We start from the raw sequence: 56,866 nt of genomic DNA on the forward strand, positions 1-56,866 counted from the left end.
CCGCTCGTCGGCGCCAGGCGCGGGCTGCCCTGGTGGGCGGCCGTCCTGGTGGGCTTCGGGCTCGCCATTCTTGGCGCCTTCGTCGACATGATGCTGCAGAAGGACCTGGGCCTGCTGTTCAAGGCGTGCTACGCGCTCGGCGCGGTGGCCGCCGTGGTGGCCGTCCAGCGCCGCGGGCTGTTCGGCCCGATGGTGCAGCCGCCCCTGGTCCTCGCCGTGACCGTCCCGGGGGTCATCCTCCTGACCTCGGACGGCAGCAAGGGCACCGATCTGCTCTCCAGAGCCGTCGACGTCGGCGGCCCGCTGATCAACGGTTTCCCGACGATGGCCATCACCACCGGCGTCACCTTGGCGATCGGGATCTTCCGGATCTACCGCGAACGCGATCCCGACGCCCCGGTGAAGCTGAAAGCCAACGCGAAGCCGGCACGCCGCGACGAGGCCAAGCCTTCGGTAAAGCCCGCCGCCGCGGGCCGTCCGGCCTCCCGGACCGGCCAGACACCGCCTCCGCCGTCGCGCCGTGGTGGACCGCGGGACGACGCGCCGCCGCGCCGCCGTCCTGTCGACGACGAACGCCGTCCTCGCCGCGACGCCGAGCCCGGCGTCCGCAAACCGCCGCCACCGGGACGTCAGCCCCGGCGGCCACGTCCGCCGGAGGACGGCGAGCCCCGTCGCCGCGAACCGCGTGCCGACGGCGCTCCCGGCGCCCCGCGCCGCCGTCCCCCGCGTGCGGACGATCCGCGCCGCGGTGGTCAGCCGCCTCGCCGTCGCCCATGGGATGACGAGCGCTGAAGCAAGGGACCTTTGCTCTCGCCTGAGCCTCTGACCAGTGAAAAGGGCCGCCCGAGGAATCCTCGGGCGGCCCTTTTCGCGTAGCCGGGTGTCAGGCCTTCGCGGCCTTACGCAGCTCGTGCGGCAGCGCGAACGCGATCTTCTCGTTCGCCGTGGTGACCTCGTCGACGTTGTCCCAGCCGCGCTCGGCCAGCCACGCCAGCAGGTCCATGACCAGCACCTCCGGCACCGAAGCGCCGCTGGTGACACCGATGGTCTCGACGCCTTCGAGCCACGCTTCGTCGACCTCGTGCGCGAAGTCGACCAGGTGCGACGCGCGCGCCCCCGCCTTCAGCGCGACCTCGACCAGCCGCTTCGAATTGGACGAGTTCGTCGAGCCGACCACCAGCACCAGGTCGCACTCGGCGGCCATCGCCTTGACCGCGACCTGACGGTTCGTGGTGGCGTAGCAGATGTCGTCGCTGGGCGGGTCGGCCAGACCCGGGAACTTGTCCCGCAACTGGTCGACGCGCTCCATGGTCTCGTCGACCGAAAGGGTGGTCTGTGAAAGCCAGATGACCTTCGAGGGATCGCGGACCTCGACCTTGTCGACGTCCTCGGCGGTGTCGACCAGCTGCACCTTGTCGGGTGCTTCGCCGGCGGTGCCCTCGACCTCTTCGTGGCCTTCGTGGCCGATCAGCAGGATGTCGTAGTCGTCCTTCGCGAACCGGTTGACCTCCTTGTGCACCTTCGTCACGAGGGGGCAGGTCGCGTCGATGGTCCGCAGGTTGCGCTCGGCCGCCTCGGCGTGGACCGCGGGCGAGACGCCGTGCGCGGAGAACACCACCAGCTCGCCTTCCGGCACCTCGGAGGTCTCGTCGACGAAGATCACCCCCCGTTCGCGCAGGGTGTCCACGACGTGCCGGTTGTGCACGATCTCCTTGCGCACGTACACCGGCGCACCGTAGAGCTCGAGTGCCTTTTCGACGGCGATGACCGCGCGGTCGACACCGGCGCAGTAGCCGCGAGGCTTCGCGAGCAGGACACGTTTGCCACCTGCCGGCACACCGGACTCGGTGATCGTCGGACTGCCGGCGGGCGTGATTCCGGGACTCGCAGAACTCATGCCCCCAGGGTACGGGCTGTCCCCGGGGCACCTCGCACTCACGTTCAGGTGACCTGCGAACCCCTCGAAAGTATGTGCGGGGCATCACGTCCGGTGAGCCGACCCACCCGTTCGGTTGGGCAGGATGGACGAGATACGGCAGGCTAGACGTATGAAGCCTCTCCCGCTCCCCCTCCGGGTCGCCGCGGGCCTCGCCGTCACCACCGCCGAGCGGGTTCGCGAACTACCCAAGCAGCTCACCGGGCTCCCCGTCACGGTGGTCAGCCAGGTGCTCCAGTTCTCCATGCGCGTCCAGCAGCACGTCACCGAACTCGCGATCAAGGGCGACGACGCGCTGTCGGGCCTTCGCCCGGTCGAAGACGCCCCCAGTTGGGCCACCTTCGACGAAGATCTCCCGCCCGACGTGAACGAGCGCCGCTACGAACGCGACTCGTGCGTGGTCCCGTTGCGCGAGGAGGCCGAGGTCCCCGAGCCGCGGGCCGAGTCGAACGGGCACCTCCGCGACCTCGAACAGCTCGCCGAAGACCCGTGGGCCGAGGAGGAGCGCGCGCTCGCCGAGGACCACGCCGACGGCGAATTCGACAGCGCGAAGGCGCCCGTGACCTCCGGTCCTGCCGGGCTGGACGACTACGACACGCTCACCCTGCCGCAGCTGCGGGCCCGGCTGCGCCGGTTCGATCTGACACAGCTGGAAGAGCTGCTGACCTACGAACGCGCGAACGCCGACCGGCCGTCGTTCGTCGGCATGCTCGCGCGCCGCATCGGAAATGTGAAGAAGGCCGACGGCGACGGCGCGGAAGGCCAGTGAGCGCCGAACCCACCACCGCGGGGGCGGGTCCCTCCACCACCGCCGAAAACCCGTGGCCGGTCCGCACGGTCGCCCGCAAGGTCGGCGAGTGGATCAACCGGCTCGGCGCGGTCTGGGTGGAAGGTCAGGTCACCCAGATCTCGGCCCGCCAAGGCACCAACACCGCCTTCCTGACGCTGCGCGACCCGTCCGCGGACGTCTCGATGTCGGTGACCTGCCCGATGGGCCTGCTCCGCACGATCGAACCGCCGCTGCGTGAGGGCGCGAGCGTCGTGGTGCACGCGAAGCCGACCTTCTTCATGAACCGCGGTTCACTGAGCCTGCGCGCCAACGAGATCCGCGCGGTCGGCATCGGTGAACTGCTCGCGCGGATCGAGCGGCTGCGACGGCTGCTGGCCGCCGAAGGTCTGTTCGCCCCCGAGCGCAAACGCAAGATCCCGTTCCTGCCGAGGGGAATCGGCTTGATCACCGGCCGCGCGTCGGCGGCGGAGCGCGATGTGCTGGTCAACGCGCAGGCGCGCTGGCCGCATGTCGCCTTCAAGGTGATCAACACCGCCGTGCAGGGGTCGCTGGCCGTTCCGCAGATCCTCCAGGCACTGTCCAAACTGGACCGTGACCCGGACATCGACGTCATCGTGATCGCCCGTGGCGGCGGCAGCGTGGAAGACCTCCTGCCGTTCTCCGACGAGGCACTGTGCCGCGCCGTGTCCGCGGCCGGGACCCCGGTCGTCAGCGCCATCGGGCACGAGCCGGACACCCCGCTGCTCGACCACGTCGCCGACCTCCGCTGCTCGACGCCGACCGACGCCAGCAAGCGGATCGTGCCCGACGTCCGCGAGGAGACCCAGCGGGTCCACCAGATGCGCGACCGCGGTCGCCGCGCCCTGCACGGCTGGGTGGACACCCAGGTCAGACTGCTGAACCAGATGCGCAGCCGTCCCGTGCTCGCCGACCCGCTCGGCCCGATCCAGCGGCGGTCCGACGACGTGGAGATCCACCGCGAACGCGGACGTCGCGCGATGCTCACCCTGCTCGCCAAGGACCAGGCGGAGATCGCCAGCGCCCGCGCGCGGCTGACCGCGCTCGGCCCGGCGGCGACCCTCGAACGCGGCTACGCGGTGGTCCAGTACACCGACGCCGAAGGCAACCTCCAGGTACTCCGGTCCGTCTCCGAAGTCGCGGACGGCGCGAAACTGCGCGTCCGCGTGGTCGACGGCGCGCTCGGCGCCGTCGTCGCGTCCGAGGCGGAGGAGAAGCGTTGACGGCGAGTTTCCTGCCTTTGACCCTCGACGCCGCGAAGCGTGCCGATGCCCCCGAGGTGTTGCGCCAGGCGCTCCTGACCGACCGCGCGGCCGGCGAATGCTGGACGGTGCTGCTGGCGGGCTGCGAGCTGTCGACCAAACGGGATCTCGACGCCCGGTTGCGCAAGCTGTCGGAGGCCACGGCCGAGCACGTCGGCACCCGTTGGTGGTTCGCGGAGGGGGCCGGGCACCGCAAACGGGTGGCGCGGGCCCAGGAAAACCTCGTCGCGGCGATCGCGGAGGGTGACGGACAGGAGTTCGCGCTCGCCTTCGTGGGTTACGACAACGCCATGGCCGGCGCGGTAGTCTGCGCGGGTATCGGCAAGCACCGACGTCCGGTAGAAGGAAGCACAGCGTGAGCAAACCCGGTGGCGAGACCGCCGAACTCGGCTACGAGCAGGCCCGCGACAGACTGGTCGAGGTCGTCCGCGAGCTCGAAGCGGGCGGGCTGTCCTTGGAGCAGTCGCTCGCCCTGTGGGAGAAGGGCGAGCAGCTGGCGAAGGTCTGCGAACACCACCTCGAGGGTGCGCGCGAGCGGATCGAGGCCGCGCTGTCGTCCGTGGAAGAGGAGACCGGCAACGGTCAGTGACGTTCACCATGCTCTCCGAGTCGCCGATGCATGGCGGGTATCTGAGAGACTGGGACCCCGCCGAGTTCCCTGACCCGGGAGGCCTCATGCCCACCCCCACCTCGTCCGCCGGCTCTTCTCGACGCCCTGAAGCGCCTGACCGCAACCTCGCGATGGAGCTGGTCCGCGTGACCGAAGCCGCCGCGATGGCCGCGGGCCGCTGGGTGGGGCGCGGGGACAAGATCGGCGGTGACGGCGCCGCCGTGGACGCGATGCGCCAGCTCGTCTCGACCGTGTCGATGCGCGGTGTCGTCGTCATCGGCGAGGGCGAGAAGGACGAAGCCCCGATGCTGTTCAACGGGGAAGAGGTCGGCAACGGCGACGGGCCGGACTGCGACGTCGCGGTCGACCCGGTCGACGGGACGACCCTGATGGCCAAGGGCATGCCGAACGCGCTGGCCGTGCTCGCGGTCGCCGAACGCGGCGCGATGTTCGACCCGTCCGCGGTCTTCTACATGGAGAAGCTCGCCGTCGGCCCGGACGCCGCCGGAAAGGTCGACCTGGCCGCCCCGGTCGCGGAGAACATCCGCCGGGTCGCGAAGGCCAAGAAGTCCAGCGTTTCCGACGTCACCGTGTGCATCCTCGACCGGCCGCGCCACGAGCGGCTGATCAAGGAGGTCCGCGACGCGGGCGCCCGGATCCGCTTCATCTCCGACGGCGACGTCGCCGGCGCGATCGCCGCGGCTCGGCCGACCACCGGCGTCGACATGCTGCTCGGTATCGGCGGTACCCCCGAAGGCATCATCGCGGCCTGCGCGATGAAGTGCCTCGGCGGCGAACTGCAGGGCCGCCTGTGGCCGAAGGACGACGCCGAGCGCGAGAAGGCACTGGCCGCGGGCCACGACCTCGACCGCGTGCTCGGCAACGACGACCTCGTCCGCGGCGACAACGTGTTCTTCTGCGCCACCGGCGTCACCGACGGCGACCTGCTGCGCGGCGTGCACTACCGCGCCGGCGGCGCGACGACCCAGTCGATCGTGATGCGGTCGAAGTCCGGCACGGTCCGGATGATCGACGGCTACCACCGGCTGACCAAGCTCCGCTCGTACTCGTCCGTCAACTTCGACGGCCACCTCGACGACTCGCTGGAAGACGACGTCGTACCCCCGCTCCCCTAAGGAGAATCCGTGCTGAAGCGCGTGCTCGTGGCCCTGCTGGCGGCGATGGTCTTGACGCCGGTCGGGCAGGCCACGGGCGCGGGCGACCTCATCGGCGGCAGAGAGGCCGACGAGCCGTATTCGTTCATCGTGTCGCTGCATTCGGCCTCCGGTAAGGCTTTCTGCGCCGGGGCGCTGATCACGGCGGACTGGCTGGTGACCGCGGGGCACTGTGTCGAGGGCAAGAGCGCCGCGACGCTGAGCGCGCGGATCGGCAGCAACGACAACACCTCGGGCGGCGAGATCGCGAAACCCGCCGAGATCATCGTGAACCCGTCCTACAACCCGGTGCCCGAACACGCGGGCGGCGATCTCGCTCTGGTGCGGCTGGCCGCACCGGTACAGTCGGCCCCGATCTCGATCGGCGCGACCGTGGCGCCGGGGACGCCGACGCGGCTGCTCGGCTGGGGCCAGACGTGCCCGACTTCGGGTTGCGGCAAGGGCACGGCGAAGCTGCTGCAACTGGACACGACCATCGTCGAAGGCGTGCGCTGCACCGCCAAGTTCGACGGCGCCGTCGAACTGTGCACCGACAATCCCGGTGGGAAGTCGGGTTCGTGCTACGGCGATTCCGGCGGGCCGGAGATCGCCAAGGTCGACGGGAAGTGGGTCCTGCTGGGCACGATCAGCCGTCCGGGTAACGCCGATCCGGTCTGCGCGACCTCGCCGTCGATCGCGACCTCGGTGGTGGCTTACGCGCAGTGGATCGCGGAGAAGATCACGCCGCATACGCCCGCTCCGCCTGCTTGACGCGCTATGAAAGGACCTTTCCTGGCACGCGCTACTCCGCGTTGCTCGAATGACCGGGGAACAGATGCGCGTCCGGGTCCAGCAGCACCGCGATGTTGTTGACCGCCGTCGCCGCCTCGCCGAAGCCGGTCGCGATCAGTTTGACCTTCCCGGGATACGCCGCGACGTCTCCGGCCGCGTAGACCCGCTCCCGCGGGGTCGCCATGGTCGAGTCGACGGCGATCGCGCGGTGGTCGATCCGCAGCCCCCAGCTTTCGATCGGCCCCAGATCCGCGGTGAAGCCGAGCGCGGCCACCACCGCATCGGCGGGCAGCACCTCGGGTTCGGCGTCTTTGACCTGGACCTCGACCTCCGCCAGCGCGCCGTCGCGGTCGAGGAACCGGGTGACTTCGGCGTCGGTGATGATCCGCACGCCGAGTTCCCGCACCTGCCGCACAATCGACTCGGCCGCGCGGAACCGTGCGCGCCGGTGCACGAGGGTGACGCTCGCGGCGACCGGATGCAGGGCCAGCACCCAATCGAAAGCCGAGTCCCCGCCACCGACGACGACCACGTGCTGGCCGGCGTGTGCCTGCAGCGACGGCACGAAATGGACCATCCCGCGGCCGTGCCAACCCTCCCCGGCCGGCAGCGGACGCGGGGTGAACTCGCCGATCCCGGCGGTGATCAGCACCGCCCCGGCGCGCAGGACCTGTCCGCCGTCGAGGGTGATGGTGACGCCGTCTTCGACGCTTTCGAGTTTCTCCGCCTTGCGCCCCAGCAGATACGTGGGCTTCCACGGCGCGGCCTGGTCGAGCAGGCCCTGCACCAGGTCCCGGCCCCGGATCTCCGCGAAGCCGCCTACGTCGTAGATCATCTTTTCGGGGTACATGGCGGTGACCTGTCCGCCCGCCTCCGGCAGCGAATCCACGACGGCCATCGAAAGGCCGCGGAATCCCGCGTAGTAGGCGGCGAACAAACCCGTCGGACCTGCCCCGATGATGACGAGGTCGTACGACGTTTCCCCAGCGGACTCGCTCATTCGGCACTCTCCCGGCCAGTGGTGGGCGGCGTGATCGAGAACACAATCGATCCTAGACCTCGCGTGCCGAAAGACACGGAGCGCTCCAGGTGTCCCTGCGCGAAACTTGAGGCATGGCTGAACAGGAATACCGGATCGAACACGACACCATGGGCGAGGTGCGCGTCCCTGTCGACGCCCTCTACCGCGCGCAGACGCAGCGCGCCGTCGAGAACTTCCCGATCTCCGGCCGTGGCCTGGAGCGGGCGCAGATCCGCGCGCTCGGCCTGCTGAAGGCCGCGGCCGCGCGGGTCAACGCGAAACTCGGCGTGCTGGACGCCGACGTCGCCGAGGCCATCGCGAAGGCCGCCGACGAGGTCGCCGCGGGCGAGCACGACGCGCATTTCCCGATCGACGTGTTCCAGACCGGTTCCGGGACTTCGTCGAACATGAACGCCAACGAGGTCATCGCGACGCTCGCGTCGAGGGCGCTCGGCCGCGACGTGCACCCGAACGACCACGTCAACGCGTCGCAGTCCTCGAACGACACCTTCCCGACGACGATCCACGTCGCCGCGACGGAAGCCGTGCTGTCCGACGTCATCCCGGCGCTGGAGTACCTGGCCGCGGCGATCGAGACGCGGGCGGCCGAGTGGGCGGACATCGTGAAGTCCGGCCGTACGCACCTGATGGACGCCGTTCCGATCACCTTCGGCCAGGAAGCCGGCGCGTGGGCGTCGCAGGTCCGGTTCGGTGTCGAGCGGCTGCGTTCTGGTCTGCCTCGACTCGGTGAACTGCCGATCGGCGGTACCGCGGTCGGTTCCGGGCTGAACGCGCCGGAAGGTTTCGGCGCGTCTGTAGCGCAGGAACTGGCTTCGGTCACCGGCCTCCCGCTGACGGAGGCGCGGGACCACTTCGAGGCGCAGGCGACGCAGGACAGCGTCGTCGAGACCTCCGGTCATCTGCGCACGGTCGCGGTGTCGCTGAACAAGATCGCCAACGACCTGCGCTGGCTGGGTTCCGGCCCGCGCACCGGTCTCGCCGAACTCGCGCTGCCGGATCTGCAGCCGGGCTCCTCGATCATGCCGGGCAAGGTGAACCCGGTGATCCCGGAGGCGACACTGCAGGTGGTCGCCCAGGTGATCGGGAACGACGCGGCGGTCGCCTTCGCCGGCGCGGCGGGCAACTTCCAGCTCAACGTGAATCTGCCGGTGATCGCGCGCAACGTGCTCGAATCGGCGCGGCTGCTCGCCGCGGTTTCGCGATTGCTGGCGGACAAGGTGTTCGCGGGGGTGACGGTGAACGCCGACCGCGCGCGGGAGTACGCCGAGGGTTCGCCGTCGATCGTGACGCCGCTCAACAAATACATCGGTTACGAAGAGGCCGCCGCCATCGCGAAGCAGGCCCTCAAGGAGCTGAAGACGATCCGCGAGGTCGTGATCGAACGCGGTCACGTCGCGAACGGCAAACTGACCGAAGCGCAGCTGGACGAAGCACTCGACGTGCTCCGCATGGCGCGCGGAGGCCGCTGAGCGCCGGATCGGGCCGTCGTGGGGCTTCTCTCTCGACGGCCCGACTCGATCACTTCACCCTGACCTCCTGAAGCACTTCGACCTCGACCGCGCCGGGCTCGGCGAGCTTGCGGCGGCGCAGGCCGATCACGACGCCCGAGGACACCAGCGCGACCCCGATCACTTGCGAGAAGCGGAAGTCCTGCATGCCGAGCAGGAGCGAGACGGCGAGCCCGGACACCGGCATCAGCCCGACCAGCACCCCGGCCCGGTCCGCGCCCAGCGCGGAGACCGCCGAGTACCAAAGAAGAAACGCGATCGCGGTGACGACCACCGTCAGGTAGCCGAGCGCGATCAGTTCACGCCCGTCCGGCCACGCCCAGGCGCCGGACGGGTCGGCGATCGTGCCGACCACCGCGCCGCCAATACCCGCGGTGAAACAACCCCAGGTCGCGGTCGCCAACGGCCCGAGCCTCTCGAGCACGCCGACGGCGAGCAGCGTGAACAGGGCTTCGCACACCATCGCCAACGCCGCGAGCACCAGTCCTTGCCAGCGCGCCGCGCCGCCGCCGGACAGGACGGCGATCCCGAGGCCGGCGAGCACCGCCCCGGTCACCGGCGCCCACGACGGCCGTTTCCCGGTGGCCAGCGGGCCGGCGAGCGCGAGCACGAGCGGTGTGCCGCCGAGGAACGCCGCGACCAGGCCGGGCTCGGCGTAGCGCTGCGCGAACAGCAGGCACGCCTGGAACCCGATCATCCCGGTCGCCGCGAGGGCGAGCAGTGACGGCACGTCGCGCGCGCCGGGCAACGGCAACGGACGCCCGCTCAGCCGCGCCCACGCCAGCAGGAGGACTCCCGCCAGCGCGTAGCGCAGCGCCTGTCCGGTGATCACCGGGTAACCGTCGAGCATTCCCGTCACCGGCACGGACGCCCCGACGACCAGCACCCCCAGTACGCCGATCGTCACACTTCTTCGTTCGCTGTCCACGCCTCCACGATGTCGGCGGCTTGGCCCGAAGAACAGGGCCAGATCGGGCCCGAGCGAAAGGACCATAAATCGACGCAACCGAAACGGGGACGGTTTCCGTCTCCGCGGTATGCGCCTGGGGATCGTTTTCGTGTCGTTGTTCGCGCTGGTGGCCGCGTGTGGCGACGTTCCGTCGCCGCCGTCGGACCCGGGGACGTTGCTCTTGCGCGCCAAGACCTACGTCGGCATGCCAAGCCCCAAACCCGCGCTGCTCCCCGAATTCAGCCTCTACGGCGGTGGGCGGCTGCTCGTTCCCGGCGAACCCGAAGGAGCTCTCCAGACAATCCGCGAGAAGCGCCTGAACGACCGAACGGTGAGAAGCGTCTACAACGCGGCTCACGACACCGATCTCGATCGCGACGGATACATCCCCAACGACGACGCGATCGACGGATCTCTGCTCGTTTTCACGCTGTACGGCGGACACCAGGTCCGCGCCTCCACACCACAGCGTGATTCCGGCGGCAGACTGGAGGAACTCGCCGACTTCCAGGACGATCTCGCCGAGGTCGCGAAGGAGGCCGAGGTCGTCCCCGCGTCTTACCGGCCGAGCCGGATGGCCGCCATCGGCTGGGCGGCGGACCAGCAGCCCGAGAACGCCGATGTACGGCCGTGGCCCTTCGCGTCCTTCGCCGAAACTCAGCGTGTCGACGGCGGGCTCTGCGTCGTCCTCGAAGGAGAAGCCGTGCGCCAGGCCGAGAACCTGGCGAAGTCCGCTACCCGCGGGACCAGGTGGAGGACGGCGGAGACGACCTGGCTCGTCGTGTTTCGCCCGCTCCTTCCCGACGAGACGTCCTGCGCGGATCCGGTCGTGCCGCCGCAGAGCTAGGCTCCCGCCTGGGTCTGGCAGGACCAGGCACGCACCGGCCGCGTCCGGAATACTCGTGGACATGACCGACACGGCCGAACTGGGCGATTTCCTCAAGGCGCGCCGAGCCGCGCTGGACCCGGCGGACCTCGGTCTGCCGACCGGGTTCAACCAGCGGCGGGTCGCCGGACTGCGACGCGAGGAGCTGGCGCAGCTGGCCGGGATCAGCGTCGACTACTACACGCGGCTCGAACAGGGCCGGGCGCGCAACGTCTCCGATTCGGTCCTCGAATCGCTGAGCCGCGCGCTACGGCTGCACCGCGACGAGGAGACCTACCTCCGCAACCTGGCCACCCCGAAACGCAAAGGCGTCGCGCGGCCGCGGGCGCAGCGCGTCCGGCCGGAACTGCAGACGATGCTGAACGCGCTGCACTCCCCCGCGTTCGTCTTCGGCCGCTATCTGGACGTGCTGGCCTGGAATTCGCTCGGCGGGGCGCTGTCGTTCGACTTCGCCGCCTGCGCTCCCGGCGAGCGCAACATCCCGAAGATGTTCTTCCTCGACGAGAACGCGCGGGAAATGCATCCGGAATGGGAGACCGTGGCGAAGGAGGTCGTGGCGAACTTGCGGTCCGAGAGCGGGAAGTACCCGGACGACCCGTATCTCGCGCAGCTGGTCGGCGAACTTTCCCTGGGCAGCGAGGAGTTCCGGAAGCTGTGGGCGAAGCACACCGTGCGCGAGAAGGCGCACGCGTGGAAGATGATGATCAACCCGATCGTGGGGGAGCTCCGGCTGCGCTACGAGACACTGCGGCTGCCCGACGACCCCGACCAGGCACTGGTGATCTACACCGCCGAGCCCGGTTCCGACAGCGAGCGGGCGCTCAGTCTGCTCGCCAGCTGGGTCGCGGATCCCGCACACGCCTGAGGGATCGTGAGTGATCTAGGTCGTTCTATCGAACCCTCTTAGGTACCTACTCGTGGCGTGCGGCCTTGCTGGTGTGAAGTCCGTGATGGCCTCCTTCCCTACTCTCACGGTAGGGAAGGAGGCCTTCACGGAATGGGAAGGTGCGAAGGTCGAGTTTCCTCGGCTGAGCCGCGGAAAGGGGGCCTTCATGCGCCACTGTTGTAACTGCTGGTGCTTGTGGGGTCGTGAGTGTTTTGGGTCGTTCTAGCGAACCGTCTCTTAGGTACCTACTCGTGGCGTGCGGCCTTGCGTGAAGTACGTGATGGCCCCCTTCCTTGCGCCTGGCGCAAGGAAGGGGGCCATCATGTACTGGGGAAGGCGTGAAGGTCGAGTCTCCTCGGCTGAGCCGCGGGAAGGGGGCCTTCACGCACCGCTGTTGTAGCTGGTGGTGCTGCTGAGGCTCGTGATGGCCTTCCGGGCGGGTGAAGGGAACTGTGAGGGACTCACCCGCTGTAGGCACCTAAAACACCCTTGGCTCTGACGACCCAAAGCACTCACGACCCCGATCAGGCTTCAGCGCGAAACTGTCGGTGTCCGGGGTCATGATGGACGCATGTTGCTCACCGCGGTGGTGACCGCGTCGGCCGAACTGGCCGCCACGAGGTCCCGGAAGGCGAAGATCGCCACCCTGGCCGCGCTGCTGCGCGCCGCCGGTGAGCTGGAGCTGCCCGCCGTGGTCGCGTTCCTCACCGGACAGCCGACGCAGGGCCGGATAGGCACGGGCTGGCGGACGCTGGCCGAGTTGAACGCCACCCCGGCCGCCGATCCGTCGCTGACCGTGGCGGAGGTCGACACGGCGCTCGGCACGGTCGGGGCGGCGTCCGGGTCGGGAGCGGTGAAGCTGCGCGCGGAGACGTTGCGGGCGTTGTTCACCAAGATGACCAAGGCCGAGCAGGAGTTCCTGTTCCGCCTGCTCACCGGCGAGCTTCGACAGGGCGCGCTCGAAGGGATCATGGTCGACGCCATCGCGGCGGCGTCCGAGGTCCCGGTCGAGGACGTCCGGCGGGCGTTCATGTTGACCGGGCAGCTCCCGGTGACGGCGCTCGCGGCGATGGCAGGCGGGCAAGAGCGGCTGGCGGAGTTCAAGCTGGCGCTGGGCAGGCCCATCCGGCCGATGCTGGCCTCCCCCGCGGAGTCGCTGGACGAGGCGATCACCGAGCACGCCGAAGCCCTGGTCGAGTACAAGATGGACGGCGCGAGAATCCAGGTCCACCGCGACGGTGACGAGGTGCACGTCTACACCCGGACGCTGCGGGAGATCACCGGCAGCGTCGCCGAACTGGTCGAGCTCGTGCGTTCGCTGCCGTGTTCGTCGGTGGTCCTCGACGGCGAGACATTGGCGCTCACCGACGACGGCAGGCCGAGGCCGTTCCAGGAGACGATGAGCCGGTTCGGCAGCACCCGCGAGGAGCAGGTCAAGGCGTTGCTGCTGCGGCCGTACTTCTTCGACTGCCTGCATCTCGACGGTGTCGACCTGCTGGACGCGCCGCTGTCCGAGCGGAACGCCGCCCTGCGGAAGGTCGCCGGAGAGCACGTCATCCCCGGCGAGGTCGCGCCCGCGGCGGCCGAGGAGGTACTGGAAGCCGCGATGGCCGCCGGGCACGAGGGCGTGATGGTCAAGGATCTCGCGTCGCCGTACGCGGCGGGGCGCCGCGGGCGCGCGTGGCTCAAGGTGAAACCGGTGCATACGATCGACCTGGTCGTGCTGGCCGCGGAGTGGGGGCACGGCAGGCGCACCGGCACGCTGTCGAACCTGCATCTCGGAGCGCGCGACCCCGACGGCGGGCCCCCGATCATGGTCGGCAAGACGTTCAAGGGCATGACCGACGAACTGCTGGCCTGGCAGACGAAGACGTTCCAGGAGATCGAGACCCACCGCACCGACTGGACGGTGCACGTCCGGCCGGAAATCGTCGTCGAGATCGAACTCGACGGTGCCCAGGTGAGCACGCGGTATCCGGGCGGACTGGCGCTGCGGTTCGCGCGGGTCGTGCGGTACCGGCCCGACAAGGAGGCCGCCGACGCCGACACCATCGACACCGTGCGAGGCCTCCTCAAACCCGGCAATTAGTCCTCTACATGCGGTCCTTGCGCGTGCAATTACCGCATGTAGAGGACTAAACGCGTCAGTAGCAGCGGTCCGAAGAGCCCCGATCGAGTGGCGGCGTGCGCTGGTTACGGGACGTCCCCGCCCGGTCACCCATAAAGTAGACAGAATGCAGGCTTCCAACATCGCGCGTGCCTGGTTCGGCGCGACAGCGCTGGTGGTGATCGCCGGTCTCGCCGCCCAGATCCCGGTCTCGGCGGGCACGACGGGCGGCGCCTTCCAGACCCCGGCCGGGCGAGTGGCCAATCTGCTGGCCTTCTTCACCATCGACTCGAACATCCTGGTCGGCGTCGGCAGCCTGCTGCTCGCGCTGGGCGTCGCCGGCAAGTCGACACTGTCCGGGGTGCTGCGGCTCACCGGTCTGGTCGGCATCACCGTGACCGGCGTCGTCTTCCAGGTCGCGCTCGCCGACCTCTACGAACTGCACGGCTGGGCCGTGTTCGCCGACACGATGCTGCACAAGGTGTCACCCCTGATGTGCGTCGCGGGCTGGTTGCTGTTCGGGCCGCGCGGCCAGTTGTCGTGGCGGGCACTGTGGTGGTCGTTGCTGTACCCGCTGGGCTGGCTCGTGGTCACGCTGGTGCGCGGCGCGATGATCGGGTTCTACCCGTACCCGTTCGTCGACCCGGGTATCAACGGCTACGGCGGGGTCGCGTTCAACTGCGTGCTGATCGGCGTGCTGTTCACCGGGCTCGCGGCGGCCGCGGTCGGCTTCGACCGCACCTTCACCCGTCGCGACGACCGCGACGGGCTGCTCGACGACGAACTAGCCCCGGACCCGGCGGAAAGCGTTGAGCGGATCCGCGACGCCGGCGCGCACTAGCGTCCGCACCGCGCCGAGCCGCCGGTCGACCGGTTTCCCGGCGGCGACACGGTGCATCTGCTGGGTGTGCCATTGGATTTCGAGCAGGCTGTCGGCCAGGGAAAGGCCGGTCCTCGGGGCCTTGCGCTCGGCGCGGGCGTCCTCGCCACGCAACAGACGGCCGGGCAGGGCCGGGTCGACGATCAGCGGCCTGCCGAGTCCGATGACGTCCACCGCGCCGGAGCGCAGCGCGTCCGCCATCCCGCCCGGACTGGTGAAACCGCCGGTGACCATCAGCGCGGCGTCGGTGATTTGCCGCGCTTTCGCGGCGTAGTCGAGGAAGTAGGCCTCACGGCTGACCGTGCTCGCCCGGCCGGAGCCCATCATGGCCGTCTTCTCGTAGGTGCCGCCGGAGACCTCCAGCAGGTCGATGCCCGCTTCCCCCAGTTCGCGGACGACTTCGAGCGATTCCTCCTCGCTGAAGCCGCCACGCTGGAAGTCCGCGCTGTTGAGTTTGACCGCGATCGGCACGGCGTCGCCGACCTCGGCGCGCACACGGGCGACCACTTCGAGCAGGAACCGGCGCCGTCGCGGGGCGTCACCGCCCCATCCGTCGGTGCGCCGGTTGGTCAGCGGCGAGAGGAACTGGGAAACGAGGTAGCCGTGCGCGCCGTGGATCTGGACACCGGTGAACCCGGCGTCGACGACGGTGCGCGCGGCCACGCCGAAGCGCTCGATGATCGCTTCGATCTCGTCGCCGGTGAGCGCCCGCGGCGTGGCGAACACCGAGCGGATGCCGCGGTCGCCGAAGGGCACCGCGGACGGCGCGACCGGCTGCCGGGACAGGAACCGGGGACTCTGGCGGCCGGGGTGGTTGAGCTGGACCCACAGCCCGGTCTCGGTCCCGTCGGCCGACCGCGCCCACGACTTGAACTCCGTCGCGTCCGGCTCCCTCGGCACCGCGACGTTGCGCGGTTCGCCGAGCGCGGCAGGGTCGACCATGACGTTGCCGGTGATCAGCGTCCCGGCGCCGCCTCGCGACCACGTCCGGTACAGCTCGGCCAGTTCCGGGGTCGGCCGATTGCGGCGGTCCCCGAGCTGCTCGCTCAGCGCGGCCTTGGCCAGCCGGTTCGGCAGGAGCGCGCCGCACCGCAGCGTGAGCGGTTCGGCCAGCAGTTCCTCGGGCTCGCTCATCGCGCATCCTCCGGGCAGTTACCTACTGAGCAGTATCCCTACTCGAAGTAACATACTTGCGGTATGCCGCGTCCTCAAGGTCGGCCGAGCAGCCGGGGCGCGACCGGCTCCACCCTTGCCCGCGTCTTCACCTCATCGGCCATCGCCCGCGCCCAGGCCTGAAGCCCGGGGACGTCGATCCCGTGCGGCCGCGCCTCGCGGAACGGCTCGATGTTGACCGCGCCCCGCTCCAGCAGCGAGACCGCCCCGTTCCCGTTTCCCCTGGCCACGTGGGTCAGGCCGACAGCGAGCTGCGCGAGACCACGCCACAGCTCCCGGCCGGGTCCGTCGGTGGTCTTCCACGCGTCCTCGAATACTTCGTGCGCGTGAAACGGGCGCCCCGCGTCGAGCAGGCGCTGGGCCTCCGCGACGGTGTCCTCGGGGGTCCGTTCGATGCCCTCGGGCTGCCGTTCGACCCCGTCCGCGCCGTACGGGAGCGGCCTGCCGAGGCCGTCCCGTGGGCGGGCGTTGCGGGCTCGTCCGGCTTCGTCGCGGTCCCGGTCGGTCATGCCGCCAGTGTCCCACGCGGGTATCCTGGGGCCTCGTGCGCTTTCTCGACGGGCATCGGCCCGCTCACGACCTGACCTACGACGACGTGTTCCTCTTGCCGAACCGTTCGGACGTGGAGTCCCGCTTCGACGTCGACCTGTCCACTGTGGACGGCACCGGCGCGACGATCCCGATCGTGGTGGCGAACATGACCGCCGTCGCGGGCCGCCGGATGGCCGAGACGGTCGCCCGGCGCGGCGGCCTCGTCGTGCTCCCGCAGGACGTCGACACCGCCGCCGTCGCCGACATCGTCGCCTGGGTCAAGAGCCGTCACACGGTGTGGGACACCCCGCTCGTACTCGGCCGCGGTGACGCTGTCGCCGACGCGCTCAACCTGGTCGGCAAGCGTGCCCACGGCGCCGTCGTCGTGGTGGACGAGGACGGCAAGCCCGTCGGCGTCGTCGACGAGGCGGCCTGCGCCGGTGTCGACCGCTTCGCGCGGCTGTCCGACGTCGCGGAACCGGCACTCGTCACGGTCCCGCTGGACACCCCGCCGCGTGAGGTGTTCGAGCGCCTGCACGCCCACGGCGGGCGTCTCGCGCTCGGCATCGACGAAAACGGCAGGCTCGCGGGCGTCCTGACCGAGACCGCCGCGCTCCGCGCGGAGATCTACTCCCCGGCCGTCGACGACGGCGGCAACCTGCGTGTCGCCGCCGCGATCGGGGTGAACGGTGACGTCGCGGCGAAGGCCGAAGCGGTCCTCGCGGCGGGCGTCGACGTGCTGGTCGTCGACACCGCGCACGGCCACCAGGAGAAAATGATCTCTGCCCTCAAGGCCGTCCGATCGGTGAACCCGCGGGTCCCCGTCGTCGCCGGGAACGTGGTCACCGCGGAAGGCACCCGTGACCTGATCCACGCGGGCGCGGACGTCGTCAAGGTCGGCGTCGGCCCCGGCGCCATGTGCACCACGCGGATGATGACCGGCGTCGGCCGCCCGCAGTTCTCCGCCGTCGCCGAATGCGCGGCCGCGGCCCGCGAACTGGGCAAACACGTCTGGGCGGACGGCGGCGTGCGGCATCCGCGTGACGTCGCGCTCGCGCTGGCCGCCGGCGCGTCCGCGGCGATGGTCGGCTCCTGGTTCGCCGGCACCCACGAATCCCCCGGCGATCTGCGCTACGACGAGCAGGGCAAGCCGTACAAGGAGTCGTTCGGCATGGCGTCGAAGCGCGCCGTGGGTGCCCGCACGCGGACGGACAACGTCTTCGAGCGCGCGAAGAAGGGGCTGTTCGAAGAGGGCATCTCGGCCTCCCGGATGGCGCTGGACCCGGCTCGCCCCGGCGTCGAGGATCTGCTCGACTCCATCGGCTCCGGTGTCCGGTCGGCCTGCACGTACGCGGGTGCGCGGACGCTGGAGGAGTTCCACGAGCGCGCGTTGCTCGGCATCCAGTCGGCCGCCGGTTTCGCGGAGGGACGGCCGCTGCCCGCGGGCTGGTGATCTCGGGCCCGGATAGCACTATGGTGCACCGGGTGAGGCCCCTCAGACGGATCGTGGCGGCGGCGCTGGACCGCCGCCGCCACGCGGACCATGACGAAATCGCCGGACTCCGGTCCAGGATCGCGGCACAGGCCGAGGAACTGGAGCGCTTGCGCGGGGTGCTGGAGCACCACACCGCCTGGCTCGAAGACCACGGCGGGGCGCTGCGCGACGCCGATGCCCGCACCACCACGGTGGAAGCCCGGCAGCGCGCCCTCGACGAACGGCAGGAAGCGCTCGACGGCTGGCTCGACGGCCACGACACCGCGTTCCACGGTCTCCATATCCGGACAGAGCAGCTCGAAGCGGCCCGCGACGTCCGCACCTTCACCCATTGGCTCGATCAGCACGAACTCGCCGCCACGCCGAAGATCTCGATCGTCCTGCCGACGCACAACCGCGCCGAGCTGGTGCCCCGCGCGATCGCCTCGGTCGAGGCACAGCGTTATCTCAACTGGGAACTGGTGATCGTCGACGACGCCAGCGCGGATTCGACACCCAAGGTGCTCGCCGCCCTCGAAGATCCGCGTATCCGGTCGATCCGCGTGGCGCACGGCGGCGTCTGCGCCGCCCGCAACGCCGGGCTGGCCGAGGTCACCGGCGACGTCGTCGCCTACCTCGACGACGACAACACCATGCATCCGTTGTGGCTCAAGGCCTTGGCCTGGGCGTTCGGCGAGCATCCGGAGATCACCGCGGCCTACGGCGGTTTCGTGATCGACGACATCGGCGGTCTCCCGACCCTGTTCCTGCGTCGGTACGACCGGGAAACGCTGCTGGAGGAGAATCTCGCCGACATCGGCGCTGTCGCGCATCGGGCGGGGCTACAGGAAGCCCGGTTCGACGAGTCCTTGGTCGAGATGGGCGACTGGGACCTGCTCCTGGCGTTGACCGCGGAGCGTGCTCCCCTGGTCGTCCCGGCGATCGCCTGCTACTACTCGACCGCGTCCGAGGACCGGCTTTCCCACGGGCCGACCTACGACGCCGACTTCGCGGCCATCCGCCGCAAGCATTCCGGAACCGAGGACAAGCCGTGACCGAACCCGCCAAGATCCTCGTCGTCGCACTCGACGCCGGTGACCCCGGCACGATCCGTGAACTCGCCGCGGCGGGCGAGGTGCCGACGTTGGCACGCCTGCTCGAAAGCAGCGCGTCGGCGACGACGCACAACCCGTACGGCCTGTTCGTCGGCTCGCTGTGGAGCAGTTTCTTCACCGCCCGCACGGCCGCGCGCACCGGATTCCACTGCTGGGAAGAGGTCGACACCAAGACCTACGAACGGCGGTTGACCAACCCGCTCGAAATCCGGGGCACCCCGTTCTGGGAGACGCTTTCCGAGGCGGGCAAACGCGTCGCCGTCCTCGACGTCCCGCATTCCCGTGCGAACAAGCCGCTCAACGGGGTCATGGTGAGCGAATACGCCTGTCACGACCGGCATTTCGGTTTCCATACCTCGCCGCCGGAACTGGCGAAGGAGATCGAGGCCGACTTCGGGCTGACCCCGATCCTCACCGCCGAACCGGATCTGGTCCGCGACTGGGCGCCGGACGACTACCTGCACCGCGAGGGTCCACATCGGACACCCGACGAGGAGCGTGCGCTGACCCACGGCCTCGTCGCCGGGATCACGCAGAAGACCCGGGTGTCGACCAAGCTCCTCGCCGAAGGCGGCTGGGATCTTTTCCTGTCGGTGTACGGGGAATCCCACAGCATCGGCCATCAGCAGTGGCATCTGCACGATCCCGCGCACCGTGACCACGAAACCGCGCTCGCCGCGGAACTGGATCCGATCCGCTCGGTGTACCGGAGCCTCGACACCGCGATCGGTGAGCACCTCGCCCTGTCCGGACCGGACACCACCGTCTTCGTGCTGCTGAGCCACGGCATGGGCCCGCGGTACGAGGGAAGTCATCTGCTGCACGAAATCCTGCGACTGCTCGACGGGGTGGCGTCGGAAGGGCTGCGCGGCAGCGCCCCGATGACACTGGCCAAACGCGGCTACTCCGCGCTACCCGGTCCGTTGAGGACGGCGCTGGCGTCCGCCGCGATGCCCTTGCTGCGCAAGCGACTGGCCGCGGCACCGCTGCCCGCGGTGCCGAACTGGGCGACCGCCGAACAACGGTCGAAACAGCGTTTCTACCTGTCTCCCAACAACTTCGTCTTCGGCGGAGTGCGGATCAACCTGGCCGGACGCGAACCGCACGGCGTCGTCCGGCCTGGCGCCGAGTACGAGGCCGTCTGCGCGCGACTGACCGAGGACCTGCTTTCGCTGGTGAACGTCGCGAGCGGGAAACCCGTCGTGCGCGAGGTTTCACGGACGAGCGACCATTACGACCGCGAGGCCGACGACACCCTGCCGGATCTGCTGATCGACTGGGCGCGCACCGGTCCGATCGAGACGGTCTGGTCGCCCAAGACCGGCGTCGTCTACGGCCCGACGAACACTGGCGCACCGGCGACCACCGCCCGGACGGGCTGCTGCTCGCCAGTGGCCCCGGTTTCGAACCGGGCGCGAAGCTGCCGGATCTGGACGTCGTCGACCTGGGCGCGACTCTTTCGGCCATGCTCGGCGTCGAACTCACCGACGACGTGGACGGACGGCCGCTCCCCTGGGCGAAACCGGTCACCTGAGCCGCCATGAAAGGTCCTTTCCTTGCAAATTTTGCAAGGAAAGGACCTTTCATGGCACGCGCCTAGCCGTGATCCTCCAGCATCTCGGTCACCAGTGCGGCGATCGGAGACCGCTCGGAACGGGTCAGCGTGACGTGGGCGAACAGCGGATGTCCCTTGAGCTTCTCGATCACCGCGGAAACGCCGTCGTGCCGCCCCACGCGCAGGTTGTCACGCTGCGCGACGTCATGCGTGAGCACGACCCGCGAAGCCGTGCCGAGCCGCGAAAGCACGGTCAGGAGCACGTTGCGCTCCAAGGACTGTGCCTCGTCGACGATGACGAACGTGTCGTGCAGTGACCGGCCTCGGATGTGGGTCAGCGGCAGCACCTCGAGCATGCCGCGGTCGAAGATCTCGTCGAGGACGTCCTGGCTGACCAGCCCGCCGAGGGTGTCGAACACCGCCTGCGCCCACGGCTGCATCTTCTCGCTCTCGGAACCGGGCAGGTAGCCCAGTTCCTGGCCGCCGACCGCGTACACCGGCCGGAACACGACGACCTTGCGGTGCTGGCGGCGTTCCATCACCGATTCCAGCCCCGCGCAGAGCGCGAGCGCCGACTTACCCGTACCGGCGCGTCCGCCCAGCGAGACGATGCCGACGTCGGAGTCCAGCAGGAGATCCAGCGCGACCCGCTGCTCGGCCGAGCGGCCGTGCAGACCGAACGCCTCCTTGTCACCCCGCACGAGCCGGATCCGCTTGTCCGCGGTGACCCGGCCCAGCGCGCTCGAACTGCCCGCCAGCAGCCTCAGCCCGGTGTGACAGGGCAGTTCACCGACCTCGGGCATCCCGAACTCCGCCGGATCCACCGAAGACCCGCTGAACAGCGCGTCGACCAGGGTCTGCGGCACGTCCACGTCCGCCATGCCCGTCCAGCCCGAGGGCGTCACCTCCTGCGCGCGGTACTCATCGGCTTCGAGGCCGACGGCGCCCGCCTTGACGCGCAGGGGGATGTCCTTGGTCACCAGCGTGACCGACGCGCGTTCCGCCGCCAGATTGAGCGCACAGGCGAGGATGCGGTGGTCGTTGGAGTCGGTCCGGAAGCCGACCGGGAGCACCGTGGGGTCCGAGTGGTTCAACTCCACCTGCAAGGTGCCGCCGTGCTCGCCGATCGGAAGCGGCGCGTCGAGCCTGCCGTGCTGACGACGCAGGTCGTCGAGCATGCGAAGCGCTTCGCGCGCGAACCAGCCCAGTTCGGGGTGGTGACGTTTCGCCTCCAGTTCACTGATGACGACCAGCGGGAGCACGACCGCGTGTTCGGCGAAACGAGTCACCGACCAGGGGTCGGAGAGCAGGACCGACGTGTCGAGCACGTAGGTGGCGCGCTGGGATTCGGGCGAGATCGAGGCTTTCTCCGGGCCAGGGGCACCGGTCGAAGAACGGCCAGAGGCCTTGCGGGGTGAACGCTGCGCAGTCACGACGGCATCTCCCTCGTGGGCGTGGCACCACGCCCGCACTCGCTGGGCCGGGCACCTCCCTGGCTAACCGCTCCTTCTGACGCTCGACGCGTCAGTCGGCACGGCCGCGAGGGCCGGGTGCCGGCCCCCTCGTGCATCCACTGGGCGGCTGAGCCGCCCTGTCGACAACCGCCACGACCAGGGCCTCCCGTGAGAGTCCGCATGGGACGCGAACCCTCACTTCCGGAAGGTACCTGCGTCCGGGCGATCGCGCAGGCAGCCACCACGGTGATTCGCCAAACCGTCATCTCACTGTCGGTCGCCTGACACCGACAACCAGTCACCGTCACGGTGAGTAGTGACGATCTCCATTCGGGGACGCTCGTTGACGCGACGCCGCCGGATAGCGGACCGCATTTCGTGACCGAGACAGAGTAAAGCGGGTCTCTTTCGCCTCACACAATCGGCTTGCACCCCGGACCCGACGTTCGGCGACGCCTACAACACCTTCATCGAGGGCGGCGGCGCGCTGGGCCATGGTGCCGCTTCGCTGGTCGCCGGTGCCTACACGGGCATCGCCGCCACCCCGGAGTGCACGCCGGGGTCTTCGTCATGTCAGCGGTCAGGAACCGAAGCGCCGGTGCCGCCACGCGTAATCACGCATCGCGCGGAGAAAATCGACCCGGCGGAACGCGGGCCAATACGCTTCGGTGAACCAGAATTCCGAATGCGCCGATTGCCAGAGCAGAAATCCGGAAAGCCGCTGCTCACCCGAGGTGCGGATAATCAAATCCGGATCCGGCTGGCCGGAGGTGTACATGTGTTCGGAAATATGATCGACGTCCAGTATCTTCGCGAGCTCGCGGATCGAGGTGCCCTCGTCGGCGTGCTGGAGCAGGAGTTTGCGGACCGCGTCGGCGATCTCCTGACGCCCTCCGTAACCGACCGCGACGTTGACCTCCATCCCGGAGCGCCCCTCGGTACGCTCCGCGGCCGCACTGAGGGCCTTCGCGACCTCCGGAGGCAGCAGATCCAGGGCTCCCACGATGCGGAGCCGCCATGGCGTGTGCGGTGCGGCGAGCTCGTCGGTGACGTCGGTGATGATCTTCAGGAGCGGGCTCAGTTCCTCGGCCGCGCGGCCGAGGTTGTCGGTCGAAAGCAGCCACATGGTGACGACCTCGACGTCGGCCTCGTTGCACCAGCTCAGGAAGTCGGCGATCTTCTTGGCGCCGGCGCGATGGCCGTCGGCGACGTCGGTGAAGCCCGCTTCGCGCGCCCAGCGACGATTGCCGTCCAGCATGATGGCGATATGGCGTGGATGGCGCCCCTTCGCCTGCTGGATCAAGCGCCTGCCGTAGGCGCTGTACACGACGTCTGACAAGAAGGACCGAAGACTCACGCCACCGGAGAGTACGCACCCTTCGCGCCTCAGTGGGACGCGCCACGGACACTGGCGAAAAACCTACGGTGACGTAACCTGGTAAGGGTGAGCGTAGAGTCCGAACAGCAGCCGTCCGGCCCCGCGCCCCTGGTGGACACCCGTCCTCGCCTGCGTGGGCACATCCACTTCTGGTCCTTCTTCGTGGCAGTCGCCGGAGCGGTGACTCTGATCAGCCTCGCGGCGACCACTGTGTCGCCTATAGCCGCTTTGTCCACTTCGGTCTATGGACTGACGGTGCTCGGCCTCTTCGGTGTCAGCGCCCTCTACCACCGTCGCTTGTGGAGCCCACGAGCATACGAATGGATGAAGCGCGCCGACCATTCGATGATCTTCCTGTTCATCGCCGGCACCTACACGCCGTTCACCCTTCTGGCGATGTCCCAGCCGACCGGGTACATCGTGCTGGCCATCGTCTGGGGCGGCGCGGTCGGTGGTGTCACCCTGAAGATGCTGTGGCCGAACGCGCCGCGCTGGCTGGGCGTGCCGATCTACATCGCGCTGGGCTGGGTCGCCGTCTTCGTCCTGCCCGAACTGGGCGCGCATGCCGGCGTCGCGGCACTGGTGCTGCTCTGCGTCGGCGGGCTGTTCTACACGCTGGGCGCGGTGTTCTACGCCGTCAAATGGCCGAACCACTTCCCGGAGACGTTCGGTTACCACGAGTTCTTCCACGCTTGCACGGTGCTGGCGGCCGTTTCGCACTATGTCGCGATCTGGCTGGCGATGTACTCCTAGCCGTGGCCTGTTCTCGAGGCTCCCGGTGAGAGGTGGGTCGCGCTGGTCGTGAGTGGCGATTCGGGTTCTAACCCGAATCGCCACTCACGACCAGCGTGACCAGGACGGACACACGCGTGTTCCCTCTGGCACAAGAAAGTGCCTTCTTCCGGCGCCCCGGAACCCCCGCCATGATCGCCACATGACCAAGAACGCCCCACCCCGCTCCCTCGACGAAGCCGCCCTCAGCGAATTCCTCGCCGAGCACACCTTCGGCGCCCTCGCGACCCTCAAGCGCGACGGCCGCCCGCATCTCTCCACCGTCGTCTACGACTGGAATCCCGAAACCCGCGAGGTCCGGATCAGCACGACCGAAGACCGCCTCAAGGTCAAGCAGCTCCGCCACAACCCCACCGCCTCGCTCTATGTCTCCAGCGCCGATCACTGGAAATTCGCGGTGGCGGAAGGAAAAACGGAACTCTCCGAAGTCACCCGGACACCCGGTGACACCGCCGGTCTCGCGTATCTCGCCGCGCAGCGCCAAAAACCCGCTGACGAGGCCGAGTTCCTCGAGACGATCGCGGCCGAACGAAGGCTCTACATCACCCTCAAAACCGACAAACTCTATGGAACGGCCCTCGACATCGCTTAACGTGCACCTGGAAAAGGCCAGGTGAGGAGACGCCCGATGTGGGAAAAGCGGATGGAGTGGCCGCTCAACGCCGCCGCCGTACTGTTCCTGGCCGCCTACGCGTGGCCGATCCTCCAACCCTCGGTCGGGGACACCGGCCGGCTCTGGTTCGAGGTCGTCACCTGGCTCGCCTGGGCGGTGTTCGCCCTGGACTACGGTGTCCGCCTGAAGCACGCCGGCGACAAACGGGCGTTCCTGAAGAACAACATCTTCGACCTGCTGATCATCGTGCTCCCGCTGATCCGGCAGTTGCGCCTGCTCCGGCTGGTCACGGTGCTCAACGTCCTCAACCGCAACGCCGGTCTGTCGTTGCGCGGCCGGGTCGTGGTCTACACGGTGGGCGCGACGGCGCTCATCGTGTTCTGTTCGGCGCTCGCCGTGCTCGACGCCGAGCGCGCCACGCCGGACGCGCCGATCACCGACTTCCCCGACGCGGTGTGGTGGTCGATCACGACCATCACCACGGTCGGCTACGGCGACCGTTATCCCATCAGCGGCACCGGCCGTGTGGTCGCGGTCGGGCTGATGCTGGCCGGGATCGCCCTGCTCGGTGTGGTCACCGCGACGCTGGCGTCGTGGCTGATCCGCCGGGTGACCGAGGCCGACGAGAGCGCGCAGGCCGTCACCCGCGAGCATCTCGACGAGTTGACCCGCGAAGTGAAGGCGTTGCGGGCCGAACTCGCCGAGCAGCGGGCGGGACTCAATCCCGCAGCATCGGAGCCGCTAGGTACTGCTCGGGGATAGCGAAGGCGTCCACGAGTGTCCGCGCGTGCGGGCGCAGTTCGACGCACAGCGCGTTCACCGCGGCGGTGACGGCCTTCGAGCGCCCGGAGGTCAGGCGGCCGTGTTCGAGGAACCAGCCACGGTCGGCCTCGATGTTCGCCAGCGCGTAGAGGTCGCAAACCCGTTCCAGCAGCTCGCGGGCCTCCGCGTCGGCGCATCGCTCGATGGCGTCGACGAACGCTTCCAAGACCACTCGATCGACGTGTACGCGCCCGGCGCGCAGGACGTGATCTTGAGCGTCGTTGAAGACACCGAAGGGGTCCGAAGCAGCCTTACGCAGCCTCTGTGCGACGCCGCCGAGCACGTGCTCTTCGCGGTCTTCGAACAGCTTCAGGTGCCACTCGCGCGAGTACAGCACGTCGCTGTCGTCGGCTTCGGTGAGCCGCTCGACGACCTTCCGCGCGGACGTCCGTTCGATCACGGCCTCGACGAACTGCTCGGCCACGAATCTCGCGGTCGCGAGCGGGCTCAAGTCCTCGAACTGGTCCTTGTAGCTGGTCAGCAGGCCTTTCGCGACCAGCTGCAGCAGCACGGTGTTGTCACCCTCGAAGGTGGTGAAGACGTCCGTGTCTGCCTTCAGCCCCGCGAGCAGGTTCTCCGACAGGTAGCCGGAGCCGCCGCACGCCTCGCGCGCTGCCTGGATGGTGGCCGTCGCGTGCCAGGTCGAGACGGCCTTGATGCCGGCCGCACGCGATTCCAGCTCCCGCTGTTCCTCCTCCGGCGCGTCTTCGGTGATGTCGTGCAGCTTCGACACGAGCGCTTCCTGCGCGAAGTGCAGCGCGTACGACGTCGCCAGCGCGGGCAGCAGTTTCCGCTGGTGGGCGCGGTAGTCGAGGATCACGACCTCCTCGCCTTCCGGCCGCGCGAACTGCCGCCGCTGTTCGCCGTATCGGACGGCCAGCGTCAACGCGCGTTTCGTGGCGCTGCCGGCGCTGCCCGCGACGCTGACCCGGCCGCGGATGAGCGTGCCGAGCATGGTGAAGAACCGGCGGCCGTCGCTTTCGATCGGGCTCGTGTACGTACCGTCCTCGGCGACGTCACCGAATCGGTTGAGCAGCGCCTCGCGCGGAACCCTCACCTGGTCGAAGGTGAGCCGTCCGTTGTCGACGCCGTTGAGCCCGGCTTTGCGCCCGCAGTCCTCGATCTCGACACCCCGCGCATTCTCGCCACGGATCGGCACCAGGAACGCGTGGACACCGCGTGCCTCAGCACCGGTGATCAGCTGCGCGAACACCACCGCGAGTTCGCCGTCGCGGGCGGCGTTGCCGATGTACTCCTTCGTCGCGCCGCGATCCGGCGTGTGCACGACGAATTCGCGGGTGGCCGGATCGTAGGTCGCGGTGGTGCGCAGGTGCTGGACGTCCGAGCCGTGACCGTGCTCGGTCATCGCGAAGCAGCCCAGCACCTCCAGGTCCTTGATCTTGCGCAGGTAACGCTCGTGATGACGTTCGGTGCCGAGCAACTGCACCGCGCCGCCGAACAGGCCCCATTGGACCCCGGCCTTGACCATCAGCGAGAGGTCGCCGAAGCCCAGCATCTCGAACGACATCACCGAGCCGCCGACGTCGCCGCCACCGCCGTACGCCGGGTCGAAACCGAGTCCCGGCCGGTCGGTGCGGGCGAGCAGGCGCAGCCATTCGAGGACCTGGGCGCGATGCGCTTCGACGTCGAGGTCGACGGGGTCCTTGAAGTCCTCCGCCGCCATCTGCGCCCGCACCGCGCGGCGGAGTTCCGCCCACCGTCCATCGAGGACGGTGGTCAGCGCGTCCGGGTCGATCTTCGCGGGAAGTCCTGGTGTGTCCACGATTCCTCCGATGCGGTGCGGTCTGCGTTCAGCCTGCCGCACCACATCGGGGGCCGCAGCACGAATCAGACCGGTGTCCCGTCAAACGTGGTGTTCCGAACGTCGAACGCGGTCCTCGCCCTGTTCCGCGACGGCGGAATCGGTGACGGCAAAGCGAATCCCCGGCCTCAGGAAAGGTCCGGTCCCTGTGAGCGGAGATCGTCGACCTTCGTCATCGCCTCCCGGAGTTCGGCGAGCCAGGCGTCCGCGTGCTCCCCGACCAGCCGGACCGCCCAGGCCAGTGCCTCCGATCGCGACCGCGCGACGCCGGCGTCGACGAGGGTGTCGAGTACCAGGCGTTCGGGCTGCCGCAGCCTGGTCATCACCGGCGCCGAATGCGTGGTGAACAGGTGCCTCGTGCCGCCGAGGCTCGCACCCCAGGCGACCTTGCGCTGATACCGGTGCTCCGCCTGGCGCGCGATCTCGATGCGCTCGTCGCGGGTCTCTTCACGGAACCGGCTGATCCGGCCGTCCTCGGCCGCCGCACGGGCGGCGTCGTCGGCGTATTCGCCGGTGAGGGGCTGGAGTTCGCCGACGATGACGATCTCCTCGCGGTCCACCGTGATCTCGGGGTCACCGACGAACCAGCCGTCGGGAAGCCGCCCGCCGAACCACGCGGCCGCGTCGTCCGCCGACGGGATCTCCGCCTGCTGCCAACCGCCCCGGCCTTTCCATCCACCGCGTCCCATAGGTCTCGCCGTCCTGAAGTAGGTGTGCATGCTCGCCTCCGCGATTACATGATTACAACGCTACCGACGCTACGCCCGCAATCACCGAAGTACATGCGTGTTCTCCCCCGGCGAAACCCGAGGCAACCTGATGACGTGCGCGGACGTATCCCCACCAGCAGTTGACGGAAAAGGGGAACCTCATGCTGAAGAAGGTCATGATCGGCGCGCTCATCGCCGGAGCGGCCCAGCTCGCCGTGATCGCGCCGGCGGCGGCGACGGAGACCAAGGACGTGTCCTGGGGCTTGGGTCCGACCGAAATCGAACCCGGCGGGCAGATCTACGCCGAGACGAAGGCCGCGATGGGCGGTTGCTCACCGGCGACCCCGGTGACCTCACCGGGGTTCGCGGCGCCGCTTCAGTGGACGATGGGCGGCAACTGGGGGAAGGCCGCAGGCTACGGCAAGGTCGGCAAGACGCCGGGCAAGTACACGGCGACGTTCACCTGCTCGGACGGCAGGAAGACCTCCCGCACTTTCACCATCATCGGGACGCCGCCGACCGCCACTCCGAAGCCGCCGACGTCCTCGAAGCCGCCGAAGCCGTCGAAGGCCACGACGGCCAAGCCGAAGCCGAAGCCGCAGGTCGCGGTGAAGCCGGTCGGGGCTCCGCAGACCGGCGGTGGCGCCTTCGGCCCTATGGGGTGGGAGTGGTGAGCTGAGACCGCAGTTCCTCGGCCGTCGTGACCGGGCGCTCGCACACGTACCCACGGCATACGTACGCGGCGGCGGCACCCTCCACCAGCGGGCGATCGGCCAGCAGCGGTACGCCCTCGGCGTCCGGCACCCCGCTCACCACGACGGCCCCGTCCGGCAAGGACGAGACGGCCGCGGCCAGCAGGTCCGCGCGCGAAGCGGCATCCGGTCCGACCACGGCCACCTGGACCGGCCCGGATGCCGCCGCTTCGGCGACGGAGAGCCAGTGCCCGGCGAACCGCGGCGCGTGGGCGGCGAGGCGTCCCGCACGGGCCAGTGCCCGCTCGGCCGCCTCGCGGTACCGGCCGACCTGATCGTGCCCGGCCAAGACGGAAGCGGTCAGCAGCGCGCTCGCCAGTGCCGAAGCCCCCGACGGGCTCGCGTTGTCGGCCGGGTCGGAAGGCCGCTGCACGAGGACTTCCGCGTCGTCGGCCGTGTCGTAGTAGGCCCCTGGCGAGTCCGGAATGCCGAAATGCGCCAGGGCGAGGTCCAGCAACGTGATCGCGTCGGCCAGCCAGCGCGGCTCTCCGGTCGCCTGGTGGAGTTCGAGCAGTCCTTCGGCGAGGCAGGAGTAGTCCTCCAGCACCCCGGCGGTCGTGCCGACGACTCCGTCGCGCGAGGTCCGGCGCAGCCGCCCGTCCACGAAATGGATGTCCATCAGGAAAGCCGCCGCGCGGGCGGCCGCTTCGATCCACTGTGGACGATCAAACCGGGCGCCTGCCTTGGCGAGCGCGCCGATCGCGAGCCCGTTCCAGGCGGCGATGACCTTGTCGTCACGGGCGGGCTGAGGACGTTCGTCGCGCGCGGCCAGCAAGGTCCGGCGGACCCGCTCGTAGCGTTCCGCGTCTTCGGGGTGCGGCTCACGCAGCCGCAACGTCGACGCACCGTGCTCGAAGTTGCCGCGCTCGGTCACCTGGAACAGGTCGGCCGCCCGAGCACCGTCTTCCTCGCCGAGCACCTCGGCGAGCTGCGCGGGAGTCCAGACGTAAGTGAGCCCCTCGACGCCGTTCGTGTCGGCGTCGAGCGACGCGGCGAACCCGCCTTCCGCCGTGCCCAGGTCCCGAAGCAGGAACTCCGCGGTCTCCTCGACCGTCCGGCGCGCGTACTCCAGTCCGGTCCGGCCATGGAACTGAGCGTAGAAGCGCAGGAGCAACCCGTTGTCGTACAACATTTTCTCGAAGTGCGGCACTTCCCAGCCCGCGTCGACCGAATAGCGCGCGAACCCGCCGGCGAGCTGGTCGTTGAGCCCGCCCAGCGCCATCGCTTCGGCCGTGTGCTCGACCATCGAAAGATCGGAGCCGGTGCGTTCATGGTGGCGGAGCAGGAAGGTCAGCGTCATCGTCGGCGGGAACTTCGGCGCGCCACCGAAACCACCGTGCTCGGCGTCGTAGTCCCCGCGCAGCGAGGAGACCGCGGCGTCCAGCGCGTCACCGTCCACAACGGACTCCGGTAGCGGACCGGTCTTCTCCGTGAGGTGGGCGATGATCTGCCGGGCACCGGAACGCAGCTCCTCCGGGCGCTCGGCCCAGGCTTCGGAGACCGCGACGAGCAACTGCGAGAACGACGGCATTCCCGGCCGCGGCGACGGCGGGTAGTAAGTGCCGCAGTGGAACGGTTCGCCCTCCGGGGTCAGGAAACACGTCATCGGCCACCCGCCCTGGCCGGTCATCGCCTGGGTGGCGGTCATGTACACCGCGTCGATGTCCGGGCGTTCTTCCCGGTCCACCTTGATGTTGACGAAGTTCGCGTTCATCAGTGTCGCGGTGGCCTCGTCCTCGAAGGATTCGTGCGCCATGACATGGCACCAGTGGCAGGCCGCGTAGCCGACCGAAAGCAGGATCGGCACGTTCCGCCGTTTCGCCTCGGCCAGCGCCTCTTCACCCCAGGGCCACCAGTCCACCGGGTTGTCGGCGTGCTGCAGCAGGTACGGACTGGTCGCGGCCTTCAGGCGGTTCGACATGTCACCAGGGTCGCACGCGGAAAAGCGGGCGCGCTCAGGCGGCCGTCTGCGCGACACTCATCCGGTGCTCCTGACCATGACGACCACCCGCGCGCCCGCCACCGACCTGGGCTTTCTCCTGCACAAGCATCCGGAGAAGGCGCAGTCGTTCACGCTTTCGGCCGGGATGGCGCACGTCTTCTACCCGGAGGCGTCGGGTGACCGCTGCACGGTCGCGCTGCTGGTCGAGATCGATCCGATCGACCTCGTGCGTGGCGGCGGGACGTCGTTGACCCAATACGTCAACGACCGGCCGTACGCGGGCGGCTCGTACCTGGCGGTGGCGCTGCGGGCGGTCTTCACCACGGCGCTCGCCGGCCGGTGCGCGAACCGGCCGGAGCTGGTCGGCGAGGCGTTTCCGCTGGAGATCCGGGTGCCGTCGCTGACCGCGCGCGGTGGCGCCGAGGTCGTCCACAAGCTTTTTGAACCGCTCGGCTGGAAGGTCGAGACGAAGGCCATCCCGCTCGATCCCGAATTCCCGCAGTGGGGCGATTCACGTTACGTCGACCTTCGGCTGACCGGGACGCAGCGAGTCGTCGACGCGTTGCGGCACCTGTACGTCCTGCTGCCCGCACTCGACGGCGACAAGCATTACTGGGTCGGCCAGGACGAGGCCGACAAGTTGCTGCGCGCCGGCGAAGGCTGGCTCGCCGGGCACCCGGAACGTGAGCTGATCACCAACCGGTACCTCGAACGGCGGCGCCCGATCGTCTCGTACGCGCTCGATCGCCTTGTCGAAGACGACGACGTTCCCGCCGAGGCCGAAGCGCTGGTCACCGAGCTGCCGGACCGGCCCGAACCACTGGCCGTCCAGCGGCACGGGAGCGTGCTCGCGGCGCTCCGGGCGGCGGGCGCGCGGCGGGTGCTCGACCTCGGCTGCGGAGGTGGCGCGCTGCTGCGCGTACTCCAGAAGGACCCGTCGTTCACGGAGATCGTCGGCGTCGACGTGTCGGCGAGCGCGCTGGACATCGCCGAAAAACGGCTGAAAGACAAGTCGCGGGTCACGCTGCGGCAATCCGCGCTGACCTACGCCGATCCTTCGCTGGCCGGATACGACGCGGCGGTGCTGATGGAGGTGATCGAGCACGTCGACGAAGAGCGCCTGCCCGCGCTGGAGCACGCCGTGTTCGGCGTGGCCGCGCCTCGGACCGTGCTCGTCACCACGCCGAACGCCGAGTACAACCGGCACTTCGAATTCCTCGAAGAGGGCCGGTTCCGCCATGCCGACCACCGTTTCGAATGGACACGCGAACAGTTCCGTTCGTGGGCCGGAAGTGTCGCGGCGCGGCACGGCTACGACGTCCGTCACCTTCCGGTGGGACCCGAGTCCCAAGCATCAGGACCGCCGACCCAAATGGCGGTCTTCACGTCTCGAAAGGAGGCCGTGGCATGAAGCTGACCATTCCCGACATGTCCCTCGTCGTGCTCGTCGGGGCCTCCGGCTCCGGCAAGTCGACCTTCGCGCGGACGCATTTCGCGCCGACGCAGGTGCTCTCCAGCGACTACTTCCGCGGCCTGGTGGCCGACGACGAGAACGACCAAAGCGCGTCGGCCGCCGCTTTCGACGTGCTCCACTACGTCGCGGCGAAGCGGCTCGCAGCGGGCCGGGTCACCGTGATCGACGCGACAAACGTCCAGCGCGCGTCGCGGGCGAGCCTGCTGAAGCTGGCGAAGGAGTACGACGTCCTGCCGACGGCGATCGTGCTGGACCTGCCGACGAAGGTCTGCCAGGAACGCAACGAGTCCCGGCCGGACCGCGCCTTCGGCGAGCACGTCATCCGCCGCCAGCGCGGCGAACTGCATCGGTCGCTGAAGTCGTTGGAACGTGAGGGTTTCCGCCGTGTCCACGTGTTGCGGAGCGAAGCCGAAGTCGCCGAGGCGGAGATCGTCGTCGAGCCGCTGCGCAACGACCGCCGCGAGCTGACCGGGCCGTTCGACGTCATCGGTGACGTCCACGGCTGCCGCGAGGAACTGGAGGAACTGCTCACCGAGCTGGGTTACGTCGACGGCGTGCATCCCGAAGGCCGCACCGCGGTCTTCGTCGGCGACCTCGTCGACCGCGGCCCCGATACGCCGGGGGTGCTGCGTCGCGTGATGGCGATGGCCGAGGCGGGCAGCGCCCTGGTCGTCTGCGGGAACCACGAACAGAAACTGGTCCGCGCGCTGAACGGGCGCAAGGTCCAGGCGACGCACGGGCTCGCGGAGTCACTGGAGCAGCTTTCCGCGCAGGACGGGGGTTTCCGCGCGAAGGCGCACGCCTTCTGCGAAGGGCTCATCGCGCACTACGTCCTCGACGGCGGCAAGCTCGTCGTCGCGCACGCCGGGCTGCCCGAGAAGTACCACGGGCGCGCGTCCGGCCGGGTGCGGAGCACCGCTCTCTACGGGGACACCACCGGCGAGACCGACGAATACGGCTTGCCGGTGCGGCTGCCGTGGGCCCGTGACTACCGCGGTACCGCGATGGTCCTCTATGGACACACGCCGACGCTGGAACCGGAATGGGTCAACAAGACCATGTGTCTCGACACGGGCTGTGTCTTCGGCGGGAAGCTGACCGCTTTGCGTTACCCGGAGCGGGAAGTCGTCTCCGTCAAGGCGAAGCAGGTCTGGTACGAACCGGCGCGTCCGCTCCAACCGGAGCGGCCGCTGGGCGGGCGTGAACCCGCGGTGCTGGAATTGGGCGACGTCACCGGGAAACGGATCATCCAGACCCACCACCACGGCCGGGTGGGGGTTTCCGCCGAACAATCGGCGGCGGCACTCGAAGTGATGAGCCGGTTCGCCGTCGACCCGCGCTGGCTGCCGTACCTGCCGCCGACCATGGCGCCGTGTTCGACGTCCACTTCGGACGACTATCTCGAACACCCCGAGGAGGCTTTCGCGGAGTTCCGCGCGGCAGGTGTGCAATCCGTTGTCTGCGAAGAGAAGCACATGGGCTCACGCGCGGTCGTGCTCGTCTGCCGTGACGAGGACGTGGCTCCCGCCCGATTCGGGATCCAGGGTTCCGGCGCGGTGTACACGCGCACCGGGCGGCCGTTCTTCACGCCCGAGCAGAACGCACGGCTGCTCAGCGGTGTGCGCGAAGCGGCGTCGGAGCTGTTCGAGGAACTGGACACCGGCTGGCTGCTGCTCGACGCGGAGTTGCTGCCGTGGAGCGCGAAGGCAGGTTCACTGATCTCGAGCCAGTACGCGGCTGTCGGCGCGGCGGCTCAGGCCGTGCTGCCCGCCGCGGTCGCTTCGTTGGACGCCGCCGCCGGTCGCGGGGTCGACGTGTCGGAGCTCCTGACGCGGACGCGGCTCCGAGAGTCCACTGTGGACGCGTACCGACGGGCCTACCGGCGTTACTGCTGGCCGACCGACGGCCTCGACGGCGTCCGGCTCGCGCCGTTCCAGGTACTGGCGTCGGAGGGCCGCTCGTACCACGACCGCCCGCACGAGTGGCACCTCTCGCTGCTGGAGCGGCTCACCGGCGACCTGTTCACGCGCACGCGGACCTTGGCCGTCGACACCACCGACCCGGCCTCGGTGGCGCGCGGCGTCGAATGGTGGCTGGAGCTGACCGGCGCGGGCGGCGAAGGCATGGTCGTCAAACCGGCGGCGAACCTGACCCGCGGCACGCGAGGGCTGGTGCAGCCGGGGGTGAAGGTGCGCGGGCGGGAGTACCTGCGGATCATCTACGGGCCCGACTACACGTTGCCGGAGAACCTCGAACGGCTCCGCAAGCGCGGGTTGAACCGGAAACGGGCGCTGGCGCTGCGCGAGTACACGCTGGGACTGGAGGCGCTGGAGCGGCTGGCGCGCGGGGAACCGCTGTGGCGAGTGCACGAGTGCGTGTTCGCCGTGCTGGCGTTGGAGTCGGATCCGGTCGATCCGCGCCTCTGACCCGCTTTACAAGAGATGTCGTGAGGGGTCCCCATAGGACGAAAATTGTCCTATGGGGACCCTCATGACACGCTCAGTCGGACTTGGCAGCCGGTTTCTCGGTCTTGGCGGCCTTCTCCTCCGAAGCCTCGGGCGCCTCGTCAGCAGGCGTCGCCGAAGCGGGAGTCTCCGAAGAAGCGGCGGGTTCGTCGAAGCTCTCCGGCAGCCGCTTCAGGTGCTTGGTCATCGACCGCACCAGCAGCGCGACGGCGATCAGGAACAGGATGAGGATCAGGAACCCCACCGGCGAGGACTTGCCGAAGTCCTCACCCTGGCCGCCGTTGTCGCCGTTGCCGGGCTGTTGTGCCAGGAACTGCGACGCCGCCGTCACTGGAACGACGGCGAACGCCGGCACCGAGAAACTCATTCAGCCCACCTTCTCCTTCACTCCGGCGAACAGATCGTCCTCCGGCAGGGTGCTGTCCACCAGTGAGCGGACCAGCTCGTACTCCTCGGTCGGCCAGACCTCGCGCTGCAGGTCGCGCGGGACGGCGAACCAGCGGCTGTTCGGGTCGATCTGGGTGGCGTGCGCCTTGAGGGCCTCGTCACGCTGCTCGAAGTAGTCGCCGCATTCGACACGGGTGGTCACCCGCTCCATGACGTCGGCCTTCTCCGGATCCCACGACTTCAGCCACTCCTCGTACGGCGACTCCAGGCCGCGGGCGAGCAGCGCTTCGTGGAAGGTCGTCATCCTGGCGCGCGAGAAGCCGTGCACGTAGTACAGCTTCAGCGGCTGCCACGGTTCGCCCGCGTCCGGGTAGCTCTCCGCCTCGCCGGCGGCGTCGAAGGCCGCGACCGAGATCTCGTGTGTGCGGATGTGGTCGGGGTGCGGGTAGCCGCCGTTCTCGTCGTAGGTGACGATCACGTGCGGGCGGAAGTCGCGGATGACCTTCACCAGCGCACCGGTGGACTCCTCCAGGGGGATGACCGCGAACGAGCCCTCCGGGACCGGGGGCAGCGGGTCGCCTTCGGGCAGTCCCGAGTCGATGAAGCCGAGCCAGGCGTGACTCACGCCGAGGATCTTGGCCGCGCGGGCCATCTCCTCCCGGCGGATCTCGGTCATGTTGGCCACTACGTCGGGACGGTCCATGGCCGGGTTCAGCACACTGCCCGCTTCGCCACCGGTACAGGTCACGACCATGACCTCGTGCCCTTCGGCGGCGTACCTGGCCAGCGTGGCGGCGCCCTTGCTCGACTCGTCGTCAGGGTGCGCGTGTACCGCCATCAGGCGGAGGCTCGACTTCGGCGGTTCCTCGGCTAGCACCATGCTCCGAACGTCCCCTTCTCGTTCCGTATTCCCCTGCGACCCTGCCTGACGGCCCGCGCGGCGGGACGCGGATACTCGAGGGGAACCACTCGCATACGGCTCCATTGTCCCTGCGAGCACGACGACACCAACCGGGAGGCCCGGGTTGAGCACGGGACAGGATGCTCCCAGCGCGGAAAGCACCCGGACGGACCTGCTCCAGGACCGGTACGGCAAGACCCGCGACGCGCGGCCCACCCGCTGGCGACGCCTGGTGTTCGGCGTGATCGCGCTGCTGGTGAGCGGTGGTATCGCCTACGTCGCGTATTTGAACTTCGGCAGCGCGCCCATCGAGGGCGAACGCGTCGCGTTCAAAGAGGTGCCGGGTGACGCGATGGAGATCACCATCAACGTGACCAGGGACGAGGTGAACCGTCCGGGAGTGTGTGTCGTCCGCGTCCGTGACAAGGCCGGAGCGGAAAGCGGCCGCAAAGAGGTCCTGATTCAGCCTGGTTCGAACAACAGCCGGGTGACTACCACCATCAAGAGCATCGGAAGGCCGGTCACGGCTGATATCTTCGGGTGCTCATACGACGTACCACGGTACCTGTCAAGGCCATAGCGGCCAACGGGGTGAAACGGGCGCCCAACGCCGAGGCGCGACCGAATTAGACCGGCGGCGATGCCTCGCGCCGTGTTACTCTGATCTACCGGCACGGCCCAAGACGGGCCGTGTTTTTCCTTTATCTCAACCAGACCGGCGCGCCATGTCGGCCTGGTGGCCGGCTTGTACACCCAAGCCTGGCAGGCCCTACTAGGAGATGGTGACCGTGAGCGACACAAAGGTGACCTGGCTGACCCAGGATGCCTACGACAGGCTCAAGCAGGAACTCGACCACTACATCGAGCTCCGCCCGGTCATCGCCGCGAAGATCAACGACAGCCGGGAAGAGGGCGACCTCAAGGAGAACGGCGGCTACCACGCCGCCCGCGAAGAGCAGGGCCAGCACGAGGCCCGCATCCGCCACCTCCAGGAGCTCCTCCGCTCGGCCAAGGTGGGCGAGCCGCCCGCCAACGATGGCAGCGCGGGACCGGGCAAGGTCCTCACCGTTCGCTACGACGGTGACGACGAGGACGAGAACTTCCTTTTGGCGACCCGCGAAGAGGGCACCGAGGGCGATCTGGACGTTTACTCGCCGGAGTCTCCGCTCGGCAAGGCGCTGCTCGGCGCCAAAGAGGGCGAGACCCGTGAGTACGAGCTGCCCAACGGCAGCATCCAGAAGGTGACGCTCGTCAAGGCAGTGCCGTACACCGGCAAGTAACCGCACAGCGCGCCCGGCCCGATATGGCCGGGCGCGCATATGGGCCGTTAGCGTGACCCCCGGATAATTCTGGAGGGAAACGATGAGCGAGCTACCGATCTGTGTCGCCTGTGGCATGCAGTACGCGGAACCCCGGTCCGACTGCCCGATCTGCGACGACGAACGTCAGTACGTCCCGCAGGCGGGACAACGGTGGACCGACCTGAAGACCGTGCGCGAGAGCGGGACGTACACCGCACGCGTCGAAGAGCAGGGCCCCGGTCTCGTCGGGGTCGGCTCGACCCCGAACTTCGCCATCGGCGAGCGGGCACTGCTGGTCAAGGCCGAATCCGGCAACTTCCTGTGGGATTGCGCCGGCTTCATCGACGACGACCTCGTCGCGCGGGTTCGCGAACTCGGCGGGATCACCGGGATCGCGATCAGCCATCCGCACTACTACACCACCATGGTCGAATGGGCCCACGCCTTCGACGTGTCCGTCTACCTGCACGAGAACGACCGGCAGTGGATCGGCAGGCAGGACCCGGCCATTAAACTGTGGAGCGGCGCGACCCTCGACGTCGCGCCCGACCTGCGGCTGATCAACCTCGGCGTGCACTTCGACGGCGGGACCGTACTGCACTGGCCGGGCGGGGAGAACGGCCGCGGCGCGGTGCTCTCGGGCGACATCCTGCAGGTCATCCCGGACCGCCGGTTCGTCGGCATGATGTACAGCTACCCGAACCTGATCCCGGAGCGCCCGGAGGTCGTCCGGCGCGCGGCCGAGATGCTCGAACCGTACGAGTTCGAGGCGATCTACGGCGCCTGGTGGGACGCGATCATCCGCACCGACGGACACGACGCCGTCCAGCGGTCGGCGAAGCGCTACCTCGGTCAGGTGAGCTGAACGCTCGTGAGTGGTAATGACGGTTCTAACCGTCATTACCACTCACGAGCCGCGCGCCAGCCGTTCCAGCAGCGGCCGTACGCGCGGCGGAACCGGCGTCGACAACGCGATCGACGTCGAGGTCCGCCGCACATACGGCGCGCCGACCACCTCGTCGACCACCCGTTGCAGGTCGTCGTTGTTGCGCGCGACCATCCGCACGAAGAGGTCGCCCTGTCCGGTCGTCGCGTAGACCTCGCACACCTCGTCGATCGCGGACAACGCCGCCACGACCTCGGCCCGGCGCCCCTGCGCGATCTCGAGGACGGCGAACGCGGTGAGGCCGTATCCCATCGCCGCGAGGTCGAGTTCGGGCGGGAAACCGCCGAGGACCCCGCGTTCGGTCAGCCGGTCCAGCCTGGCCTGCACGGTGCCCCGCGCGACGCCGAGCCGACGGGCGCATTCGAGCACGCCGAGCCGCGGCGAGTCGGTGAGCAACAGCAGCAGCCGCGCGTCCAGCGCGTCGAGGCTTTCCGACATCGCCCCTACCTCCTGCACAGGTTGTCCACTATGACAGCGTCACCCCCGTCATCACTGGGCATAGTGTGCAGCAAAATCTTTGACCATTGCACATTTTGTCACGTGCTCGGATGCTTCTGGGCATGACGCACACAATGGAACCCCAGGGTGCTCTTGACGACGTGAGCTACGACCAGCTGCGTCAGCTCGTCGGCCTCGTCGACCACGATTCTTCGACCGACCCCTTCCCGGTGAAGTCGATGGACGCGGTGGTGTTCATCGCGGGCAACGCCACGCAGACCGCCTGGTTCTACCAGGTCGCGTTCGGGATGCAGCTCATCGCTTACTCCGGACCCGAGACCGGGAACTTCGAACGCAAGTCGTTCGTGCTGAAGTCCGGCTCCGCCCGCTTCGTGATCACCGGTGGCGTCAAGCCCGACTCCCCGCTGCTCGACCACCACCGCCGCCACGGCGACGGCGTCATCGACCTCGCGCTCGAGGTCGCCGACGTCGACAAGTGCATCGAGCACGCCCGCGCGCAGGGGGCCACCGTCCTGGAGGAGCCGCACGACGTCTCCGACGAGCACGGCACGGTGCGGATCGGCGCGATCGCGACCTACGGCGAGACCCGCCACACGCTGATCGACCGGTCGAAGTACACGGGTGTCTACCTGCCCGGCTACGAGCCGCGCGAGAGCAAGATCGTCCGCCCCGAGGGCGCGCCGAAGCGGCTGTTCCAGGCCGTCGACCACTGCGTCGGCAACGTCGAGCTCGGCAAGATGGACTACTGGGTCGACTGGTACCACCGTGTCATGGGCTTCGTGAACATGGCGGAGTTCGTCGGCGACGACATCGCGACCGAGTACTCGGCGCTGATGAGCAAGGTGGTCTCCAACGGCAACCACCGCGTCAAGTTCCCGCTCAACGAGCCCGCGATCGCGAAGAAGAAGTCGCAGATCGACGAGTACCTCGAGTTCTACGGCGGCGCGGGCTGCCAGCACATCGCGCTGGCCACCAACGACATCGTCACGACGGTGAAGGCGATGCGCGCGGCGGGCGTCGAGTTCCTCGACACCCCGGACTCCTACTACGACGACCCGGAGCTGCGCGCGCGGATCGGCGAGGTCCGGGTGTCGATCGAGAAGCTGAAGGAGCACCGCATCCTGGTCGACCGCGACGAGGACGGCTATCTGCTGCAGATCTTCACCAAGCCGATCGGCGACCGCCCGACGGTGTTCTACGAGCTCATCGAGCGGCACGGTTCGCTCGGTTTCGGCAAGGGCAACTTCAAGGCCCTCTTCGAGGCCATCGAGCGTGAGCAGGAACGCCGCGGCAACCTCTGACCCCCGGCAGTTCGCAGGCGCGAAAGGGCTCTTCATCGCACTTTGTGCGGCGAGGGGCCCTTTCGCTGCGTGAGCGGCCCGACTTTGTCGGCCCAGGGTGGTACACCGGACGAGCACTAAGCTGTCCGACGAAAACTCATCGCCCCCGGAACCGATGGCGTCTTCGGACCGTCAGTGTGAAGACGTCAGCATGCAGCTTGTGGAAGGGTCCCGATGCCGGACAACGTCGACGCCAGCGAACAGATGGTGGACAACTGGACGAAGCAGATCCAGGAGACCGCCGCGCGCTATCAGGCGATGGCGGCGCGGATGCAGGGGCAGACCGTGACGGAGCGGTCGAAGGACAACACCATCGAAGTGACCATCGACTCCAAGGGCCTGCTCACCGATCTCGTCATCTCCGAAGCCGCGAGCGGCAAGCGGATGGCCGAGGTCTCGTCGCAGGTCATGCGGCTCGTGCAGCTCGCGCAGTCCCGGATCCCCGAACTGCTGCAGCAGGCGATGGCCGAAACGGTCGGCACGACCGACGAAACGGCGAGCCGCGTGATCGCGGAAGCCCAGAGCACCTTCCCCGAAGCGCCGCCGGAAGAGGACGTCGCCCCGCCGGAGCCCGAGCGGCACCACCGCTTCGGCCCCGAAGAGGAAGAGCCCACGCCGCCTGCCGCGGCCACGCCGCCACAGCCGAAGCCGATCCCGCGCCGCCGCCGCACGCAGGACGACGATGACGACGAATTCGGCGGCAGCATCCTTTCGTAGACGTTCCATCCGGCCGGGTAGAGGGGAGACACCATGGCAGGCAAGGGTTACGAGCTCGGTTCCGACCTCGACGCGCACGCGAAGCAGATCGACGGCATCGCCGACGGGCTGCGTACCGCGGTCGACGCCGCACAACAGGTGAGCATGCCGACCGACGCGTACGGCATCATCTGCCAGCCGTTCCGGATGATGCTCGACCCGGTCGAGGAATTCGGCATCAACGCGCTGAACAAGGCGGTCGAAGCCGCGACCGCGGTGGCGAACAACGTGCGGTCGGCGTCCAACGCCTACCACGCGCAGGACGAGAACTTCGCCGCTGAGCTGAAGAACGTGCGGGTGCCTGACTGATGCCCGAGGGAAATCCGCTCGTCGCGAAGGCGCCGACAGACGGTGACGGCCCAGGCCCGTTGACGGCGGGGAACAGCGAATACGGCTACGTGGCGGGAATCGGCGTCGCCGAGTCGGCCATGGACGCCTTCAACGGCATTTCGAACGGCGACTGGGTGGGCGGCGGGCTCGGCGTGCTGAGCCTCGCCGGTGAGATCGCCAGCGCGGCGATCGACCCGTTCGGCTACCTGATGTCGTCGGTGGCGTCGTTCCTGATGGAACACATGCAGCCGCTGAAGGACATGCTGGACGCGGTGGCGGGCGATCCGCCGGTGATCCAGTCGTACTCCGAAACCTGGGGCAACGTCGCCAAGAAACTGGAAGACACCCAGGTCGAGTTGTCGAACACGGTCAAGAACGGCACCGCCGGCTGGACCGGCGAGGCGGGCGACCAGTACCGCAAGCAGGCCGCGGAGCAGGCGGAGGCGATCGGCGCGGCGGCGACCGTCGCGGGCGGGATCAGCACCGTCGTGATGATCTTCGGCGAGATCGTCGCGTTCGTGCGCGAATTCATCCGCCAGCTGATCGCGGACGCGGTCGGCAAGCTCATCGCGTGGGTCATGGAGACGGTGTTCTCCCTCGGCTTCGGCACCCCCGTCGTGGTCGCGCAGGCCGTCACCGCGATCGCGAAGTGGGCCGCGAAGATCGCCGACAAGCTCAAGGAACTGTGCGACGCGATGCGGCGCGTTTCGCCGCTGCTCGGCAAGCTGGTCGACGTCTTCGAGAAGATCATCAAGATCTTCGGCAAGATCGCGGGCAAGGTCACCGGGCTCGACGCGCTCAACCCCAAGAACATCAAGGCGGGCGGGTTCGTCCAGCGCGGCGGCCGCGGCGGCGGATCCGGCGGACCCGACGGTGGCGGCACGGGCTCCGGGGACGGTCCGGACGGCGACGGTTCCGGCAACGGATCCGGCGATGGATCCGGTGACGGCTCGAACGGTTCGGGCGACGGCGCCAACGGATCCGATGGCGACTCGGGTGGTTCGGGCGACTCCGGCCGCTCCGGTGACGGTTCCGGCGATTCCGGCTCGAACGGTTCGAACGGCACCGACGGTTCCAGCGGCGACGCCCCGTCGAGCACCAGCACCCGCGGCGGCGATGGCGGCGGTTCACCGTCCACAAGGGACAGCGGTTCCCCGACTCGCTCGGACGGCGGATCCCCCAGCCGCGCGGGCGATGGCGACGGACCGTCCACATCGGACGGAAACCTCGGCAGGGCGCCGGACGGTGGCGGTTCGTCACCGCGCTCCGACGGCGGTTCCCCCAGTGCCGCCCGTACCGACACCCCCGCTCCACACACTCGGTCCGACGGCGGTTCTCCCGCCGACACCGGCGATTCCGGTACGCCGAATCGCACGCCCGACGGCGGCTCGCCGAGCCCGGCCCGCGCGGACAGCGGCCCCGCACCGCAGACCCGAGCCGACACCGGTGGTTCACCGAGCCACACCCCCGACAGTGGATCTCCCACCCCGGCACCGCACACCCGCGCGGACACCGGCGGCTCCCCGACCCACAGCCCGGATGGCGGTTCCCCCGCGTCCGCACCGCACACCCGCACCGAGACCGGCGGCTCCCCGAGTCACACCCCGGACGGCGGTTCGCCCAGCCCCACGCGCGCGGACACCGGCGACGGCGGTGGTTCGCCCCGGGCTCACGGCGGTGACGGCGGTGGCTCGCCCACTCCACGTTCCGACCCGTCGCCCGGCCACCACGCCGGCAACGACGGCGGCAGCCCCACCCGGCCGACCGACAGCGGCACCACGACCAGCGGTACCGCGCCCACGGCGCCGCGCCTCGGCGACGCCGGTCCGTCACACGTTCCTTCGCAGCGCGGCGGAACCGGCGGCGACGGGTCACCCGGCATCCCGCCGCAGGGCCAGCCGATGGCCGGCGGCGTGCCGCCCCAAGGCGCTCCGGGCGGTGGCACTCCCGGCGGCACCCCGGGTTCGCCCGGTGGCAGGCCGCCGGGCGGCGGCTGGACGGGCACGCCCGGTTCGCCGCGCACCCCGGACACGCACACCCCGCGCACTCCCGACACCAATACCGGCCCCAGCCGCGGCCCCGGCCAGACCGGTCCCGGCGGGCGGCCGAACCAGCCGCATCAGCCGCCACCGGTGGCCCGCGGCAACGACTTCGGTCCCGGCGCGCAGCCGCACACCGGCACGCCGGGCACGCACGCTCCCGGCAACCGGCCCGGCGGGTCCGGTCCCGGCAACACCGGACCGGGCGGCCACGGCCCCGGTGGTCACTCCGGGCCGCCGCATTCGCCGGACGGTCACGGCCCCGACGGGCACGGCCCCCGTCAGGACCCGAACGGTCATCCCGACGGTTCACCGCACGACCGCGGCCCCGATGGCGAACCGGACCGCCCACTGCCGCCGGACGAGGTCAACCAGCGGTATTCCGAAGGCACCCCGGCCGGCAGCTCGTACCACCGCGGCGACGCGGACATGGGCGATCTACCGCACCGCGTCCAGCCGGATCCGGACGGCCGCTACACCGTCGACGTGCACGTCACCCCGGACGGGCACGCCCGCATCGGCAACCGCACCTACACCCCCGAGGAATTCGCGGACATTTTGCGCCGCAACGGGGATTACGACGGCCGCCCGATCCGGCTGATCGGCTGCGACGCCGGCTCGAACGATTTCGCGCGCCGTCTGTCGCGGGAACTCGACACCGAGGTGATGGCGCCGAGCAGGCCGGCGTGGACGGACTCGAACGGACGCGTCTTCTCGTCCGACTACGAGATCGGCCCCGATGGCCGCACTCGCCCGCGGATCCCACCGAACGGCGAGTGGGACGTCCACAGCCCCGACGGCACCGCCCGCCGGGCGAGCGACGACGGTTTCACCCCGGACGCCTCGCACGCGGACAAACAGGCCGTGGACGCCGACAGCGCCCGCAGCCGCGGCGACGGCGACGAACCGCCGGACCGGGACGCCGACTCGCCGCCGAGCGGTCAGGGCAACCAGCCGCCGCACCCGAACCGCAATCCCGACTCACGTCAGCAGGAACAGGACCTGCTCGACCCGGACAGGCAAGGGGAACGCCGCCAGAATCCGCAGCGGGTCACGGACTTCACCCCGCCGTCCTCCGGTGAGCCGATCCATGTCCGGCCGAACGACCCGGCCCCCGGTGCGCCCCGCGCGCCGCGCGCGGACGAGCCTTTCCCCGGCAACCAGCGGCTCGAAGCGAACCGGAGCTACCAAGTCCGCGACGCCGACGGGAACCCGCGCGGGACGTACCACACCGACGGCACCGGCCGGGTCACGCATATCGACACCAGCCAGCCGAACGTGCCGCACCGGATGCCGGACGGTTCACCGAACCCCGCCTACCGGGCGAACCCGGATCTGCTGCACGCGCAGCCGAACACGACCTACCGGGTCGAGATCGACGGCGAGCACCAGGTGTTCCGCACCGGCGACAACGGGATTCCCGAGCCCGCCGTCCGGTTCCACCGGCCGGACTACCCGGACGACAGGCACGTCGACATCGGGCCGGGGCATCCGGACTCGCCCACCCCGCCGCGACCCGGCCAGCCGTTCGTCGCCCGCACCGACCTGCAGGAGCACACCGCTTACCGGGTACACGACAGCAACGGCGACTATCGCGGCACCTACTACACCGACGGTGACGGCAGGGTCCGCTGGGCGGAGGTCGAATCCGGCCGGATCGCGCGGACGAACCCCGATCTCGCCAACATGCCGAGGGCCGACATCGGAGAGGTCCGGCTGGTGCAGCGGCTCGACCCGGAGGCGAAGGCGCCGCCGGGCGTGGACAATCCGCAGGACTTCGAAGGTTCGACCAGGCGGGACGTCACACTCGACAAGAACAAGTCGTTCTTCGACGACCACACGCCGCCGCTGGAACCGAATTCGCGCTACGTCGTGGAGAGCGACTACAAGGACGGCGACAAGACCGTCACGCGGCAGCGCGCGGTCTACTGGACCGACGAACACGGGAACATCCGGCTCGCGGAGACCTATCAGCCGCACCATCCGGACCTGAACTACCCGAAGCCAAACATGGTCTACAACGTCGACGGCGGGCGGTTCGTGTACGAGACGGGGCCGGAGGTCGGTAACCGCCACACCAGCCGGTCCTACGACACCGACACGGTCGCACACACGAGCCACGACCTGGAACGCGCGGACAAGCACGAGATCGACCGCCGCGACGACTCCTCGCAGAAACGCGGTGGCGGCGTCGAAGGCAAGGAACCGGAGCTGGACGCCGACGGCAACCCGACCGGCCGCAACATCAACAAGTACGACGGCGGGCATATCGCGGGCAACCAGTTCCGCGGGCCCGGCGAGTTGCTCAACATGCTCGGCCAATGGCGGGCACAGAACCAGGGGCTGCACTCCGCCGGTGACGCGCATTGGTACGCCTTCGAAAGCGACCTGTCCGACTTCCTCGATCCGAAGAAGCACACCGACGGCGCCACACGGAGCATCGAGCAGGTCGACACGTTCGCGCTGCGCGCCGACGGCGACCGGGCGCCGCACACGTTGCAGGTGCGGTGGGTGGAGAATGTGACCGACGCGGACGGCAATGTCGTTCGCACCGTGCGCATCCGGAGTTTCCCGAATGTGCCACCTAGCGCAGGCTCAGGAGCAGGGGGCGGTACGTGATGGCGATGGACGCCACGCAACGGCAGGAGCTGACGAACGAGGTGGGCATCGCCCTCCTCGACGCGGCACCCGAAGGCTGGCGGCGCATCGACCTGATGTGCCTGGCCAACATCGACGTGCACGACCTGGCGCTGACGGTCCTGCTGAACGACGGGTCCAACCCGGCCGTGCTGATTCCCGAGGAAGTACGCCAGAGCCTGCTCCGGCTGCGCGAAGGCATGCACGAGCCGGACAAGGGCACCTGGTTCTCCGCGCGGGTGATCCTCGACCCGCCGGGCACGATCTACGTCAAGTACAACTACGACTGGGATCCCTTGTGGAACCCGTCGATCGCGACCGAAGGCTGGGCTCGTGACCTCGAAGCGTTCCCGCGCGACGAGCAGCACATCCCGGACTGGCTGAAAGCGAAGCTGGCCGAAGCGGAAACCGCGGAGGAGAACCGATGACCGCCGCGCAGGAACCGTTCGGGGCCAAGGAGCAGGACCGGATCTGGAGCCTGGTCTCCAATCTGGTGACCAACTTCTGCCCGGCGGACTGGTCGCAGGTGCTGATCACCTACCGCGCCGTCGGGAACTACACGGAGCTGTCGGTGATGGTCCGGCGGGCCACGGACGGCGGGCTGAACCGGTGGACGCCGCGCCCGGAACTGGCCCGGTTGCTCGCCGAGCTGCGGACCAAGATGTACCGGCCGGGCCGGGGAACCTGGAACGAGGCCACCGCGCACGTCCACCTCGATTCGCGGATCGAGTCGGGTTACGTCTGGGATCAGGAACCGACTTGGGACGGCGAGCCGCCCACGTCGGCGTTCGTGCGTGAACTGGCCGACTTCCCGCGCGACGCGGGGATGGTGCCGGACTGGCTGGCGGGGCGCGCGGGCCGGGCGGCGGTCGCGACCCTCACCGGGGAGTCCGACGCGGACACCGCAGCCAAGGAGGCGTTGGCGGCGGCCGAGCAGGTCGCCGTCGAACTGGAACTGGACCCCGCGCGTTACCGGATCGGCGAGATCGCGGACAGCGCCTGGTGCCTGGTGCCCGAGGGTGGCCGCTGGTCGGTCTTCTGGGCACAGGGCGAGGAACGCGTCGCGCGAACCGATTTCGCCACCGCGTGGGAAGCCGCCCGGTACTTCACCGGGCACTTGTATCTGAATCGGTCCGCGTTCCGGGACGAACTGCCACCGGACGCCAAGCGGCCGACGTCGGCCTGGCCGATCCAGCCGATGAGCGACGACGGCGGACTCTCGCTGTACGAAGGAAAACGGCTGGTGACCCTGCCGCCGGGGACCGAGATGGACCGCTACGGCGACCCGTCGGGCAACACGTTGTTCGCCGCCCGCACCGAGTTCACCCACCGGTCGCACAAGGCCGAGCGGGCACAGCGCGAGTACCACCTGTACCGGCTGGTCGAGCCGGTGCGCGCGATCACCGGCACCGCCGTGGCCTGGTACGACCAGGCCGGTGGCGGTACGGCGTACGTCCTCGCCCGTTCGGTCGCGGACCTGCTCGCCGACGGCTCCCTCGTGGAGATCGAGCAGGCGACCACGCAGCCCCCGCCACCGCGGGTCTGAGGGGAGTGCCGATGACCGCACCAGGGCCGCTCACCCCGGAACAACAGCACCAGATCATCGCCCAGATCGGCAACGGCCTCGCCTCGATGGCCCCGGCGGGCTGGCGGCGGCTGCGGACCGAGCACCGGGCCGTCGGCAGGCATCTCGAGACCGACGTCCTCATCACCGGGCCGGACGGCGTGACGCATCCCGTCGCGCCGCCGCCGGAACTGATCCAGCTTCTCGGCACACTGCGGTCCGGGATGTACCAGCCCGGTCAGGGCACCTGGCTCGGGGCGACGCTGACCTTCGACCCCGTGCAGGGTATGTCCGTCGATTTCGTCCTCGACCGGGAGCCTGCCTGGCGGCGACCCCCGCCGCCGATCGGGTTCCAGGACGAACTCCGGTTCTTCCCCCGCGCCAAGCAGTACATCCCGTCCTGGTTCAGGCAACGAGCCGGACTGGAACCCGCCGAGCCCTTGGTGGCGACCCCGCCCGCGGACACACCGGAGGCCTTGAAGTCGCCGCGTGTCTACGACGGGCTCGACGAAGCGGGCCGTCCGGTGGTGAACCGCGAGCCGCTGTCCCCGGCCGAGCGGGACCGCGTGCTGGCGTACCTCGACGGCGCGCCGGTCGTGCTGGCGTCACGGACCTACGACGCCGACGCGTTCGAGCCGGACCGGGAACCGTTGGTACCGTTGAACTTCCGCACGGACGGCCGGTGGTACTGGCCGGGCGCGATCGCCTACTATCTGCGCGAGCACGACGTGGCACCCGATCCCGAACTGCTCACCCACATCCGGGCGCTGCGATTCACCCTGCCGGAGGTCGGCGAACCCGAACGCGAACTCGCGGTCGCCGCCATCACCGGTCAACCGTCCACTTAGGACCAGCCTCCCCTCGCGCGAGACGAGGTCCCCTGGCGTGCAATGAAGGGGCCTTTCATGGCGAATTTGCGATGAAAGGCCCCTTCATTGCGCTCAAACGACCGTCCAGCCCGCCCGCTGCAGCGCCGCCGCCACCTCGGCGCAATGCGAGGGACCGCGAGTCTCCAGCGCGAGGGAGATCTCGACCTCGCCGAGCGCGAGGCTCCCCGAAACCCGGGAATGCTCGACGTCCAGGACGTTCGCACCCAGTTCGCTGACGCGGGAAAGCACGGAAGCCAGCGAGCCCGGCCTGTCCGGCACCAGCAGCCGCAGCTTCAGGTAGCGGCCGCCCGCGGTCATCCCGTGCCGGACGATCTGGAGCAGCAGCACCGGGTCGACGTTGCCGCCCGAAAGAATCGCCACGATCGGCGGCTCGAAGGCGCCCGGATGCTGCATCAGTGCCGCCACCCCGGCCGCGCCCGCCGGTTCGACGACGAGTTTCCGCCTTTCCAGGCAAAGCAGTACCGCCCGCGAAAGGGACTCCTCGGTCACCGTCATGACGTCGTCGACCAATGCGGCGACGTGCGCGTAGCTGATCGGCCCAGGCCGCCCGACGGCGATCCCGTCGGCCATCGTGTGCATCTCACGGAGCCGGACCGGCTCGCCCGCGGCCAGCGACGGTGGATACGCGGCGGCTTCCTCGGCCTGGACGCCCACTATCCGCACTTCCGGGCGGAGCGCCTTCACCGCCGAAGCGACCCCGCCGACCAGACCGCCGCCTCCGGTCGAGACCAGCACCGTCCGGACGCCCGGGACCTGGTCGAGTATTTCCAGCCCGACGGTGCCCTGCCCGGCGATGATGTCCGCGTGGTCGAACGGGTGGATGAACACCGCCCCGGTGCGCTCCCCGAACGCGATCGCTTCGGCAAGGGTCTCCTCCAGCACCTCGCCGTGCAGATGGACGTCGGCGCCGTAGCCGCGGGTGGCGGCGAGCTTCGGCAGCGGCGCGCGTTGCGGCATGAAGACCGTGGCCTTCGTCCCGAGCAGCGCCGACGCGAGCGCTACCCCTTGCGCGTGATTGCCCGCGCTCGCCGCGACCACCCCGCGGTCACGTTCCCCGGCGGACAGGCCGTGGATCCGGGTGTACGCCCCGCGGATCTTGAACGAACCCGTCCGCTGGAGGTTCTCGCATTTGAGGTGGACCGGGCCGCCATGGAGCTTCCGAAGATCTCTGGCGTGCTCCATGGGAGTCACGCGAGTCACGCCTTCCAGCAGCTTGCGGGCCGCCCGGACCCTCTCGACGCCGACCAGTTCCATGACCGGATGATGCCACCTGGCGGATACGTCACGTGACAAGTTCACTGTCCGGGTACTCTTGACGATGGCGGTGAAGGCGACCAGGGAGCGCGCATGGCACGGGGGAACATCGGCAGGGTCCGGGCGACCCGTTCCGCCGGGGTGCTGCCGGCCGTGCTGGCCCTGACCTCGGCCGCGCTGCTGACCGGCGCCGCGGTCTACACCGTCGATCGCGCCGGTTGCGTGGACCCTGGCCAGTACATCCGGCACGACAACCACATCGAACTCGTCGGCGGCTGCGTCGACGGCTCCGAACTGCCCGCCGCGCCGCGGGGGACCTCGCACGAGGCCGACGCTGAAGTCGGCGGCGTCCAGCCCGGCAACTTCCGCCCGTAACCGGGCGATTCCTCCCACCACACCGCGCTGACCAGCGCGAAAAGAGCAAGGGACCTTTGCTGTCACTTAGTTAGCATGCCTACGCTAACGATAGCAAAGGTCCCTTGCTCCCACCCTGGGCTCGGCGGCGGTCAGCCCAGGGCCTTGGCCAGGTCGGTGACCAGGTCGCTGCCGTCCTCGATGCCGACGGACAGGCGCAGCAGGTTGTCCGGCACCTGCAGGGTCGACCCCACGGTGCTCGCGTGCGTCATCCGGCCCGGGTGCTCGATGAGCGATTCGATCCCGCCCAGCGACTCCGCGAGGATGAACAGCTTCGTCTTCGACGCGACATCGAGCGCGGCCTGCTCGCCGTCGACATGGGTGAACGAGATCATCCCGCCGAAGCGCCGCATCTGCTTCGAGGCGACCTCGTGGCCCGGGTGCTCGGGCAGGCCCGGGTAGTAGACACGCTCGACCTTCGGGTGCTTCAGCAGCATCCGGGCGATCAGTTCGGCGTTGTCGCTGTGCCGCTCCATCCGCAGCGCCAGCGTCTTGATCCCGCGCAGGGTCAGCCAGGCGTCGAACGGGCCGGGCACCGCGCCGGCCGCGTTGCGCAGGTAGAACAGCTGCTCGCGCAGTTCGTCCTCGTTGGTCAGGATCGCGCCACCGACGACGTCGGAGTGCCCGCCGAGGTACTTGGTCGTCGAGTGCAGGACGACGTCCGCGCCCAGCGAGAGCGGGTTCTGCAGGTACGGGGTGGCGAAGGTGTTGTCGACCACCAGACGGGCGCCCGCACCGTGCGCGACCTCGGCCAGTGCGGCGATGTCGGCGATCCCCAGCATCGGGTTCGTCGGCGACTCGCACCAGATCAGCTTCGTCTCCGGCCGGATCGCGGCGCGGACCTCGGCGATGTTCCCGAGATCGGCGACCGTGTGCTCGACGCCCCACAGGCTGAGCACCTTGTCGATCAGCCGGAACGTGCCGCCGTACGCGTCGTTGCCGAGCACGAGGTGGTCACCGGGACGCAGCGTCGCCCGCAGCAGGACATCGCTGGCCGCCATCCCCGACGCGTAGGCCAGGCCGTGCCGGGCACCTTCCAGCGCCGCGAGCGCGACCTCCAGCGCGGTGCGGGTGGGGTTCGCGGTGCGCGAGTATTCGTAGTCACCCTCGCGTGTACCGCCGACGCCGTCCTGCGCGTAGGTCGACGTCTGGTAGATCGGCACGATGACCGCGCCGGTCCGGGGATCAGGGGTCTGCCCGGCGTGGATCGCGCGCGTCTCGAAGCCCAGCAGAGAGTAGTCGTCGGCCATACCGTCCAGGGTACGACCACCACCCCGGGATCCCATCGTCTGGGATCGAACTCACCACTGGCCGGGTGGCGGGCCCTGCTGTGGCGGCGGATAACCGGCAGGTGGGTAGCCAGGTGGCGCCTGGGGATACCCGAAGTTCTGCGGCGGCATGAACACCGCGGGCTGCTTCCCAGCCGCGAGCCAGCGACCGGTCTGCGGGAGCAACGCCAGCACGATGGTCGCGATGGCCGGGATCAGCAACTGGACGATCATCCCGAGGAATCCGCGGACAGCCGATACCCCTCCGTATGCATAGAAGAAGTCCATCCCGGTCGCGCTCAGGATGATCGAGACGGCCCCGAAGAAGATTCCCGCGCCCGCGCCGATCACGACGAGCATGCGCCCGACGCTCTTGCGCCGAAGCAACAGGATTCCGCCGATCAGCAGGAGCACCCCGACGGCGAGGTCGAGGATCCCGCCCACGATCAAGTACGACCGCACCCGGTTGAACAGCAGGATGATCATCCAGACGAGACCGGACAAGAACCACACGCCGCCGAGGATCGCGAGGATCCCGGCGATGATGCCGGTGGCACCGTTCGGATTCCGCGCCATTCCCGGCGGCGGATAGGCACCGGGTGGCGGATAACCACCCGGCGGTGGGTACTGCTGATACGTCATCGCTCCCCCTGACGGACTCCTCGACTCATCCTGTCAGCCACCGCTACCAGCCGGGAAGCCGATCCTGCTTCGACGGCTCTTCGTCCTCACGCCGCTTCCCCTCCAGCCAGTCCGAAGTCGGGCGGATAATCGACAGGACCAGAGCGGAGACAGCCATCGCGAAGAGCAGGAACGCGACGAGGTCGTTCGTGACCGTCGGCTGCCCGTTCACCTCGGCGAAGAAGTAAGCCTGGGCTTCACCGTTCGCGAGGAGGGTGGTCACCAGCCCGAACGCGGCCCCGGCGACCACCAGGGTGCGGCCGAGCCGCTTGCGCAGAAGCAACAGGACACCGCCCACGAACAGGACCACTGCCAGTGCCCCGTTCCAGGCCGTCCCCACGAAGTACGGCGGCGCGGTATCGAGAAACGCGAGTTGGACGACGAAGACACCCGCTTCGGACAGATAACGCATGCCGCACAACATGGCGAGGACGGCCGCGCCGATCGCGGTCGCCGAAAACTGGTTCTGGCTCATGGAACTCCCCCAAGTCGAGCCGTCGGACGACGGCCGGACGTCTCAGGATCTCACCGACCGCGTTGCTGCGGAACCTGATTCCGCGGCCGGTAGGGCTGGACCGGGGAAGGCCGCCAACGCAGATACCTCAGCGTCGGCGGGATGACCGCGAAAATCAGTGTGCAGGGGACGACCGCGAAGATGACCACGCGGACGATGGCGACGAACGACTCGAACTCGAACTGCGTGCGGAAGTACAGACCGTAGGACCCGTTGAACGCCAACGGTTCCAGCACGACGGCGGCGATGACCATCAGGGAGCCGATGATCAGCAGGACGGCGCCGGCGACCGAGCGGAAGAACGCCGACAGCGCGCCGACCAGCAGGAGCAGCGCGGCCAGCAGGTACAGCCCCAGCACGGTCGACACGAGACCGGGCAGATTGCCGATGCTGAACCCGGACGGCAGTTTGAGGAAGAAGTAGATCGGGACGTACCCGGCGGCGCCCGCGGCGACGAGCCCGAGCAGTGCGGCGACGACCGCCGTCGCGCCGGTCGGTCGTGCCTGCGGTGCGGGATAACCGAAACCGGCCGGTCCGGGCTGCTGCGCGGGATATCCGTAAGGACCGGTCACGTCGCCCCCATCAGCCGGGTGTGGGTTAACGGCGCTCACCCTAGCCGGGCGGACCCGGTCGCGGAGGACGATCCGGAAGACATCGGCGGAAACAAAACGCCCCCGGCCGACGGGCCGAGGGCGTTCTGCGCGAAACCGTTCAGTGGCTGCTGATTACCACTGCTGCGGCGGCTGACCGGGCTGCTGACCCGGCTGGCCGAATCCGCCGCTGGGCGGACCCTGCTGGCCGGGCTGCTGCCCGAAACCACCGTGCTGCTGTTGCTGCTGCGGTTGGCCGAAGCCACCCTGCTGCTGTCCCGGCTGCCCGAAGCCTCCTTGCGGCTGCTGACCCGGCTGGCCGAAGCCACCGCCGGGCTGGCCGGGCTGCTGTTGCTGCTGGCCGAAACCGCCTTGCTGGCCAGGCTGCGGGAACCCGCCCGAAGGCGGATTGGGCTGACCGTAGGGATTCTGCTGCGGCTGACCGTACTGGCCGGGCTGCCCCGGCTGGCCGAAGCCACCCTGCGGCGGACCGCCGAAACCGCCGGGCTGCCCGCTCTGCGTGGCACCGAGCGCCGAACCGCCGCCACCGAGGCCGACGAACTGCGCGGTCGGCGGGATCAGGCCCAGCACACCGATGATCAGGATCAGGATGCCGAAGATCAGGTGCGGCAGGCCGATGCCGATGCCGACCTCGTCCGGGACACCGTCGCCCGACGGGGTGGTGGACCCCAGGAGCAGGATGCCGAAAAGCAGCAGAAGCGCACCGCCCGCGGTGACCGCGATCGGCACGATCTTCTTGATCGTGGCCGGGAGCTTGCCCGCCAGTGCGAGACCGGCACCGGCCGCGGTCGCGATGAGCGAGGCGACCAGCAGCAGGATCACGTAGAGCCAGACGGTGCCTGGTGACGCCAGGCCGAACTGGTCGAGAAGCTTGTCGACCGCTTCCTGCCCGAGCCTCGATGACTGGCTGTCGAGGCCTTCGGAGTAGTCACTCGCGTCACCGAAGTAGACGAAGCTGAAGACCAGGGCGAGAAGACCGAGAAGGCCGACCAAGCCGCCGGCGATGAACCCGAACATCGGGTTCCCGCCGCCGCCACCGGTGGGCGCGGGGCTGTAGCCCTGCGGCGGTCCGCCGAAACCGGGCTGCTGGCCGAAACCGCCCTGCTGCTGCCCGCCGAAGCCCTGCTGGGGCTGGCCGAAACCGGGCTGCTGCTGACCCTGCGACGGGTCGAACCCGCCCGACTGGGGCCCGCTGAAGCCTTGCTGCTGACCGAAGCCGCCACCCTGGGCGCCGTAGGCACCGGCGGCCGGGTTGTCGGCCGCGCTCGGCGGCGGGGCGTACGGAATGGCGGGCGGCTGCGAACCCGGCGGCACGAGCTGGGTGGAGTCGGCGCCGGGGGTTTCCCCGCCACCGCTCACCGGCTGCACGACCTGCGTGGCGTTCGCGTCACCGGAACCCTGCTGCACCGGCTGGACGACCTGCGTGGGCTCCGGCGTGTCGCCGAACCCGCCGCCCTGGGGCTGCTCATAGGAGGGCTGCCCGTACTGCGGTTGCCCGTAGTCGGGCTGCGCGGGCTGGCCGGGCTGCACCACCTGGGTCGGTTCCGGGGAACCGAACGGGTTGTCTTGCTGCGGCTGGGGGCCACTCGGGGGTCCCTGCGGTGGCTGGGCGCCACCCCAAGGCTGGTTCGGTGGCTGCGGAGCACTCATTTGGGTCTTGAACCCCCTAGACGAGGACATAAAAGTTCAACTCACCCAATACGCTATCGGATAGCCGGGTGGGCCGCTCGTAACGCCCCGGCCCGGCCGTCCGATGGAATGCCTCTTTAGCGTCCCGCGAGAAACGCGAGCAGGTCGTGACGGGTGACGACGCCCGCCGGCTTGCCGTCGACCAGCACCAGCGCGCCGTCGGCGCCCGAGAGCGCGTTCATCGCCGAACCCACCTGTTCACCGGCGCCGATGGTCGGCAACGGCGGCGACATGTGCTGCTCGAGCCGGTCGGCCAACTGCGCCTTGCCGGTGAAGAGCGCTTCGAGCAGGTCGCGTTCGTTGACCGCGCCGACGACCTCGGCCGCCATGACCGGCGGTTCCGCGCTGACCACGGGCATCTGGCTGACGCCGAACTCCGAAAGGATCGCCACCGCTTCGGCGACTGTTTCGTTCGGGTGACTGTGCACCAGGCTGGGCAGCGAGCCGCTCTTCTTCATCAGGACGTCGCCGACGGTCGCGCCGCTGGAATCCGGCGGCAGGAAGCCGTAGGAGGACATCCAGTCGTCGTTGAACACCTTGGTGAGGTAGCCGCGGCCGCCGTCGGGCAGGAGCACGACGACGACGTCGTCCGGGCCGAGCCCTTCGGCGAGCTTGAGCGCGGCGGCGACGGCCATCCCGCACGAGCCGCCGACGAGCAGCCCCTCCTCAAGCGCCAGACGGCGGGTGATGTCGAAGGAATGCGCGTCCGACACCGGGATGATCTGGTCGGCGATGTTCCGGTCGTAGGTGTCCGGCCAGAAGTCCTCGCCGACGCCCTCGACCAGGTACGGCCGTCCGGATCCGCCGGAGTACACCGAGCCTTCGGGGTCCGCGCCGATGACCCGGACCCGGCCGTCGCTGACCTCCTTGAGGTACTTGCCGGTGCCCGAGATCGTGCCGCCCGTGCCGACGCCGGCGACGAAGTGCGTGATCTTGCCCTCGGTCTGGCGCCAGAGTTCCGGGCCGGTCGAGTGATAGTGGCTGGCGGGGTTCTCCGGGTTGGCGTACTGGTTCGGCTTCCAGGCGCCCTCGATCTCGCGCACGAGGCGGTCGGAGACGTTGTAGTAGGAGTCCGGATGCTCCGGCGCGACCGCTGTCGGGCAGACCACGACACGGGCGCCGTAGGCCTTGAGCACGTTGCGCTTGTCCTCGCTGACCTTGTCCGGGCAGACGAACACGCACTTGTACCCCTTGCGCTGCGCCACCATGGCCAGCCCGACGCCGGTGTTCCCGGACGTCGGCTCGACGATGGTGCCGCCGGGCTTCAGCTCGCCGGAACGCTCCGCGGCCTCGATCATCCGCAGCGCGATACGGTCCTTGACGCTGCCGCCGGGGTTGACGTACTCGACTTTGGCGAGGATGAGCGGTTGCCGCCCCTCGGCCAGTGCGTTCAGCTTGACCAGCGGGGTGTTGCCCACGAGGTCCACGATGTGCTCGACGTAATCCACAGTGACAGCCTAAACGCCGCAGGTCGGGATGTGCCCACTCAACTCCGGGCGGGCCAGGGCCACCCGGAAAGAGTGGCGTAGGTCGCGTTCGCCTTTGACCCGCACCTCACTCCGGTGGAGGATGCCGGGTGAGCAACCGCTTAGCGCGTGTCTGGATCGAGAACAAGGGAGTGTCGTTCCATGCCCGAAGCCGTCATCGTCTCCACCGCCCGATCCCCGATCGGCCGCGCCGGCAAGGGATCGCTGGTGAGCATGCGCCCGGACGATCTCACCGTGCAGATGGTCCGCGCCGCGCTCGACAAGGTCCCCGAACTCGACCCGACGCAGATCGAAGACCTCATGCTGGGCTGTGGTCTCCCCGGCGGCGAGCAGGGCTTCAACATGGGCCGCGCGGTCGCCGTCGAACTCGGCTACGACCACCTGCCCGGCTGCACCATCACGCGTTACTGCTCTTCCAGCCTGCAGACCACCCGCATGGCGCTGCACGCGATCAAGGCGGGCGAAGGCGACGTGTTCATCTCCGCCGGCGTCGAGACCGTCTCGCG

53 protein-coding genes (2 of these 53 only partly in view) are annotated in these 56,866 nt (G+C 69.2%); 33 read left to right on the forward strand and 20 right to left on the reverse strand.

Features of this window, described 5'->3' with window-relative positions:
• Window positions 1-792, forward strand: partial view of a DUF6542 domain-containing protein gene (locus tag ACZ54P_RS16615; protein ID WP_465462397.1) — the 3' portion only. The gene continues 69 nt to the left of window position 1, outside the view; only the last 792 of its 861 coding nucleotides appear in the window; its start codon lies off the left edge, out of view; its stop codon occupies window positions 790-792.
• Between the two features lie 91 nt (window positions 793-883).
• On the opposite strand, the gene ACZ54P_RS16620 is transcribed toward ACZ54P_RS16615, so the two are convergent.
• Window positions 884-1,897 (reverse strand): 4-hydroxy-3-methylbut-2-enyl diphosphate reductase, encoded by a 1,014-nt coding sequence (locus tag ACZ54P_RS16620; RefSeq protein ID WP_465462398.1) that lies wholly within the window; start codon window positions 1,895-1,897, stop codon window positions 884-886.
• A gap of 151 nt (window positions 1,898-2,048) precedes the next feature.
• Between ACZ54P_RS16620 and ACZ54P_RS16625 the strand changes: the two genes are divergently transcribed.
• From ACZ54P_RS16625 to ACZ54P_RS16650, 6 genes are all read left to right on the forward strand, one after another.
• Window positions 2,049-2,705, forward strand: a complete 657-nt coding sequence (locus ACZ54P_RS16625) for a lipid droplet-associated protein (RefSeq protein WP_465462399.1) — start codon at window positions 2,049-2,051, stop codon at window positions 2,703-2,705.
• Entirely contained in the window at window positions 2,702-3,967 is a 1,266-nt protein-coding gene (gene xseA, locus ACZ54P_RS16630) for an exodeoxyribonuclease VII large subunit (RefSeq protein WP_465462400.1), read from the forward strand. The genes ACZ54P_RS16625 and xseA overlap by 4 nt, the downstream gene beginning before the upstream one ends.
• On the forward strand, window positions 3,964-4,365 hold the full coding sequence (locus tag ACZ54P_RS16635; protein WP_465462401.1) for a hypothetical protein: 402 nt from the start codon (window positions 3,964-3,966) through the stop codon (window positions 4,363-4,365). The genes xseA and ACZ54P_RS16635 overlap by 4 nt, the downstream gene beginning before the upstream one ends.
• Window positions 4,362-4,595, forward strand: a complete 234-nt coding sequence (locus tag ACZ54P_RS16640) for an exodeoxyribonuclease VII small subunit (RefSeq protein WP_005168141.1) — start codon at window positions 4,362-4,364, stop codon at window positions 4,593-4,595. Before ACZ54P_RS16635 ends, ACZ54P_RS16640 begins: the two co-directional genes overlap by 4 nt.
• Before the next feature lie 86 nt (window positions 4,596-4,681).
• Window positions 4,682-5,752 carry a class II fructose-bisphosphatase gene (gene glpX, locus ACZ54P_RS16645; protein ID WP_465462402.1) on the forward strand — a complete coding sequence of 357 codons (1,071 nt, stop codon included), beginning with the start codon at window positions 4,682-4,684 and terminating at the stop codon, window positions 5,750-5,752.
• A 9-nt stretch (window positions 5,753-5,761) separates the two neighbouring features.
• On the forward strand, window positions 5,762-6,541 hold the full coding sequence (locus ACZ54P_RS16650; protein ID WP_465462403.1) for a S1 family peptidase: 780 nt from the start codon (window positions 5,762-5,764) through the stop codon (window positions 6,539-6,541).
• Between the two features lie 31 nt (window positions 6,542-6,572).
• On the opposite strand, the gene ACZ54P_RS16655 is transcribed toward ACZ54P_RS16650, so the two are convergent.
• Window positions 6,573-7,562: an NAD(P)/FAD-dependent oxidoreductase gene (locus tag ACZ54P_RS16655; protein ID WP_465462404.1), complete on the reverse strand. Its 990-nt coding sequence runs from the start codon at window positions 7,560-7,562 to the stop codon at window positions 6,573-6,575.
• Window positions 7,563-7,675: 113 nt separating this feature from the next.
• Here ACZ54P_RS16655 and ACZ54P_RS16660 point away from each other — a divergent pair, with 113 nt between their 5' ends.
• Entirely contained in the window at window positions 7,676-9,073 is a 1,398-nt protein-coding gene (locus ACZ54P_RS16660) for a class II fumarate hydratase (protein WP_465462405.1), read from the forward strand.
• 49 nt (window positions 9,074-9,122) lie between these two features.
• Here ACZ54P_RS16660 and ACZ54P_RS16665 read toward each other — a convergent pair whose 3' ends face one another.
• Complete coding sequence (locus ACZ54P_RS16665) at window positions 9,123-10,040, reverse strand: DMT family transporter (protein WP_465462406.1); 918 nt, start codon at window positions 10,038-10,040, stop codon at window positions 9,123-9,125.
• Between the two features lie 109 nt (window positions 10,041-10,149).
• Between ACZ54P_RS16665 and ACZ54P_RS16670 the strand changes: the two genes are divergently transcribed.
• The 4 genes from ACZ54P_RS16670 to ACZ54P_RS16685 all read left to right on the forward strand — a co-directional run bounded on the left by ACZ54P_RS16670 (window position 10,150) and on the right by ACZ54P_RS16685 (window position 14,781).
• The gene (locus ACZ54P_RS16670) at window positions 10,150-10,908 is read left to right on the forward strand and encodes a hypothetical protein (protein WP_465462407.1); all 759 of its coding nucleotides are present in this window, start codon (window positions 10,150-10,152) and stop codon (window positions 10,906-10,908) included.
• Window positions 10,909-10,969: 61 nt separating this feature from the next.
• Window positions 10,970-11,812: a helix-turn-helix transcriptional regulator gene (locus ACZ54P_RS16675; RefSeq protein ID WP_465462408.1), complete on the forward strand. Its 843-nt coding sequence runs from the start codon at window positions 10,970-10,972 to the stop codon at window positions 11,810-11,812.
• Between the two features lie 592 nt (window positions 11,813-12,404).
• Complete coding sequence (locus tag ACZ54P_RS16680; RefSeq protein WP_465462409.1) at window positions 12,405-13,922, forward strand: ATP-dependent DNA ligase; 1,518 nt, start codon at window positions 12,405-12,407, stop codon at window positions 13,920-13,922.
• A 145-nt stretch (window positions 13,923-14,067) separates the two neighbouring features.
• Window positions 14,068-14,781 carry a Pr6Pr family membrane protein gene (locus ACZ54P_RS16685; protein ID WP_465462410.1) on the forward strand — a complete coding sequence of 238 codons (714 nt, stop codon included), beginning with the start codon at window positions 14,068-14,070 and terminating at the stop codon, window positions 14,779-14,781.
• On the opposite strand, the gene ACZ54P_RS16690 is transcribed toward ACZ54P_RS16685, so the two are convergent.
• Both ACZ54P_RS16690 and ACZ54P_RS16695 read right to left on the reverse strand, forming a co-directional pair.
• Window positions 14,725-15,954 carry an NADH:flavin oxidoreductase/NADH oxidase family protein gene (locus ACZ54P_RS16690; protein ID WP_465462411.1) on the reverse strand — a complete coding sequence of 410 codons (1,230 nt, stop codon included), beginning with the start codon at window positions 15,952-15,954 and terminating at the stop codon, window positions 14,725-14,727. The genes ACZ54P_RS16685 and ACZ54P_RS16690 overlap by 57 nt on opposite strands.
• A gap of 74 nt (window positions 15,955-16,028) precedes the next feature.
• On the reverse strand, window positions 16,029-16,502 hold the full coding sequence (locus ACZ54P_RS16695) for a DUF309 domain-containing protein (RefSeq protein WP_465462412.1): 474 nt from the start codon (window positions 16,500-16,502) through the stop codon (window positions 16,029-16,031).
• Between the two features lie 35 nt (window positions 16,503-16,537).
• Here ACZ54P_RS16695 and guaB1 point away from each other — a divergent pair, with 35 nt between their 5' ends.
• From guaB1 to ACZ54P_RS16710, 3 genes are read left to right on the forward strand one after another with little or no spacing between them, the layout of a single operon-like run.
• A complete protein-coding gene (gene guaB1 / locus ACZ54P_RS16700; RefSeq protein ID WP_465462413.1) occupies window positions 16,538-17,977 on the forward strand; it encodes a GMP reductase in 1,440 nt (479 codons plus the stop codon).
• Between the two features lie 32 nt (window positions 17,978-18,009).
• Window positions 18,010-19,053 carry a glycosyltransferase family 2 protein gene (locus ACZ54P_RS16705; RefSeq protein WP_465462414.1) on the forward strand — a complete coding sequence of 348 codons (1,044 nt, stop codon included), beginning with the start codon at window positions 18,010-18,012 and terminating at the stop codon, window positions 19,051-19,053.
• Window positions 19,050-20,657, forward strand: a complete 1,608-nt coding sequence (locus ACZ54P_RS16710) for an alkaline phosphatase family protein (RefSeq protein ID WP_465462415.1) — start codon at window positions 19,050-19,052, stop codon at window positions 20,655-20,657. The genes ACZ54P_RS16705 and ACZ54P_RS16710 overlap by 4 nt, the downstream gene beginning before the upstream one ends.
• A 52-nt stretch (window positions 20,658-20,709) precedes the next feature.
• On the opposite strand, the gene ACZ54P_RS16715 is transcribed toward ACZ54P_RS16710, so the two are convergent.
• Window positions 20,710-21,996 (reverse strand): PhoH family protein, encoded by a 1,287-nt coding sequence (locus ACZ54P_RS16715; RefSeq protein WP_465462620.1) that lies wholly within the window; start codon window positions 21,994-21,996, stop codon window positions 20,710-20,712.
• A 706-nt stretch (window positions 21,997-22,702) separates the two neighbouring features.
• On the reverse strand, window positions 22,703-23,479 hold the full coding sequence (locus tag ACZ54P_RS16720) for an isoprenyl transferase (protein WP_037306485.1): 777 nt from the start codon (window positions 23,477-23,479) through the stop codon (window positions 22,703-22,705).
• Window positions 23,480-23,611: 132 nt separating this feature from the next.
• On the opposite strand from ACZ54P_RS16720, the gene trhA reads away from it, so the two are divergent.
• From trhA to ACZ54P_RS16735, 3 genes are all read left to right on the forward strand, one after another.
• Window positions 23,612-24,253: a PAQR family membrane homeostasis protein TrhA gene (gene trhA / locus ACZ54P_RS16725; RefSeq protein WP_465462621.1), complete on the forward strand. Its 642-nt coding sequence runs from the start codon at window positions 23,612-23,614 to the stop codon at window positions 24,251-24,253.
• A gap of 181 nt (window positions 24,254-24,434) precedes the next feature.
• Complete coding sequence (locus tag ACZ54P_RS16730; RefSeq protein ID WP_465462416.1) at window positions 24,435-24,884, forward strand: TIGR03618 family F420-dependent PPOX class oxidoreductase; 450 nt, start codon at window positions 24,435-24,437, stop codon at window positions 24,882-24,884.
• 36 nt (window positions 24,885-24,920) lie between these two features.
• Window positions 24,921-25,667, forward strand: coding sequence for a potassium channel family protein (locus ACZ54P_RS16735; protein ID WP_465462417.1), 747 nt, complete (start codon window positions 24,921-24,923; stop codon window positions 25,665-25,667).
• On the opposite strand, the gene ACZ54P_RS16740 is transcribed toward ACZ54P_RS16735, so the two are convergent.
• Both ACZ54P_RS16740 and ACZ54P_RS16745 read right to left on the reverse strand, forming a co-directional pair.
• Window positions 25,624-27,510 (reverse strand): acyl-CoA dehydrogenase family protein, encoded by a 1,887-nt coding sequence (locus ACZ54P_RS16740; RefSeq protein WP_465462418.1) that lies wholly within the window; start codon window positions 27,508-27,510, stop codon window positions 25,624-25,626. The two genes, ACZ54P_RS16735 and ACZ54P_RS16740, sit on opposite strands and share 44 nt — an antisense overlap.
• Window positions 27,511-27,677: 167 nt before the next feature.
• Window positions 27,678-28,238: a hypothetical protein gene (locus tag ACZ54P_RS16745; protein WP_465462622.1), complete on the reverse strand. Its 561-nt coding sequence runs from the start codon at window positions 28,236-28,238 to the stop codon at window positions 27,678-27,680.
• A 182-nt stretch (window positions 28,239-28,420) separates the two neighbouring features.
• Here ACZ54P_RS16745 and ACZ54P_RS16750 point away from each other — a divergent pair, with 182 nt between their 5' ends.
• On the forward strand, window positions 28,421-28,933 hold the full coding sequence (locus tag ACZ54P_RS16750) for a hypothetical protein (protein ID WP_465462419.1): 513 nt from the start codon (window positions 28,421-28,423) through the stop codon (window positions 28,931-28,933).
• Here the strand turns inward: ACZ54P_RS16750 and ACZ54P_RS16755 are convergent.
• The gene (locus tag ACZ54P_RS16755; RefSeq protein ID WP_465462420.1) at window positions 28,914-30,932 is read right to left on the reverse strand and encodes a thioredoxin domain-containing protein; all 2,019 of its coding nucleotides are present in this window, start codon (window positions 30,930-30,932) and stop codon (window positions 28,914-28,916) included. The two genes, ACZ54P_RS16750 and ACZ54P_RS16755, sit on opposite strands and share 20 nt — an antisense overlap.
• Before the next feature lie 64 nt (window positions 30,933-30,996).
• Here ACZ54P_RS16755 and ACZ54P_RS16760 point away from each other — a divergent pair, with 64 nt between their 5' ends.
• The gene (locus tag ACZ54P_RS16760) at window positions 30,997-32,364 is read left to right on the forward strand and encodes a 3' terminal RNA ribose 2'-O-methyltransferase Hen1 (RefSeq protein WP_465462421.1); all 1,368 of its coding nucleotides are present in this window, start codon (window positions 30,997-30,999) and stop codon (window positions 32,362-32,364) included.
• Window positions 32,361-34,853 carry a polynucleotide kinase-phosphatase gene (locus ACZ54P_RS16765; RefSeq protein ID WP_465462422.1) on the forward strand — a complete coding sequence of 831 codons (2,493 nt, stop codon included), beginning with the start codon at window positions 32,361-32,363 and terminating at the stop codon, window positions 34,851-34,853. Before ACZ54P_RS16760 ends, ACZ54P_RS16765 begins: the two co-directional genes overlap by 4 nt.
• A 73-nt stretch (window positions 34,854-34,926) precedes the next feature.
• On the opposite strand, the gene ACZ54P_RS16770 is transcribed toward ACZ54P_RS16765, so the two are convergent.
• Both ACZ54P_RS16770 and mca read right to left on the reverse strand, forming a co-directional pair.
• Window positions 34,927-35,259 carry a hypothetical protein gene (locus ACZ54P_RS16770; protein ID WP_465462423.1) on the reverse strand — a complete coding sequence of 111 codons (333 nt, stop codon included), beginning with the start codon at window positions 35,257-35,259 and terminating at the stop codon, window positions 34,927-34,929.
• Entirely contained in the window at window positions 35,260-36,159 is a 900-nt protein-coding gene (gene mca, locus ACZ54P_RS16775; protein ID WP_465462424.1) for a mycothiol conjugate amidase Mca, read from the reverse strand.
• A 145-nt stretch (window positions 36,160-36,304) separates the two neighbouring features.
• Between mca and ACZ54P_RS16780 the strand changes: the two genes are divergently transcribed.
• From ACZ54P_RS16780 to ACZ54P_RS16790, 3 genes are all read left to right on the forward strand, one after another.
• Window positions 36,305-36,760, forward strand: a complete 456-nt coding sequence (locus ACZ54P_RS16780; protein WP_465462425.1) for a DUF4307 domain-containing protein — start codon at window positions 36,305-36,307, stop codon at window positions 36,758-36,760.
• A 199-nt stretch (window positions 36,761-36,959) separates the two neighbouring features.
• The gene (gene greA / locus ACZ54P_RS16785) at window positions 36,960-37,460 is read left to right on the forward strand and encodes a transcription elongation factor GreA (protein WP_016337198.1); all 501 of its coding nucleotides are present in this window, start codon (window positions 36,960-36,962) and stop codon (window positions 37,458-37,460) included.
• Between the two features lie 82 nt (window positions 37,461-37,542).
• Window positions 37,543-38,346, forward strand: coding sequence for an MBL fold metallo-hydrolase (locus ACZ54P_RS16790; RefSeq protein ID WP_465462426.1), 804 nt, complete (start codon window positions 37,543-37,545; stop codon window positions 38,344-38,346).
• Window positions 38,347-38,388: 42 nt separating this feature from the next.
• Here the strand turns inward: ACZ54P_RS16790 and ACZ54P_RS16795 are convergent, their stop codons facing one another.
• Window positions 38,389-38,865 (reverse strand): Lrp/AsnC family transcriptional regulator, encoded by a 477-nt coding sequence (locus ACZ54P_RS16795; RefSeq protein WP_465462427.1) that lies wholly within the window; start codon window positions 38,863-38,865, stop codon window positions 38,389-38,391.
• Between the two features lie 122 nt (window positions 38,866-38,987).
• Here ACZ54P_RS16795 and hppD point away from each other — a divergent pair, with 122 nt between their 5' ends.
• The 7 genes from hppD (at window position 38,988) to ACZ54P_RS16830 (ending at window position 48,400) form a co-directional block, all read left to right on the forward strand.
• Window positions 38,988-40,187 carry a 4-hydroxyphenylpyruvate dioxygenase gene (gene hppD / locus ACZ54P_RS16800; protein ID WP_465462428.1) on the forward strand — a complete coding sequence of 400 codons (1,200 nt, stop codon included), beginning with the start codon at window positions 38,988-38,990 and terminating at the stop codon, window positions 40,185-40,187.
• Window positions 40,188-40,400: 213 nt separating this feature from the next.
• Window positions 40,401-40,943, forward strand: a complete 543-nt coding sequence (locus ACZ54P_RS16805) for a YbaB/EbfC family nucleoid-associated protein (protein WP_465462429.1) — start codon at window positions 40,401-40,403, stop codon at window positions 40,941-40,943.
• A gap of 33 nt (window positions 40,944-40,976) precedes the next feature.
• A complete protein-coding gene (locus tag ACZ54P_RS16810) occupies window positions 40,977-41,291 on the forward strand; it encodes a type VII secretion target (RefSeq protein WP_465462430.1) in 315 nt (104 codons plus the stop codon).
• Window positions 41,291-45,970, forward strand: a complete 4,680-nt coding sequence (locus ACZ54P_RS16815; RefSeq protein WP_465462431.1) for a hypothetical protein — start codon at window positions 41,291-41,293, stop codon at window positions 45,968-45,970. The genes ACZ54P_RS16810 and ACZ54P_RS16815 overlap by 1 nt, the downstream gene beginning before the upstream one ends.
• A 5-nt stretch (window positions 45,971-45,975) precedes the next feature.
• Complete coding sequence (locus ACZ54P_RS16820; protein WP_465462432.1) at window positions 45,976-46,416, forward strand: hypothetical protein; 441 nt, start codon at window positions 45,976-45,978, stop codon at window positions 46,414-46,416.
• Window positions 46,413-47,534 (forward strand): TNT domain-containing protein, encoded by a 1,122-nt coding sequence (locus tag ACZ54P_RS16825; protein ID WP_465462433.1) that lies wholly within the window; start codon window positions 46,413-46,415, stop codon window positions 47,532-47,534. The genes ACZ54P_RS16820 and ACZ54P_RS16825 overlap by 4 nt, the downstream gene beginning before the upstream one ends.
• An 11-nt stretch (window positions 47,535-47,545) precedes the next feature.
• Window positions 47,546-48,400: a ferredoxin gene (locus tag ACZ54P_RS16830; RefSeq protein ID WP_465462434.1), complete on the forward strand. Its 855-nt coding sequence runs from the start codon at window positions 47,546-47,548 to the stop codon at window positions 48,398-48,400.
• Between the two features lie 93 nt (window positions 48,401-48,493).
• Here the strand turns inward: ACZ54P_RS16830 and ilvA are convergent, their stop codons facing one another.
• Window positions 48,494-49,696: a threonine ammonia-lyase gene (gene ilvA / locus ACZ54P_RS16835; RefSeq protein WP_465462435.1), complete on the reverse strand. Its 1,203-nt coding sequence runs from the start codon at window positions 49,694-49,696 to the stop codon at window positions 48,494-48,496.
• A 93-nt stretch (window positions 49,697-49,789) separates the two neighbouring features.
• Here ilvA and ACZ54P_RS16840 point away from each other — a divergent pair, with 93 nt between their 5' ends.
• Window positions 49,790-50,071, forward strand: a complete 282-nt coding sequence (locus ACZ54P_RS16840) for a hypothetical protein (RefSeq protein ID WP_465462436.1) — start codon at window positions 49,790-49,792, stop codon at window positions 50,069-50,071.
• A gap of 131 nt (window positions 50,072-50,202) precedes the next feature.
• On the opposite strand, the gene ACZ54P_RS16845 is transcribed toward ACZ54P_RS16840, so the two are convergent.
• The 6 genes from ACZ54P_RS16845 to ACZ54P_RS16870 form a co-directional block, all read right to left on the reverse strand.
• Entirely contained in the window at window positions 50,203-51,360 is a 1,158-nt protein-coding gene (locus ACZ54P_RS16845; protein WP_465462437.1) for a cystathionine gamma-synthase, read from the reverse strand.
• Window positions 51,361-51,411: 51 nt separating this feature from the next.
• Complete coding sequence (locus tag ACZ54P_RS16850; RefSeq protein WP_465462438.1) at window positions 51,412-52,020, reverse strand: hypothetical protein; 609 nt, start codon at window positions 52,018-52,020, stop codon at window positions 51,412-51,414.
• A 43-nt stretch (window positions 52,021-52,063) separates the two neighbouring features.
• Window positions 52,064-52,534, reverse strand: a complete 471-nt coding sequence (locus tag ACZ54P_RS16855) for a hypothetical protein (RefSeq protein WP_465462439.1) — start codon at window positions 52,532-52,534, stop codon at window positions 52,064-52,066.
• 50 nt (window positions 52,535-52,584) lie between these two features.
• Window positions 52,585-53,145, reverse strand: a complete 561-nt coding sequence (locus tag ACZ54P_RS16860; protein ID WP_465462440.1) for a hypothetical protein — start codon at window positions 53,143-53,145, stop codon at window positions 52,585-52,587.
• Between the two features lie 153 nt (window positions 53,146-53,298).
• Window positions 53,299-54,834, reverse strand: a complete 1,536-nt coding sequence (locus ACZ54P_RS16865) for a hypothetical protein (protein WP_465462441.1) — start codon at window positions 54,832-54,834, stop codon at window positions 53,299-53,301.
• A gap of 116 nt (window positions 54,835-54,950) precedes the next feature.
• Window positions 54,951-56,321: a cystathionine beta-synthase gene (locus ACZ54P_RS16870; protein WP_465462442.1), complete on the reverse strand. Its 1,371-nt coding sequence runs from the start codon at window positions 56,319-56,321 to the stop codon at window positions 54,951-54,953.
• Between the two features lie 180 nt (window positions 56,322-56,501).
• On the opposite strand from ACZ54P_RS16870, the gene ACZ54P_RS16875 reads away from it, so the two are divergent.
• On the forward strand, window positions 56,502-56,866 hold the 5' end (the start) of the coding sequence (locus tag ACZ54P_RS16875) for an acetyl-CoA C-acetyltransferase (RefSeq protein WP_465462443.1). 856 nt of this gene lie beyond the right edge of the window; only the first 365 of its 1,221 coding nucleotides appear in the window; it begins with the start codon at window positions 56,502-56,504; its stop codon lies beyond the right edge, outside the window.

Source organism: Amycolatopsis sp. NPDC034160, from assembly GCF_055575355.1.

Coding starts and splice junctions, on each gene's coding strand:
- ACZ54P_RS16620 (WP_465462398.1), bottom strand. CDS start 1,897: ATGAGTTCTGCGAGTCCCGGAATCACGCCCGCCGGCAGTCCGACGATC.
- ACZ54P_RS16625 (WP_465462399.1), top strand. CDS start 2,049: ATGAAGCCTCTCCCGCTCCCCCTCCGGGTCGCCGCGGGCCTCGCCGTC.
- glpX (WP_465462402.1), top strand. CDS start 4,682: ATGCCCACCCCCACCTCGTCCGCCGGCTCTTCTCGACGCCCTGAAGCG.
- ACZ54P_RS16655 (WP_465462404.1), bottom strand. CDS start 7,562: ATGAGCGAGTCCGCTGGGGAAACGTCGTACGACCTCGTCATCATCGGG.
- ACZ54P_RS16660 (WP_465462405.1), top strand. CDS start 7,676: ATGGCTGAACAGGAATACCGGATCGAACACGACACCATGGGCGAGGTG.
- ACZ54P_RS16670 (WP_465462407.1), top strand. CDS start 10,150: ATGCGCCTGGGGATCGTTTTCGTGTCGTTGTTCGCGCTGGTGGCCGCG.
- ACZ54P_RS16675 (WP_465462408.1), top strand. CDS start 10,970: ATGACCGACACGGCCGAACTGGGCGATTTCCTCAAGGCGCGCCGAGCC.
- ACZ54P_RS16680 (WP_465462409.1), top strand. CDS start 12,405: ATGTTGCTCACCGCGGTGGTGACCGCGTCGGCCGAACTGGCCGCCACG.
- ACZ54P_RS16685 (WP_465462410.1), top strand. CDS start 14,068: ATGCAGGCTTCCAACATCGCGCGTGCCTGGTTCGGCGCGACAGCGCTG.
- ACZ54P_RS16690 (WP_465462411.1), bottom strand. CDS start 15,954: ATGAGCGAGCCCGAGGAACTGCTGGCCGAACCGCTCACGCTGCGGTGC.
- ACZ54P_RS16695 (WP_465462412.1), bottom strand. CDS start 16,502: ATGACCGACCGGGACCGCGACGAAGCCGGACGAGCCCGCAACGCCCGC.
- ACZ54P_RS16730 (WP_465462416.1), top strand. CDS start 24,435: ATGACCAAGAACGCCCCACCCCGCTCCCTCGACGAAGCCGCCCTCAGC.
- ACZ54P_RS16735 (WP_465462417.1), top strand. CDS start 24,921: ATGTGGGAAAAGCGGATGGAGTGGCCGCTCAACGCCGCCGCCGTACTG.
- ACZ54P_RS16745 (WP_465462622.1), bottom strand. CDS start 28,238: ATGGGACGCGGTGGATGGAAAGGCCGGGGCGGTTGGCAGCAGGCGGAG.
- ACZ54P_RS16750 (WP_465462419.1), top strand. CDS start 28,421: ATGCTGAAGAAGGTCATGATCGGCGCGCTCATCGCCGGAGCGGCCCAG.
- ACZ54P_RS16755 (WP_465462420.1), bottom strand. CDS start 30,932: ATGTCGAACCGCCTGAAGGCCGCGACCAGTCCGTACCTGCTGCAGCAC.
- ACZ54P_RS16765 (WP_465462422.1), top strand. CDS start 32,361: ATGAAGCTGACCATTCCCGACATGTCCCTCGTCGTGCTCGTCGGGGCC.
- ACZ54P_RS16770 (WP_465462423.1), bottom strand. CDS start 35,259: ATGAGTTTCTCGGTGCCGGCGTTCGCCGTCGTTCCAGTGACGGCGGCG.
- mca (WP_465462424.1), bottom strand. CDS start 36,159: ATGGTGCTAGCCGAGGAACCGCCGAAGTCGAGCCTCCGCCTGATGGCG.
- greA (WP_016337198.1), top strand. CDS start 36,960: ATGGTGACCGTGAGCGACACAAAGGTGACCTGGCTGACCCAGGATGCC.
- ACZ54P_RS16790 (WP_465462426.1), top strand. CDS start 37,543: ATGAGCGAGCTACCGATCTGTGTCGCCTGTGGCATGCAGTACGCGGAA.
- ACZ54P_RS16795 (WP_465462427.1), bottom strand. CDS start 38,865: ATGTCGGAAAGCCTCGACGCGCTGGACGCGCGGCTGCTGCTGTTGCTC.
- hppD (WP_465462428.1), top strand. CDS start 38,988: ATGACGCACACAATGGAACCCCAGGGTGCTCTTGACGACGTGAGCTAC.
- ACZ54P_RS16805 (WP_465462429.1), top strand. CDS start 40,401: ATGCCGGACAACGTCGACGCCAGCGAACAGATGGTGGACAACTGGACG.
- ACZ54P_RS16810 (WP_465462430.1), top strand. CDS start 40,977: ATGGCAGGCAAGGGTTACGAGCTCGGTTCCGACCTCGACGCGCACGCG.
- ACZ54P_RS16815 (WP_465462431.1), top strand. CDS start 41,291: ATGCCCGAGGGAAATCCGCTCGTCGCGAAGGCGCCGACAGACGGTGAC.
- ACZ54P_RS16820 (WP_465462432.1), top strand. CDS start 45,976: ATGGACGCCACGCAACGGCAGGAGCTGACGAACGAGGTGGGCATCGCC.
- ACZ54P_RS16825 (WP_465462433.1), top strand. CDS start 46,413: ATGACCGCCGCGCAGGAACCGTTCGGGGCCAAGGAGCAGGACCGGATC.
- ACZ54P_RS16830 (WP_465462434.1), top strand. CDS start 47,546: ATGACCGCACCAGGGCCGCTCACCCCGGAACAACAGCACCAGATCATC.
- ilvA (WP_465462435.1), bottom strand. CDS start 49,696: ATGGAACTGGTCGGCGTCGAGAGGGTCCGGGCGGCCCGCAAGCTGCTG.
- ACZ54P_RS16840 (WP_465462436.1), top strand. CDS start 49,790: ATGGCACGGGGGAACATCGGCAGGGTCCGGGCGACCCGTTCCGCCGGG.
- ACZ54P_RS16845 (WP_465462437.1), bottom strand. CDS start 51,360: ATGGCCGACGACTACTCTCTGCTGGGCTTCGAGACGCGCGCGATCCAC.
- ACZ54P_RS16850 (WP_465462438.1), bottom strand. CDS start 52,020: ATGACGTATCAGCAGTACCCACCGCCGGGTGGTTATCCGCCACCCGGT.
- ACZ54P_RS16855 (WP_465462439.1), bottom strand. CDS start 52,534: ATGAGCCAGAACCAGTTTTCGGCGACCGCGATCGGCGCGGCCGTCCTC.
- ACZ54P_RS16865 (WP_465462441.1), bottom strand. CDS start 54,834: ATGAGTGCTCCGCAGCCACCGAACCAGCCTTGGGGTGGCGCCCAGCCA.